Raw genomic sequence first — 52,699 nt, forward strand, 5'->3', positions numbered from 1 at the left:
CCCATGTATGAAAAAGGGAAGAATAAAGAATACTCTTTTTCAGGAAGAAGGATAAAAAGAGGACTGTACAGGCACTACGATGGAACAATAACAAATGCAGACATAAACGGAGCTGCCAATATCTTAAGAAAAGTATTCCCAAAGGTAACCCAATGGGATAGGGGCATAGTGGACATGCCCTGTTCTTTGGGATGCGTTAAGCATCCCAAAGGTTCATGCCGCTCTGCGGCATAACAGAAACCTCTTCCGACGCAGAGTCGGTGGAGGCAGTTCATGTTATCATCAACTGGTGAACATCACATATTATATGAAAAAAGTTAGGGGACTATATCATGGGGAAAATATCAAAATTGTTAGTGACGGGATTTCTATCCGTCATCTTGTTATCCGGCTGCGCGCAGCCTTCATTTGTGTCAAAAATGACTTCAGACAAATCTTATCTTGAATATGAATTCAGACGCGGTACCAGGGAAGAGGAGGAAGCAGGTAAATTCCTTGGCAGTGAGACTTGCAGTATTTATGACGAAATTGATGAGAATCTGTTTGCGTTAGCCTATGGCCAGCTGAGGACACTTTTTGGTGAGCCTGACTATGAAACGGAAGACCTGGAAAATATGTATGATTATAACGTTGTCGCAACTGATAAGGAGGGCAATGAATACTATATGTATGCTTACAGCGGCCCTACAGGACCTGCAATAGGCACACGTGAGGATGATGAAAAAACTGAAAAAGCCGCAAGGGCTCTCGCTGAGAAAATCAAATCCGTGGAGCCTACTGATTACGACTACGTAGGATACTACTTTGACTTTGGACTCACTGTCAAAATGGGTGTGAAAAATGGCAAGCCGTACTGCACCGAAAGCGGCGGCGATGGTGAGTTTTGAGAAACTGAAATGTTAAGAAAAACAATCTCCCTACAGCGGAGTCTGAGAAGTCTTTTTTGTAGGATGAAAGCATGTTTTCAAAAAATAAAAAAATTTCAAAAAAAGTGAAACCTTTTGTGGCTACCAATCCTCTTTATATTGTAACGATGAAAAGACAACGATTTTAAAATATGAAAAGGAGGAATAAGGCAATTTTTTTGTGATAGGCAACTGATGGAAGTAGTGATAAAATGTTTAAGTGCGTATTCAGCTGCAAACGCGATGGATGATGCGCAGAGGGGACATATTTGTCGCTATCAAATATTGTATGAAGAGAGGAATCAATAATGAAGAAAACGATGAAAAAACTTTTAACACTGGTACTCACTTTATGTTGTTGTGCTTCAGTACTCTGTGGACACAGCATTACCGGTAAGGCAGACGAAGGAAAATTTGCCGACAAAACAAATGTAAAACCGATTGCACTTAACACTCCGGTTTCAGGGGATATTCAGACAAAAAATGGTAATTGCTGGTATACATTTACCTCAAACGCTAGCAAAGATTTTTGGTATGTAATGGAGATGAAAAGTACCGGCCTTAATTCTTGTTGCCGTTTGTATGATGCAGACGGAGCAAATATTGAAACTGTATATGCAGGAAAAAATGAGACGAGATCCAAGTATGTAAAGCTCGAGCCTTCATCTGTATATTATGTACAGGCGCATGGTGTTTATGATGATAGTTACGGAAGTTTTGTGCTTACTATGAAAGCAGAGAATGATGAGGGGGATACTCTTGCTACTGCAACTCCGATACCAAACGAATACGCAGGAACAATTAAAACGGAAAATGATGTGGACTGGCTTAGCTTTAACTCAGGTGCTAATACCGCTGTTACAGTAACAGTTAAGAATATTGATGGAACCGGTGTGACTGCTCAGGTGTTTAAGGCAGATGAGACAAGTGTGAGCGACTCTTATTATGCAGGTAAGGCGCAGTCAAATGAGAGAACTGTTTTAGTAAACGCCGGAACAACATATTATATAAAGGTGACAGGCTACTACGATGATGTGAGATATAAAATCTCTATTTCCGGAAGAGTAGATGAACCCAGCAAGGCTAAAAAGGCTAAGAGCATAAAGCTTAAGAAGAATGTAAATGGTATTCTTGATACTGATGATGATCATGACTGGTTTAAGGTAAAAGCCAACAAGAAGGGTAACTATAAATTCATCATTAAGAACACAGACTCCAGCAGTTTATTTTTGTCTGTATACAAGGGAAATAAGAAAATTGACAGTATCTACGCAGGAAAAGCAGATTCAAAGGTGCTTAAGTTAAAACTGAAAAAAGGCACATATAGAATAGAAGTGAACGGTAATGCCGGAAAATACGCTGTAAAGGTAAAAAGATAATCCGCCATTTGCTTATGAACTAAGAAAAATAGGTTATTGAATTACAAAAGGAATGCACAAGTATTAAAAAACTTGTCGCATTCCTTTTTTGTGCTCCAAAATCAACCACCAAAACTTTTTTAATATTTTTCCCAAAAAAGTGAAACCTTTTTGATACTGCCTCCCTCTAAGTATTAAAGGGCAGGAAAAACGGAGGCGGTTATGCTTAGAGAAATTGATGAAAGCTGGATGAAGCTTATAAAGATGGGAAGAATACACAGGGGTAACAGATTACTTGCACAAATAAATTTTTTTAAAAAATGTGAAACCTTTTGTGAACATGAACCCTCTTTATATTGTAACGATAACCAACAATTTTTTAATGAAGAAAAGGGAGAAAAAAATTATGAGTACAATGAACAACGCAGCAGAGACAACAATGATGGATCAGGGAATGGTAAATGCAAATGAAGCACTGTTAAATAAGAAAAAGATTGGACTGATGATTTCTGCAGCGGCTATTATTCCTTTTATAATTAGTGCATCTTTAGGGGCAAAATATGAATGGGCAGATAATATGATTCTTGTGAATATTGTAATGGCAATTATATCGTATATCGTAAGCGGTGGAATCAGGAATATTCTTTCAATTGCGAAAAAGTGGGCGATTTTTGGATGGTTCGTATTTCCGTTTCCGTATGACCTGGCTACAGGAGCCGGTATGCTGGCACTGGCGATAATCTGCTTTATATATTTCCCATTTGTATTTGTTTTGTATGACTATATTAAAACACGAAAAAGCATGTAAAAATAAATGCTTATTAGTAATATGCAACTACTGATATGGATGGTAAAATTGAGAAGTGCGATTTGGTTAAATCTTGGCTGAATTTGCATGTGAGGATGGCTTAAAATATGCCACATAGTTTGTTTGAGGGAATAAAAATGAAGAGAGAGGGAATGAAATGGCAGAAATGATGACAGAAAGTCAGGAAGCGCTGGTCCGGGCGGTGAAAGGTTTTGCGGCCGGCAGGGATGAAGTTTCATTTGAGAAGCTTTATAAACTGACGTACAAGAAGCTTTTTGCGTACATCCAGATGATGTCCAAGGACAAGGAAAAGACAGAGGATGTTCTGCAAAACGGCTATCTCATTTGTTACAGGAAAATTGATCAGCTTAGTGATCCCACTAAGTTCATGTCATGGATGAAGAATATCTGCTATCACGAGCTGGCGCACAGCTATGATGACAGGGTTACACTCCTTGCAAATACGCAGAGCGCGGATGAGGATGTGGATGTTTTCGATACCATCCGGGACGATAAGATGGAGATGCCTGAGAAAGCAGCAGAGGATGCGAACCTCAAGAAGCTCCTTCTGAAAAATATAAATATGCTTCCTGAGAAGCAGAGAATGGCGCTTATCGCTTTTTACTTCGAGGACAGATCCATAAAAGAGATTGCGGAGTCCATGGGTGCTCCTGAGAATACAGTCAAGACCTACCTTAACAGGGCCAGGAAAAGCATGAACGATTCCATGAAATCCTATGCGGATGCAAACGGACTCAAGCTCGTTCCTTTTGCAGTTGTTCCGTTTATGGCTATGCTCTTTGGCGAGCATGCAAGTGCTTGCGAACTGCTTGCAGGAACAGGAAGCGCTCTATGGAATAAGCTTAGACCGATGTTGTGGAAATGCGCAGCAAATGGCGCAGGAGCAGCAGGTGCTATGTCCGTAGGTCTTGGAATAAAAATAGCTACCTGCGGACTTATCGCCGTTTTAGTTGGCGGAAGCGTAGGAGCATTTGCTACCTATAAATATGTTGATAATAAGCGCAAGGCAGAACAGTCTGAACAATCCGATTTTGCAGAGAATCCCATGGATGATGCGAAAAAGATTATTCAGCTGGAAGAGGATCCGGTGCAAGTTGATGATACCGAGAATCCTTCTGACAGCGCAGATGGGGCAGAGGCTGAAAATAAAAAGACAGAAGAGAATGAAAAGCCGGAAGAAAATCAGATTCCCGATCCTCATGAAATATGGGGAGATACTGAGATAACAGAGTACTTTGACAGCAAGCTCGGCGTTCATTTCTACCTTCCCTCCGAGCTTAGTGTATCCCTTGAAAATCCCGAGTACTGGGCAGATGCCGGAGTGTTGGTTTATGTCACCGGTATGGGAATGAATAATGAGTATTTATTTGCCACAACCTATGCAACAAGAGAAGCGGCTGCCGGCGGTGATGCGGCAGTGGCGGATTACAGGCTCGTTTCTGACGCCGGTGGCAGGATATATGAACTGGGATTTATTTCCGAATATGAAGATCCCGAACCTACAAGTGCTGCGCTTTCATTCAGGGAGTCATACGCTGACAAAATTGCTGAGTCTGCGTACATTGATCCTAATGTAGAACCACGCTATATCAGTTTTTCGGTTGCAGACACAACCTGTGAAAAGAGCGACGGAAGTTATTGGTATGATCACCATGCACCGGACTGGCTCGAGGGAAGCCCTTCAGGAGTAAAAGAGTTAACCGTAGGCACAGATCTGCTTTCAGGAAGCTATTCTATCTATGGTACATTCGGCGCCGGATCAATAACTGTTACCGGTGCTGATGGCAGCGAAAAATACAGCTTCCATGACGATTTCAGCAATTGGGAGTCATGCGAAACCCTTGGGCACTGGCCGACAATAGTTGTAGAAGACGGCGATAAGATAAAACTTGATGCCGATGATGCTGACTGTTATGCGATCACTTTCTCGGATCACAAAGGTGCAGGGGCTACTGCGCAAGGAAATAGCCTTTCTGAGGATGAACTGAAGCAGAAGCTTGCTGATGCGGCGGGCGTTTCAATTTCCAACATAACCGACTTCGCATATAACGACTATGACAAAGATGGAATCTATGAAGCATTCGGACTGGTTGACCTTGGCAGTGAAGATTACGCACAGGCGGGGAGCCAAAGAGCCTGGTTTGTTAATCAGGATTATGCAGAATGTGTATACGAGTACGGAGACTTCATGTCGATAGCTCATGGAAGTGAAGAAGAGTACTTTGAGGGATATTATGAAGGGTACTCAAAGGGAGAAAAAGTATATAACTATTTTGAAACCGCGGATCGAATCTGGTTGGTTGTTGCCGTGTCATACGCTTCCGGAGAAGGACATGATTTCTTCTCTGTAAAGAACGGAAAACCATACGAGAGCAAGGTGACCTTTGATCAGGGAAGAGTTACATATAACTCCTTTAATGACAATCAGCTTATTGCATATGTGAATGAGTATGATGGGACATCGCATAAAAATGAGCAGACAGGAGAATTTGAGGATGGTGGCGGACATTCCTATAAACCATACTATTTCTTCTACGACCGTGCATCCGGTGATTTTAAGGAATACGGCGGAACAAAGATTTCAAGCCAGGAGCTCACTTCTATAGTTGGTTTTGATCTTTGCGGAGATCTTGAGAGTTCAGGACGCATTGTTGGAGATATCTTCAAAAGAAGTAACGGAATGGTTACCGTGAACTTTATTGATTTACCTGATTCCGGAGAACTGGCAGACGGATATTACTATAACCTGAATATTACCTATGATATGAATAAAAAGGCTTTTGTGGAAGAAGGAGCTAAAAAAGATATAAAAGGAAAGACATATTATGTAATGAGCGGAGACTACTCCGCGGCCTTCCTTCCTTAAATAGCCGTGTATTAACTATATGAACGGGAAACTCTAAGTGATACAATAAAAATTATTACATAAGAAAAGGGGACAAAATAATGGACGAAAAAATCGAGTTAAAACTCACAAAAGGCAACATTTTAAGATTTCTGAATGCATGTTTTATTTTGCTGTTTTTCATGCCAACCATGTTGGTATCCTGCAGCGGTGAGACAGTTAAAATCAGTGCAAGCAGGATCACCTTCGGTTTTGAGGTTTTGGGGCAAAAAATCGATGGACATATAGCGGGAATCCTTATGCTGATTCTTCCCATTGCATGTCTTGTACTGCTGTGCCTTGCTCAGACAAGAGCTAATAAGAAGACAATCATAGTAATCAAGGTTTTAAATTTTATCAATTTTATTGCATGGGTAAGCTATTTCAATGGAGTAGATAAAGAGGCAAAGGAAAATTACTGCGAGTCAGAGATGACAGGATGGATGATTCTTCTGATGCTGTTCATGGTGATACACTGTGTGATCACATTCATGTGTCTGTTCCAGTCAAACGCTTCACTTCAGCAGCAGATTGAGCTTGCAGCAACAGGCGGAAATCCTGCGCAGATGCAGTATAACGGCTTTGGATCAAAATCGAAATGTCCGACCTGTGGTGCGGATGTTAAGGGCGGTGACATGTTCTGTTTGAAGTGCGGAACCAAGCTTAAGAAGACATGCCCGACTTGCGGGGCTGAGATGGATGGCGATTCAAGATTCTGTTCAAAGTGCGGAACGGAAGTTACGGAATAATTTTGGGAGGATATTTAAAAATGGCATTTTTTGAAGAGTTAGGATCAAAGATTTCCAAGGGAAGTCAGGACGCGGTTCAGAAGACAAAGGATATGGCGAGTGTTGTTAACCTCACAAACGAGAACAACAGCCTCGATAAGAAAAATGTGACAATTAAGAATCAGATGGGCATCAGCCTTTATGATGCAATTTTTGAAAAGATGAGTCTCGAAGACACTGCTAATACGGAAAGTCCCGTGCAGCTTCCTGCAGAGCTGTGGTCAAACCTTTGCCAAATGGCAGCTGAGATAAAAAAGAATGAGCAGACAAAGCTCGATAACAATGAAAAAATCAGAGACCTCAAGGGGGAGAGACTCTGCCCTAAGTGCGGTAAGCTTCTTCCTAGGGAAGCTGCCTTTTGTACTGCCTGCGGCGAAAAACTTCCTATGCCTGAGCCGGCGCAGGCGCCTGTACCTGCAGGAAAGGTATGTCCGAACTGCGGCAAACAACTTAGCGATGATGCGGTTTTCTGCACTTCATGCGGAACACGTATAGAGGGAGAAGAGTAATTATGTTTTGCGCAAAGTGTGGAAATCAAATTGAGGACGGGGCTGCTTTTTGCCCCAAGTGCGGTGCGAAAATTTCAGGCAGCGACTATGCGAATGCGGCTTCCGGGCAGCCATGGAACCAGGCTCAGCCCGCGCAGCCTGACTTTATGGACAAAATAGAAAAAGAGTCAGCGAAGCAGAGAAACACCATAATAGGTATCGGAGTAGTAGCGGTACTGGCTGTTATCGCAGTGGTTTTCTTCTTTTCGGTAAGAAAACACACTATAAATCTGAATAAGTATGTAGAGATCACCTACTCAGGCTACAACACTTGTGGAACCGCTTCCTATACTATAGATAAGGATAAGTTCAACAAGGATTTCGGCAACAAGATCAAGTTTACGAAGAGCGGCAAAAAGTCTCTTATGAAGGACCTTGAAGGAGTACTTTCCGATAGCGAGCTTGATCAGGCAAAAAAGTATGCCGGAAATCTGGATAAGCTTCTCGAGCAGTTCGGATATACTCCGGCGCAGATGGTTTCCGAAAGCCTTTACGGATCTGTTGATAATAACAGAGGTCTTTCCAACGGAGACAAGGTCACCTTTACATGGAACATCTCCGATAGTGACAAAGAGCAGATGGAAAAATACCTGAATATCAAGCTTAAGTACAGCGATATTGATGGAAAGGTTAAGGGACTTGAGGATGCCACAACCTTTGATCCATTTGAAGGCATTACCGTGTCCTTCACAGGTATAGCACCCGATGGCCGCGCTGAATATACTCTCAATTCTTCAGGTGGTGAGTATAGCGCACTCTCATATAATTTTGACAAGACAGACGGGCTTAGTAACGGCGACGAGGTAACTCTTTCCGTCAGCTCATCCTATGGCAGTGATAACATGGACTACTTTGTGGAGAACTATGGGAAAATTCCGAGCCCTACAGAGAAGACCTACACTGTAGAAGGTCTGAGTTCCTATATAACAGCGATGAGTGAGCTTGATCAGGATACACTTGCCAAGATGAATGCGCAGGCACAGGATGCACTCAAGGCTCAGGCTGCTCAGAGCTGGAACAGTGAGGTGGTTAAGCTTCTTAGTGCGGATTATATCGGAGCATATTTCCTTGCGGAAAAGCCCGGTACAGAGATGTATGACAAGAACTATGTCAACCTTGTGTATAAGGTTAAGGCCAGTGTTTCAATACCCGAAGAGGGATATTATAATGAAATCAGCTTTTACTATTTCACCAGATTTAAGAATGTGATGAAGCTTGATGACGGAACACTCTCTTTTGATCTGAATAATTATGATACACCTTCCGACAGCTTCTCATTCGATACAGGCATAAACGACGGATGGTGGGGAACCTACAGCTACTCATTCCGCGGTTATGATAATACAGATACCATGTTCAACAAGCTCGTAACACAGTATGTTGAAAACTATTCATATGAGAGTACTGTAGCTGAATAATTTGATTTTATTTTATATGTAGAGGGAAAAAAGTATGTTTTGTAAATATTGCGGAGCACAGATTGATGATTCGGCAGCATTTTGTCCCAAGTGTGGGAAAAAACTGGCAGAGGCGTCTAATGACTTTTATATGGGAGATGGTCTGCAGAAGAAAAAGTCAAACCTGCCCTTGTTTGCTGCAGTTGTGACGCTTTTTCTGGTTCTTGGAATAGGAGCAGGTGTGCTGGCGGTTCTTCATTTTACAAAGAGTAAGGATGCTGCGCAGACTGAGGAGACAGCGGCAGAAGTAAACGGAGAGGAAGCAGATGACGGTCTTTTGTCAGCGCTTCCTTTGGGAGGAAATGATTCCGGAGAAGCCGGTGACGAGGCGGTTCAGGCAGACGGCCAGGAACAGACAGCTCAGGCTGAAGGCGAGGCTGCAGGATCAGGAAATGTCGACGATTTCCTTAAAGGTTCCGGTTCAGGTGATGCGACGGCTCAGCCTGCAGATACTGGTTTGCAGACAGATATAAACGCAGCTGCGGACTCCGGAATGGACGGCGCTGACCAGATGCCGAATAATGATTATATTCTTCCGGAAAGCAGCACAAGGCTTTACACAGAGAGCGAGCTTATGGGCTTTACAGCCGAGGAACTTCGAATTGCCAGAAACGAAATTTATGCAAGATATGGAAGACGCTTCCAGGATCCCGAGCTCCAGAGTTATTTTGATAGCAAAGCCTGGTATGTGGGACGTTTCGATCCCGATGAGTTCGATAAGTTCGGAAATGATATGCTCTCTGACATAGAGAAGAAAAATACTGATATAATAAAGAAGGTTGAAGATTTTAAATCTTAAGGATATTGCTTCATTGTAAAAACGAGTGGACTTTGATTTGAGGTGCGTATGACACGAGCTAACAGGTTATACAATGCAACGCTTTCAGAGAAAATAATAAGCTATATTCTGATCGCGATAGGTGCGACCATTGCGGCTTTTTCCATCGAGGATTTCCTTGCACCAAACAGGATCTTCGATGGCGGAATAGTCGGCGTATCCATGATCACAGCAAATTTCACGGGCTTTAAACTGAGTATTCTGACCTGGGTGTTAAACGTTCCGTTTCTGGTATTCGGCTGGAAGAAAAAGGGACACCATTTTGTAATAAGGTCCATCTATGCGATGACGGTATTTGCGATAGCTGTGGCCTTCTTTGAGACGACACCTGCAGTTACAGAGGACTATCTTCTTGCGGTGACGTTCGGTGGACTTATCCTCGGTGTTGGAGTCGGCATCATACTTCGGCATGGCGGCTGCCTCGATGGCACGGAGATTGTGGCTTCGATACTAAGCCACAAGATTCATATGTCCATCGGAAAACAGGTTCTGTGCTTTAATATTGTTTTGTACCTGATCGTAGGTTTCATTTACGGATGGAACAGAGGGCTTTACTCGATTCTTACTTACGTGCTTGTATCAGTCGTTATGACGAGAGTTGAGGAAGGCTTTGACGCGCAGAGAGCATGCCTTATTTTCACACATGATGATGTCGATGCGATAAAAAATCGTATCTATCAGGAGCTTGGAAGAACCTGTACCGAGTGGAATACCGAAGGATATATCGGCGGTGAGAACAAGGCCCTGTATGTTGTTGTCAGCCAGTATGAGCTTAGGCAGATCCGCGATATTCTCGCAGATTTTAACTGCTTTGCAACGATCAGTAATATAGATGAGATCATAGGTAAAAACGTCAAATTGACGCTTAGATAGAATGGAGTTTTTATGGCAAAAGTAGTATGGCAGCCGGGAAATATGCTCTATCCCATTCCTGCAGTGATGGTGAGCTGCGGGAGAGAAGGAGAAGTCCCGAATATCATAACTGCCGCATGGGTTGGGAATGTATGCAGCTCTCCGGCCATGCTTTCAATTTCTGTTAGAAAAGAGAGATACTCTTACGATATAATCAAGGAGACCGGTGAATTTGTGGTTAATCTGACAAACAAGGAACTCCTTAAAGCCACCGACTGGTGTGGTGTCAGATCGGGAAGAGACTACGATAAATTTAAGGAGATGAAACTTACTCCGCAAAAATCCAATAAGATAAGTGCGCCCGGTATTGCCGAGAGCCCTGTAAACATCGAGTGTAAGGTTAAGCAGATTCTTGAGCTCGGAAGCCATGACATGTTTGTTGCAGAGGTTATGTGTGTCGACGTGGACGATAAGTACATGGACGACAAGGGACGCTTTGACCTTGGTAAAGCTGACCTGATAACCTATTCTCATGGCGAGTATTTTGATCTTGGGAAAAAGCTTGGAAAGTTTGGCTACAGCGTAGCTAAAAAGCCTTACAATAAGAAAACTTCCGGCAAGAAGCCTTCCCAAAAGAAATCGAAGAAGAAAAAACAGTAGGGGGACTGAATGACATTCGAGTTTACAACACTTGTGTTTTTGGTGGGCACGCTGGTGCTCTTTTATCTGGCGCCTCCGAAACTAAGGCCGCCGGTGCTTGCACTGGTAAGTCTTTTTTATGTGGCACACCTCAGCAGATTTGCTGCGATGGTGCTGCTTGTAACTTCAGCATTTGTCTATGTTTTAGGCGCTATAATCCATAAAAAAAGAGAAGAAAACAGAAGGCTTGCAAAGGCGCTCACAGTAGTGGGAGTGCTTGTTTGCGTGCTTTCTCTGTCTGCTTTTAAGCTTGGAGATCTGCTTAGTTCAAGGGAAAAGCTCCCCGGAAGTCTTTCGTGGATGCTGCTGCCTCTTGGTTTTTCTTATTATATTTTCCAATCCATCAGTTTCATAGCTGATATAAATAAGGGAAAGGTGGAACATTTTCCAAATCCCATAGATTTTATAGTTTATCAGTCGCTTTACATGAAGTTTATCAGTGGTCCCATAGAGAGGGCCGAGGACTTCTTTTCGCAAAAAGAGAAGGCTGTGACCGGTAAATTTTTAAATGAGATGAACATTACCGGGGCTTTTTCATACATTCTTTACGGCTTTTGTTTAAAGCTGCTTCTTGCAAACAGATTTGCAAAATATACAGATATACTTATCGGAAATCCCGATTTTCATTCCAGAGGCGCTCTGATTGCGGGAAGCCTCATGTACACTTTGCAGATATATACAGATTTTGCAGGGTATTCCTCAATCGCAATCGGCTTTGCGAAACTCTTTGGAATTAAGCTGACACAGAATTTCAAGGCGCCTTACACAGCAAAGAGCATGTCGGATTTTTGGCGAAGATGGCATATCTCGCTCAGTAACTGGCTTAAGGATTACATCTATATCCCGCTTGGCGGAAACAGGAAGGGTGTTTTCAGAAAGCACTTGAATACAGTCATTGTATTTCTGGTATGCGGACTCTGGCACGGGAACGGTCTGAACTTTGTGGCCTGGGGACTTGCGCACGGCTTCCTTTCAGTTGTCGATGATATACTTGCAAGGCTCCACGTGTGGGATGCAAAGCTTATGCAGATCGTTAGAAGAGTGCTGACCTTCTGCAGTGTATCACTTGCGTGGGTGCTGTTTGGCTCGGGAAGCCTTAGCAGTGCGCTTCGCTACATAAAGTACATGTTCCTCGGAACAGAGATAGATTATTCGTGGGCAAAGGAGATGGAACTCCTTGAGATGAGCAGTTACCAGCTTTGGATAATGCTCATTGCCATAGCTGTCCTGATTGTGATGGATGTATTTTCAAGTGTTAAGAAAAAAGACCTTCCGGAACTTATAACCGAGAGAGCACTGCCTGTAAGACTTTTAGTGTTCTATGTTCTTCTGGTGCTTCTTCTTGTCTACGGAGTTTACGGCCCGAAGGAACAGGTAATCGGCTTTATGTACATGGATTTCTAAGCCAAAACACTTGGTGAAGTCTTTTTGAACTTAGTGTTTTGGCTTGTTCTGGCGAACGAAGTGAGAGCAGAACTTCCTTAAGGAGTTTTTATGAAAAAAATAATAACCTATGCAGCATTCTGCATCCTTTTTATCATAACCATGATAGGACTGGACAGGCTGCTTTCCGAAAAATCTATACACGGAATAAATCAGGCGAGGAGCTTTTATGCTCAGCCAAAGGATTCCATAGATGTGCTGATGCTTGGCTCAAGCCATATTCACTGCGACGTCAATACAGCGCTTTTGTGGGAAAAATATGGGATGGCCGCTTACGATTACAGCGCAGCAGAGCAGACTATGTGGCAGACCTATTACTACTTTAAGGAAGCTCTGAAAACCCAGAAGCCCAAGGTAGCTGTGATGGATTTTTACTCAGTCAGCCGCTATAAGGATGACTACCAGTACGACTTTTTATATGAAAATCTGCAGGGATTAAAGCCTTCGATAAATAAGCTCGCTCTCTTTGTGAGCAGCTGTGCGGTGGGGAGAATGGACGATTATTATCCGGACTTTTTCACCTATCATGGACGGTACGAGGATCTGACAAAGCAGGATTTTGACTACCTGCTCGGAAAAGAAAACCTTGCAAGCTTTAAGGGCTACACTCCCTACTGCGCGGTAAAGCCGCAGGTTCGACCTGTTCTTGAAGAGGTAGAGGCGCCGGGACTTACGGATAAGCAGAAAAAATATCTGGAAAAAATAATAGGTCTTGCAAAGAAAAATAATATCACAATGCTTTTTATTGTTGCTCCGTATATCATCGATGAAAAGGATTTACAGACCTATGAGGATATCGCTGAGATCGCAGAGCAGAACGGAATTGAGTTTCTTGACATGAATTATTCCTATGACGAGATAGGACTTGATTTTGATAAGGATTTCAACGACTATTCGCATCTTAACTATGAGGGCAGTTGTAAGTTTACGGAATATTTTGCCAGAGAACTGCTTGGCAGATATGGCGACAAGATAGCTGATCACAGAGGTGACAAGCGCTATGAGTCCTGGGATGAGAGTGTTAAGGTGACCGAGGAAATGCGCCTGGAGGCTATTGAGAAAAATCGCGAGAAAAAAGAATGAAAGAAGCCCTTGAGGTTGCTTTTAGGGCTAAAAACCTTTAAAATTAAAGTGTTTTAGTATTTGTTTTTTTTCTTTATGCAGAGGGTTACGTTTTGAAGGGGATTTTTTTCAAAAAGATTTGTAACACGGTAGTTGCTGTCAGCGTTATGGCGGCTGCCATAAATGTGAACATGGCGGATTCTTTATCCGTATGTGCACAGGAGGTGTCATCAGGGGATTCCTTTGAGATATCCGATAATTTTGCGACACTGTCCGAGAAGCCTGACGGAGCATCCGAAGACACCGGTGAAGAGGCTGCGGAATTATTTATAGTTCCCGAGCCCACACCGCTTTCCGAGACAGGTGAGAATGTGTCTTCTCTTACGGTGCAGGGTACACCTGATGCTACGTTTGTTTATGACGGAGCGGAGCATACCGTTACTGTGAGCCTTGCCGGATCGGCGAGTGACGATCAGGGCAATACCTACACCATAGAAGGCGCGGGCGGAGCAGCAACCGTTACGGTTACAGCTAAAAATGTGAAGGACAATAGCTTTGCAATTACTGACCTCACAGGAATTACCGTTACTACGAACGGGGCCACAGTGGTCACTCCTTCATCACTTACGGTTAATGCCGCTGTCATTACTAAGAAGGACGTCACGCTAAGGTCCATGAATCTTTTGAAAACCTATGACGGAAAGCCTTTGGAAAACGGCGAAACACCTCTTGCTGAGGAGACCGGATGGGCTGACGGAGAAGGTGCTTATTACTCCTTTACAGGCAGCAGGACTGCAATAGGAACCGGAATAAATGAGTTCACCATAACTCCAAAAGACGGAACTGATTTTGATAACTACAATATCACCAGAGTATTCGGAGATATTTCAGTTGTAGAGAGGACTGAAGATCAGAAGTACATAATTACCGTTGAGGCCGGCAGCAGCACTGTGAAGTACAACGGCAGTCAGCAGAGCGTATCAGGGTATGTCCTTGAAGGCAGAAGCAGTTCCGATTTTCAGGTAAACGGGACAGGAGATCCGTCCCAGGTTCTTACTGTTACTATAGGTGATTCGACTTTTAATGTAACAGGAATTGCAGCATCCGCTGCAGGCAAGAACGCCGGAGAGTATTCAGTGGATATCACCGGTTCACCTGTTGTAAGGGATGCGGAAGGCAGTGATGTAACAAGCCAGTTCCGATTCGAGTTTAAGCCCGGAAAGCTCACCATAGAGAAAAGGTATGTGGTACTTACTTCTGCAAGTGCAAAGAAAAAGTACAATAATAAGACCTTAAAGAAGCACAAGGTTACTGTATCGGGTGACGGTTTTGCCGAGGGCGAAGGCGCAACCTATGAGTTTACCGGTAAGCAGAAGGAAATAGGCGAGAGTTACAACTACTTTACTTATAAGCTTAATGACGGCACGCTTGCCGATAATTATGACATAGAAAAGGTTCCCGGAGTTCTGAAGGTTAAAAAGCCCGATGATGTGGCTATAAACGAGGAACCTAAGTATTACGATGACGATGATAACGACAGTACTTCTTCCGAAGATACAAGTAGTTCGGGGGAGGCGCAGAATACCGCAAGTAATGCACAAAGCGCTCCTGCAAGTGGACAGAGTGCATCAGGCGAGCAGGCCGGGGCAAATATAAATCCTGCTGAAGCTGCTCCCGCGGATACCGCTAATGCGGGTGTGAACGACCCGAATGTTCTCGGAGCTAAGAGAGGCTCGGTAACTGTCGATATCGCCAATCCCACAAATACCGGGAATAAGAAGAACGTTCTTGGAGCAAGAAGAGGTGCCACGGACGACAGCACCGGTATGGAAAGGCATATAATAGTATTTGCAGCTGCGGTTGTACTGATGGCAGCTCTAAAAATAAAAAGGGACAAGAGACTTAAAAATGACTGATTCAGAATCACGTATTTATGGAAAAAATTTAATCTGTGTATGTGTTAATGAGGCATCCGAGAGAGATATAAACGGAGTTCTATGGACACCCTACGAGGAGGAACCGCTCACCTTTAACAGCGGCTATGAGATGATCATGCTGATGGACAGGCTCTATGATAACTGGGATTTCCCTCAGCGCACGACCTCCTACAGAACCTTCGGACAGAAGGATAAGACGAGGGATTATCACAATCCCAATTCTATAAGGAAGAGAGAGCCGATAAGAAGCCTTAAGACCTACAGAGGTGAGAAGGCAACATTCCTTGTACAGGTGAAATTCAGACAGAACAGTTCCTGGCAGGGGCAGGTACTTTGGTCTGAGAAGAAAAAGACTGTACATTTCAGAAGTACGCTCGAGCTGCTTAAACTTATGAACAGCGCACTTGAGCAGGGCAATTTATCAGAAGAGTAATGAAAAAAGTCCGGGAGGCTGTTGCTTTTCGGACTTTCTTATGCATACCCTTTTAGCAGGTTTGATATGAATAAAAAACAGTTGGCACTTGAGGTCATAGAGAGACTGAAAAAAGAATATCCCGATGCGGACTGCACCCTTGATTACAGCGAAGCCTGGCAGCTTCTTGTGAGCGTAAGGCTTGCTGCGCAGTGTACAGATGCCAGAGTCGATCAGACTACACCTCTTTTATATGCAAAATTCCCGACAGTGGAGGCTCTTGCAGCTGCGGATCCTGATGAGATAGAAGAGATAGTTCGTCCCTGCGGACTCGGCAAGTCCAAGGCAAGGGATATCAGTGCGTGTATGAAGGTTCTTCACGAGAAGTATAACGACAACGTGCCGGACAATATGGAGGAGCTCCTTGCACTTCCCGGAGTAGGCAGAAAGAGTGCTAACCTTGTGCTCGGGGATGTTTTCGGAAAACCGGCGATTGTCACGGATACTCATTGCATAAGGCTTTCCAACATGATAGGCCTGGTGAATGACATAAAGGATCCTGCCAAGGTTGAGAAAGAACTGTGGAAAATCGTACCTCCCGAAGAGGGCAACAGCCTTTGCCACAGATTTGTTTGGCACGGAAGGGCAGTCTGCATTGCCAGAAGACCGCAGTGTACATCCTGTTGTCTTAAGGATATCTGTAAATACGGAAAAAAGATTTAGGAGCATGATTTATGCTGATAAGTAAGCTATTTATTGAGTTTATGATATACAGCTTCGTTGGATGGATATATGAGTGTATCTACTGCACAGTCAAGGAAGGACACTGGAGAAACAGAGGGTTTCTCTTTGGGCCCTTGTGTCCGATTTATGGTACAGGTGCTGTAGCGTGTGAAGTGGTATTCGGGTATCTTCCCTTTTTCAGAGGAATACCCTACAACATGATTCCTCTCTGGAAAATATTCGTGATCTGCGCACTTGGAAGTGTCGTGCTTGAATACAGCACCTCATATTTTCTCGAGAAGAGATTCCACGCAGTCTGGTGGGAATACAATGATATTCCGCTCAACATCAACGGACGTGTATGCGTTCCGGCAACCTTGGGCTTTGGAGTAGCCGGAATACTTGTTACAAGATTTGTTCTTCCGTTTTCGGAAAACATAAAGGCTATGATTCATCCATTTGTTGCAGAGATTGTGGCGCTTTTACTTATGGCTTATCTCGCGGCGGACCTTGTGCTTACGGTTTCGAGTTTGATACATCTTTTGGATATCGTAGAAGGCGCTATGGCTCAGTTTGATGATAAGATGGAGGGTGTCTATATGACGGCTGCATCAACTCCCGCCAAGGCCAAGGAAGCAATATCTACGGTTCCGCAAAGAGCGATGGAAGCTATTTCCACAGCGGCAGAATCGTTGGACTTCAGACAGAAGTATCTGCTTAACAATATTAAGAATTTCAGGTTCAAGAGACCGGTACTTCGCGGCGGAAAGAGCCTCAATACAGAAAGAATGTCAGAGTTCTATAAAGGACTTCAGGATAGAATAAGAACAGGAAAATAAGAAGGTAGTAAGTTATGAAAAAAACAGTAAAAGGATTGACGGATTTTATTAAGAAAAGTCCCACCGCTTTTCATGCGGTAGCAGAGCTTAAGGAGAGACTTCTTTCAGACGGTTTTACTGAGCTGTCCGAGAATGAAAAGTGGAAGCTTAAAAAAGGCGGAAAATATTTTGTGACAAGAAGCGAATCTTCCATTATTTCATTCAAACTTCCAAAGAGCGATTACAAGGGCTTTTACATGATCGCAAGTCACAGCGATTCACCCTCCTTCAAGATCAAGGAGAATCCCGAGATCGATGCAGTCGGAGCTTATGTCACTCTCAATGTTGAAAAGTATGGCGGAATGCTCTGTGCGCCTTGGTTTGACAGACCGCTCTCCGTTGCGGGACGAGTTATGGTAAGAAAATCAGCAGGTTCCATAGGCGTGGAATCAAAGCTTGTGAATGTTGATAAGGATCTTGTGATGCTTCCTTCTCTTGCAATCCACATGGACAGAGAAGCAAACGATGGTCACAAATTCAATGCACAAAAGGACATGCTTCCGATTTTCGGAGATGAAAAGAGCAAGGACAAGTTCATGTCTGTAATTGCAAAGGCAGCAGGCGTTAAGGAGAAGGATATCGTATCGCACGATCTTTTCCTCTATAACAGAGTAGAGCCCAGTGTCTGGGGAGCTTCCGAGGAGTATGTATCAGCCGGAAGACTTGATGATCTTGAGTGCTGTTATGGTTCTTTTGAAGGATTTATGAGCGCTGAGAACAAAAAGAATGTTATAATGCATGTTGTATATGATAACGAGGAGGTTGGAAGTACCACAAGACAAGGTGCAGCTTCCACATTCCTCAAGGATACTCTTGAAAGGATAAATGACAGCTTTTCAAAGACAAGAGAGGATTATCTTGTTTCTATAGCAAACAGCTTCATGGTATCTGCGGACAACGCGCATGCGGTTCATCCCAATTATGCGGAGAAAGCGGATCCGGTCAACAGACCTCAGATGAACAAGGGTATCGTAATTAAGTACAATGCAAATCAGAAGTATACAACGGATGCGGTATCCGGAGCTATTTGCAAGATGGTTTGCGAAAAGGCAAAGGTTCCTTATCAGACCTTTACCAACAGATCCGATGTGGCAGGAGGTTCAACTCTCGGCAATATTTCGGGTACACAGGTTGCGGTCAGAACAGTGGACATAGGTATGGCGCAGCTAGCTATGCATTCTCCCTATGAGACGGCAGGCGTACTTGATGTGGATTACCTCATTGGATTTTCAAGGACATTTTTTGAGAACGGAGATTTTTAATGGGCATTTTTAATTTTTTAGGTGGTAAGAAAAATAAAGAAGAGGAAGAGGCACTCTTAGAGCAGCAGGAAGCTGAGAGAAAAGAGCAGGCGATTTCCGAGCTTAAGGAAAAGCATAAGGAGCTCGGATGGCCGACTCCCGGAAAGCTCAACCCCGTAAAGACAGAGGGAATGGAAGAGGTTTCCTTCGAGGATCCTCTTACCGATGAGCGAAAGGATGAGATCGGAGAGCTTGTATATGAAGAGAATTTAAACCCCGAGACCATAAAGTTCTTCTCTCTTCAGGAGCTTTTATTCCTTCTGACTGTGCAGGAGAAATTCAATAAGGTTGCTCCTCTTCCGGGCTACGAGGCAAATCACAGGAAAGTTTACAACGAGATACTCGGAAGAGTCCGCGATGCGAGAACTCTGTATGTTCTTTTTGATAAGACTACAGGCTATCCCTTCATTGATCACGGTTACATAAACATCTATTCAAGTGAAGAGTACGCTGAGGAAGCTGTAAAAGTATTTGCAAAGCAGTTCAGACAGCTAGCCGTTCGTCCCTGCAAGGCAGACAATGAAGCCGAGTCAGCCAGCGAGAGAAGAACCTTCTTCGATTATCTGTACTATCTCGGAATCGAGAATTTTATCGTGGATAACGGCTATTACAGAGCACACTTTAAGAGAAACGAGATTGTTGCAGCACCCGATGACTGGGGCGGAAACGGTGACAAATCACCCAAGAACCCTGCGCTTGTATTTGCGATCCTTGATTTCCTCGGAGAGGCGAGATGGCCCGTTAAGTATGAAAAGAGAGAAGAAGTACTTAAGGCCAAGGAGATGCGCATGGCTACAGCAGCGCAGGCTGCTAAGTACATTGTTCCCATGCAGCATGAGGGACCTGTCGAGGTGCTTGATGACGGAAGATTCAAGTTTACAGCAGATACTAAGATTCGTTTCCCTGAGATCAAGAGTACTGATGAAAAGCACTTCCTTCCGGTTTTCACTGACGGAATCGAGTTTTCAAAGATGTTCAGAAACACCGAATACAGAGGAGCTGTATTTGGGTTTGCAGATATTCTCAAGTTTGTGGGAGATAAGGCCGGAGTTATTATCAATCCCGCCGGCGAGAAGATAATGATCCCGAGAGAGAGAATGCTTGCGCTTCACCTTGTGGGCCAGGCTGCAGAAGCTAAGAAGGGCGGCAGTAAGCCCGCAAAGAAAAAGCTTTCCGAGACAGAGGCAGCTATCCAGTCTGCTATGAGCGGAAAGGGAATAGCTTCGAAAAACACTGACGAAGAGCAAGACTAATATGTACCTTGAAGGTACGAATTGTGGTATCATGTATATAACTTAATTTTGCTTGATTCTTTACAGAACATGGAGGGGTGTTATGTTTGATCGAATCATGGGAAAATATCTGCTTGAGAAGGGCAGACTTACCAAAGAGCAGTTGTCTGCAGTTTACCAGATTCATGAGTCAAAGCGAGCAAAGCTCGGGGTTATAGCAGTAAGTGAGAAGCTTATGACTGTTGCTCAGGCTGAGGAGATTAACGCTCTTCAGGCGACAATGGATAAACGTTTCGGCGATCTTGCGGTGGAGAGAGGTTATCTGACCGAGATGCAGCTTGGATATCTTCTTTCTCTTCAGGGCAACGAGTTTCTTACCTTCACGTCGGCGCTTGTGGAGAAAGGACATATGACGCTTGAGGATGTTGATGCTATTTTGAAAGAGTATCAGCAGGAAAAGCAGATGTCGGATGAACAGATGACAGCGCTTAAGAATTGTGATGTCGATTTCATTGTACCGATTTTTACAGGTACGGATGATACCGAATATAATGATATTTTCAGATATGGAATAAAGAATATCTACAGGCTTGTGGATGCTCATCTTGCAATAGATAATGCATATACTGCCGGGAATGTTAAGGGTGAGTGCATTGCTTACCAGGTATTCTCCGGCGATATCAGTGCTACGGTGGCGCTTGTCGGGAAAAATGAGGAACTTCAGAAAATGGCGAAGGGCTATACCAAGGAGGAATTCATTGAGACCGAGGAAGATGCGCTTGATGCAATGTGTGAGCTGATCAATTGTATAAATGGTTTGTATGCTACCGACAGAAGTAAAAAGGGCAAGAAGATTGATCTTGATCCGCCTTACTTTATAACAAAGTTTGGTGAGATTGCGGGAGACCAGTTCAGAGTTATGCCGGTTTACTGCTGCGGTGCACAGGGACTTCTTGTTGTTGCGTTAGGCGGTAATGTTACTGTTAAGTAATGTTTTATAGAGGAGAGGGGCTATGGCAAACATTCTTATAGTTGATGATTCCAGAACATCCAGACGTGTTTTAAAGGATATGCTTGAGAGAAACGGGCATGTTGTTGTTGCTGAAGCTACGAATGGGCAGGAAGGGTTTAACGACTACGGCAAATACAATCCCGACATTGTTACGATGGATATTACCATGCCGGTTATGGATGGTATTGAGGGCTTGAAGCTGATCCACAAGTCATACCCGGATGCAAAGGTTGTTATGATTACTGCCGCAGGGCAGAATGAAAAGGTCAAAGAGTCGCTGGAGAATGGCGCGATTGAGTTTATCACCAAACCTCTTGATGAGGATAAGGTGATAGCAGCGATTGATAAAGTGATGAAAAAATAATTGCTTTAGATCAATACCGGAAATGAGGAATTATGTTTAATGATATTAAGATAGGTCCTGTTACATTACACATGTACGGCCTTATGATAGCTGTAGGATTTCTTGCAGCGCTCATGATTGTACTGAAAAGGGGAAAAAAGAAGGGCCTGTCTGAAGATACAATTTATGGTATTTTCTACTGCGCAATTATCGGAGGCCTGCTTGGATGCAGGCTTCTGTTTTATATTGTGGAATTCCCGAATATACTCAAAAATCCTTCTATACTATGGGATTTTGCAAACGGCTATGTCGTATACGGAGGAATAATCGGAGGAACCCTAACCAGCCTTATCTATGTGAAAACAAGGCACGAGGAATTCTTAAGATACTTTGATGTGGTAATGCCGGCTGTTGCGATTGCACAGGGCTTTGGAAGAATCGGATGCTTCTGCGCTGGCTGCTGCTATGGCGCAGAGACCACAAGTCCGTTTCATGTAGTGTTTACACACTCGGACTTTGCACCCAACGGAGTACAGCTGATTCCTACACAGCTTATGTCCTCCGCCGGCGATTTCCTTATAGGTCTTTTCCTTATATGGTATTCCGGCAAGACTGATGTAAAGGGAAGAACGGCATCGATGTACCTTATCCTTTACGGTGTCGGAAGATTTATCATCGAATTTTTCCGCGCAGATTACAGAGGAAGTCTTGGAGTATTTTCAACCTCCCAGATTATCTCCTTCGTAATCGTTGCGATTGGAGCAGGCATGTACGCCCTCGCTCCCAAACTGGAGATGCGGTTTTAAATTAAATCCATCCCCCATCAATAGTAATAACTTGTCCCGTCATATACTTTGGCGCAGTAGCAAGGTTAACCGCAAGTTCAGCGACTTCTTCCGGTTTCCCGAGCCTGTCCGCAGGTATCTCCGAGGCAAGATCCATAAGCTCCTCCTCTGACAGATGGGAGGAATTCATCTCGGTATCAATTACTCCGCAGGAGATTGCATTTACCGGAATATTGCTGGGAGCAAGCTCCTTGGCAAGTGCTTTTGTGAAGGAATTGACGCCTCCCTTAGAGGCTGAATACGCAACTTCGCAGGAAGCACCGACATTTCCCCATACGGAAGAAATATTTATTATGCGACCTTCGCCGCTCTGCAGCATGTGCGGAACGGCGTTTTTACATATATAAAATACAGAATCAAGATTGGTACCTATGATATCGTGCCACTCATCCGAGGTCATATCGGTCAGAAGACCATACCAGGCAATCCCTGCATTGTTAACAACAATCTGAGGGAAGCCGATCTTCATGGTATTCATTTTTTCAAACATTAAGCTTACGCTTTTTTCATCCGAGACATCACAGCAAAATGTTTCCGCGATGATCCCGCATGTCGAAGCAAGAGAATCGGCGAAAGCGGTAAGTGAATCTATATTGTTTTTACAGCAAAGGAAGAGATTATAGCCCTCTTTTGCGAAAGCTTCGGCTATGGCTTTTCCTATTCCTCTTGAAGCACCTGTGATAAGCACAGTACCTTTATTTGAATGCATGGCAGTCTCCTAAAATCATTTTTTTATATAATAACACAAAAAGGTATTTACAAATTTAGGAGATGGTATTATTATTTGGATAAACAAAAGATTGTACACAATGTAATTGCAAAATATTTATAGGAGGCTTTTAACATGAAAGATCTTATTATCATAGGTTCGGGCCCGGCAGGCCTTTCAGCAGCAGTTTATGCAAAGAGAGCAGGACTTGATACTCTCGTTATTGAAAAAGATCCCGTATCGGGCGGACAGATTTTAATTACATATGAAGTAGATAATTACCTGGGACTTCCCGGAATCAACGGTTTTGATATGGGAATGAAGTTCCGCGAGCATGCCGATAAGCTCGGAGTTGAGTTCGCTGAAGGATGTGTTTCTTCTATATTAATGGAAAAAGAAGGCACCGATACCCAGGCACCTGTTTTCAAAGTTGTTACGGATCTCGGTGAATATGAAACAAAGTCTGTAATTCTTGCAACAGGAGCTTCTCATAATAAGCTTGGTATCAAGGGAGAAGAGGAGTTCACCGGAAGAGGCGTATCTTACTGCGCAACCTGCGATGGCGCATTTTTCAGAAATAAGGTAGCTGTTGTTAATGGCGGCGGAGATGTTGCAGTTGAGGATGCTATTTTCCTGGCAAGAGGCTGCAGCAAGGTTTATCTGGTGCACAGAAGAGATGAGCTTAGGGCTGCCAAGATCCTTCAGGATGAGCTTCTGGCACTTCCCAATGTTGAAGTTATTTGGGACAGCGTTATCGAAGAAGTTAAGGGAGACAACAAAGTTACTGCGGTTTCCGTTAAGAATGTTAAGACAGGTGAAACACAGGATGTTGCCACTGATGCATTATTTGTTGCAATCGGTATCCATCCGCTTACAGAGAGCTTCAGCGGCCTCTGCGATATGGATGAGAGCGGATATATAATTGCCGATGAGAGCGGTGCTACTTCAACACCCGGTATTTTTGTGGCAGGCGACTCCAGGAAGAAGCGCCTTCGCCAGATTGTTACCGCTGTTGCAGACGGTGCAAATGCCGTTACATCGGTTCAGGATTTCTTTGTGGGTAAAAAGTAAGGAAAATATTATTTGGGAAAAGTTTTCCAAGCCGCTAGTTTATTACCTAAAAAGGAAACTGATTCGGTCAATTTACAATTTCTTGTATCTGGAAAAAAATTATCCACAATATATTGAAATTCCCGCAAGCCGCATGGATACTGGGCTTGCTGGCGTTTTAAATTGAGTTAATAGATTCGTCAATTTGAAAAATGGCTTATTTAAGCCTTGCAATTTTACGCGAAAATGTTTAAGAAAGGTTGACAAATCGAACGAGACAGAGTATATTGTTAAAAGATGTAACAAATTTGTAACAAATTTTGGAGGTTTGTTTTGCGAAAGACTAGAATGCAGCTTATAGCGATGGGGGTCGCTGCAGCCGTAACAGTTGGAGGAACTGGTATGAATGCTAGCGCTTCGTCATCTAAGGTGACAAATGTACTGCCTTCCGCAGGAATAAGCTATGCGCTTACAGGAGATTCAGTATCTCTCTCTAATCTCGCTGATGAGAATTCGGATGAAGCAGCAGAGCCCGATATTCAGGAATCTGCTGTTACTATAACAGAAACTACTCCTCTTGCATCAACTTTGCAGGAGAATATCCTTAATGATATTCAGAAGGCTACAGGTGCCACAATTCCCGCAGAGGAGCCCGGAACAGGTACAGAGGACAACTCTGAGGAAGAGATGACAGCTGAGGAGAAGGAAGAGGAGCGTTTTAAGTCCCTCGTAATTGCTAACGTTAATGATTATGTTAATGTTCGTGATAACCCGAGTGAAGAAGATGGCGAGATCATCGGTAAACTTTACGATGATTCCGTTGGTACTTTTATTGAAGAAGTAGACGGCTGGTACAAGATTAAGTCCGGTCGTGTTGAAGGATATGTTAAAGCTGAGTACTGTGTAACAGGTGAAGACGCTGTTGAACTTGCTAAGGAAGTTGGTAAGCGAATCGCTACAGTTACAACTACTACTCTTAAAGTTAGAAGTGGCCCCAGCACTGATGATGAAGTGCTTGGTCTTGTTCCTATCGAGGACGAACTTGTTGTAACCGAAGAGCTTGATGGCTGGGTTAAGGTCAGCATCGAGGAAGGTGAAGGTTATGTATCAATGGATTATGTAGAGCTTTCTACAGAGTTCGTTGAGGCTGAGTCCAAGGAAGAAGAGGAAGCTCGTCTTAAGAAGGAAGAGGAGGCTCGTAAGGCTGCTCTTGCTCAGGCTAAGAAGAATACTAAGAGTTCTTCATCCAATGATGGCGGAAGCTCTAAGAGCTACAATTCAGCTGCAAGCTACACAACACAGTCAAGTTCAATCGGATCTGCAGTTGCATCTTATGCACAGCAGTTCGTTGGTAATCCGTATGTATATGGTGGAACCAGTCTTACAAACGGTGCAGACTGCTCAGGTTTCGTTATGAGTGTATATGCTAACTTCGGCGTTAGCCTTCCTCACTCAAGTGGTGCGGACAGAAGTGTCGGCGCAGCAGTTGATGGTCTTGGAAATGCACAGCCCGGTGATATTGTATGTTACTCAGGTCACGTAGGTATCTACATTGGTGGCGGACAGATCGTACATGCTTCATCAGCTAAGACAGGTATCAAGATTTCAAACGCAAGCTACAGACAGGTTCTTTCAGTAAGAAGAATCTTCTAAAACATAAAAACAGAATTTCAAATACCGGTGGAATCATCCACCGGTATTTTTTTTGCCTTCCCTTTCCTTTGGGGGCACACGACACAAAGGAAAAAGCTTTGGCAGTAACGGCTCCGCAAAAATAGATACCGACAAAGCAATAAATGAGTTGAAGGATATACGAGCTATTGTTATATACTATAGTGAGCGATGAAAGGATAGTACCTTTTGTATCGCAATATCTTTTGAGTTTGGAAAGGAATGTGGTTTCTATGTGGGCACAATGCTGGCTTGATTATAAAGAAGATAAAGACCGGGTGGCCGGTTTTGATAAATATTTCGAAGGAGTGTATCTGCCATCTGAGACTGATGCGGCAGCTGCTTTTGAAGAGATAAAAAGAGCTGCGGATATCTGGTTTGGAAAAACAGTAAAAACTTCAGAAGAAGAGTCTGCGGGTATTGTTCTTAAGATTATTTCCGCAGATGAATTCCTTGGTTATGTGGAAAACGAGGGCACAGAACTTCAGAAAAAGAGTGCGGAAGATTCTGATATTTTAAGAGATTCTTATAGAATATCAAGAAGTGAGGATAAACTCGTCATAGAGGCTACAGCGAGAGAAGGACTTATCTTTGGTGCTTTTCGTCTGCTGGAGCTTATTAGACTTGGGAAGATAGATGAAGGAAGGCGCGTTACAGAGGTCCCGTCCAACCCCATCCGAATGCTTGATCACTGGGATAATATGGATGGCTCCATTGAGAGAGGATACTCAGGCAATTCATTTTTCTATGAAAAAAATGAGATCATAATAGATGACAGGACAAGAGACTATGCCCGTCTTCTTGCATCAATGGGTATAAATGCCGTTGCGATCAATAACGTTAATGTTAAGGATGCTGCTACTGAGCTCATCGGAGACAGATATATTGCGAAGGTTAAGGAGCTTTCGGATCTCTTTAATTCTTACGGCGTAAAGATGTATGTGTGTATCAATTTTGCAAGCCCTATAGATACTCCTATAGGCTCAGCTGATCCCTTAAAGCCCGAGGTTCAGGAGTGGTGGAACAAGAAGGCTAAGGAAGTGTATGAGAAGGCTCCTACGCTTGGTGGATTCCTTGTTAAAGCTGATTCTGAGGGCAGACCCGGTCCCATGACCTATGGAAGAACTCAGGCCGACGGTGCTAACATGCTCGCGAAGGCTTTGGCTCCCTTTGGTGCTACGGTCATCTGGAGATGCTTTGTTTACAACTGCCAGCAGGACTGGAGAGATCTGACTGTAGATCGTGCCAAGGCAGGGTATGACTACTTTAGTCAATTGGATGGCGGTTTCGCTGATAACGTCATTTTGCAGATAAAAAACGGACCGATGGATTTCCAGGTAAGAGAACCTGTATCTCCACTTTTCGGCGGGTTATCAAAGACACGCCAGATGCTGGAGGTTCAGATTGCACAGGAGTACACCGGCCATCAGATAGATCTGTGTTATCTTATGCCCTGGTTCAAGGAGATACTCTCTTTTGATACATACCTTCCTGATGTGAAAGACTCCACTGTTGCGGGCATAATAAGCGGAAGAGCGGATAAGGCGCTTCGCGGCGGAATGGTAGCCGTAACAAATACGGGTAATGATGAGAACTGGACAGGAAATGATCTTGCAGCAGCAAACTTGTACGGCTTCGGACGCCTTGCATGGAATACGGAGCTTTCAGCTGAGGAGATTGTGGCAGAGTGGACAGCCCTTACTTATCCTATGCTTAAGGATGAAGACAAGAAGGTTATCTGCGAGCTTGAACTTGGCTCCTGGAGAACTTATGAGAATTATACATCGCCTCTTGGCATCGGCTGGATGGTAACACCTCATGACCATTACGGTCCCAGTGTCGAAGGTTATGAATATGACAGATGGGGAACCTATCACCGTGCAGACTGGCAGGGAATAGGCGTAGAGCGTGGACCTGAGGGTACCGGCTATGCACTTCAGTACAGATCTCCCAACAAGGAGAATTTCTCTAAGCCGGAGACTACCCCCGAAGAACTCTTGCTGTTTTTCCATAAGACACCCTATAAACACGTCTTAAAGTCAGGAAAAACGGTTATTCAGCATATCTACGATACACACTTTGAGGGCTACGAAGAAGCTCTTGCAATGCAGAAAAAGTGGCAGAGTCTTGAAGGTAAAGTGCCTGCACGCGTTTTTGATAATGTATCCGAGAGATTTGAGAGACAGGTCAGAAATGCACGTGAATGGTGCGACATCGTGAACAGTTACTTCTTCCGCAGATGCGGAATCCCTGATGAGAAGGGAAGAAAAATATACTAAAATCAAAAATCCCCCGGCTTTGCCGGGGGATTTATAAGTTTTCTCAAACTTCTGGCTCGATTAAGCCATATGTATTTCCTTTTCTCTTATAGACTACATTTGGCTGGTCTGTCTCAGCGTTTATGAATACGAAGAAGCTGTGTCCCAGAAGCTCCATCTGAATAGCTGCGTCCTCAACGTACATGGGCTTAAGATCAAACTTCTTTACACGCTCGATTCTGATTTCCTCATCATCGAAATCATCATTTTCAATGTATTCCTTCTTGAAATTACTGATCTCAGTCTGATGCTTGTTAACGAGTTTGCTTCTGTATTTTTTGAGCTGACGTTCTATGATCTCCTCCACAAGATCTATTGAAACGTACATGTCGTTACTGACTTGCTCGGATCTGATGATCTTACCCTTGACGGGAATGGTAACTTCGATCTTATGGCGATCCTTGTCAGCGGTTAATGTTACATTGATGTTGGTTTCCGGGGTGAAGTACTTTTCAAGCTTTCCGATTTTTTCCTCCACGGCGGATCTCAGTCCGGGTGTTACATCGATGTTTTTTCCAATAATAGTGAATTTCATGCGATCATCCCCTTTGCAGTGTATTATGGGTTAGAATTCTGTCAGACAAAATCCTAAATTTATAAACAAATTATAGCATTCTTACAATCGAATGTGCAATTTAATAAAAGATAGTTTACAAATCTTTAATTTTTGTGGATGTCGCACAAAAAATATGTTCGCTTCAAAATTGTGTAAACCTGATTTTTAATGTGGATAAATGTGGATGGTGTGGATAACTTCGTGTATAAGTCGAAAAATAGGCATTTCAATTTCAAAAATTGTGGATAACTTTTTAAGACTTTCTTAAATTTAATCCAATATTTTATATTGACTTTTAGATTTATGGGCAAATAGAACATCTTAACAAAAAATTTACAAAAAAAGAGTGTATTGTCTGTCCTTTTCCTTGCATAGAAAATCGCATGCATGCTATAATATATTCGTTGTGACAAAAAAATAACAAGCAACAAAAAATACAATTAAATGCGGACAAAATAGTCCCGAAACGGAGGTATCATCTATGGCACAGAAGGTAGTATTAGCAGGTGCTTGCAGAACTGCTATCGGTAAAATGGGCGGCGCCCTTTCAAACACACCGGCTGCAGATCTTGGTTCAATTGTTATTAAGGAAGCTCTTAACAGAGCAGGAGTTAAACCGGAGCAGGTTGACGAGGTACTTATGGGATGTGTTATCCAGGCTGGTCTTGGCCAGAACGTAGCTCGCCAGGCTTCAATCAAGGCAGGTCTTCCTGTTGAGGTACCGGCTGTTACTATCAATGTTGTTTGCGGTTCAGGTCTTAACTGCGTAAACATGGCAGCTGAGAAGATTTTATCAGGTGATGCTGATATCGTTGTTGCAGGTGGTATGGAGAACATGTCAATGGCTCCTTTCGCACTTGACAAGGCTCGTTTCGGTTATCGTATGAATAACGGCGTATTAAAGGATTGCATGGTAAATGATGCTCTTTGGGATGCATTCAATGATTACCACATGATCCAGACTGCTGATAACGTAGCAGAGCAGTGGAAGCTTACAAGAGAAGAGCTCGATGAGTTCGCACTTAACAGCCAGCAGAAGACTGAGGCAGCTCAGAAGGCTGGTAAGTTCAAGGATGAGATCGTTCCTGTAGAAGTTAAGGTTAAGAAGGACACAGTTGTATTTGATACAGATGAAGGCCCTCGTCCGGGATCTACAATGGAAGGTCTTGCAAAGCTTCGTCCTATCAACAAGGATGGCGTTACAACAGCAGGTAATGCTTCAGGTATCAACGACGGCGCAGCAGCTATCGTTGTTATGAGCGAAGAGAAGGCTAAGGAGCTCGGCGTTAAGCCTATGGCTACTTGGGTAGCAGGAGCTCTTGGCGGTGTTGATCCTTCTATCATGGGTGTTGGCCCTGTAGCAGCTACAAAGAAGGTTCTTGCTCGCACAGGTCTTACAATTGATGATATCGATATTTATGAGGCAAACGAGGCTTTCGCAGCTCAGTCTGTAGCTGTTGGAAAGGATCTTAATTTTGACCTTTCAAAGCTTAACGTTAACGGTGGTGCAATTGCACTCGGACACCCTGTTGGAGCATCAGGATGCCGTATTCTTGTTACTCTTCTTCATGAGATGCAGAGATCTGACAAGAAGCGTGGTCTTGCTACTCTTTGCATCGGTGGCGGCATGGGTTGTGCAACTATCGTTGAGAGAGACTAATTAAATGCTAAAAGGAAACGGATTTTTCCGTTTCCTTTTTATACGAAAAAAGAATTTACGGTATTTAGGCAGGCTTAAGGTTCTGCTGATATACCTAAATTATAGAAACGAACAAGGAGGCAAAGAAAATGGGATTTGTAAATGTTGAAGTTAAGGACAAAATCGCTGTTCTTACAATCAACCGTCCTGAAGCACTCAATGCTCTTAACAGCCAGGTTCTTGATGACCTTAATGCTGCTCTTGATAGCATTGATGTGAACACAGTAAGAGCTCTCGTTCTTACAGGTGCAGGCGAAAAGTCATTTGTAGCAGGTGCTGACATCGGCGAGATGAGCACTCTTACAAAGGCAGAAGGTGAAGCATTCGGTAAGAAAGGAAATGATGTTTTCAGAAAGCTGGAGACATTCCCCATTCCTACAATCGCAGCAGTTAACGGCTTTGCTCTTGGTGGCGGCTGCGAGATTTCAATGAGCTGTGATATTCGTATCTGCTCAGACAACGCTATGTTTGGTCAGCCCGAGGTTGGTCTTGGAATCACTCCCGGATTCGGCGGCACACAGAGACTTGCTCGTCTCATCGGTGCAGGTATGGCTAAGCAGCTTATCTATACAGCACGCAACATCAAGGCTGACGAGGCATACAGAATCGGTCTTGTAAATGCAGTATATACACAGGAAGAGCTTCTTCCTGCAGCTGAGAAGATGGCAAACACAATTGCAGCACAGGCTCCTATCGCAGTTCGTGCATGCAAGAAGGCTATCAACGATGGACTTCAGCTTGATATCGATAAGGCAATTGAGCTCGAGGAGAAGATCTTCGGCGATTGCTTCGAGACAGAAGATCAGCGTGAAGGTATGGCTAACTTCCTTCGCAAGAAGGACGACCCGAAGAAGGTTAAGGTTGTAGATTTCCAGAACAAATAACTTTTAGGAGGATATATAAATGAAAGTAGCAGTAATTGGCGCAGGTACAATGGGAGCAGGTATTGCTCAGACATTTGCACAGGCAGACACAGTAGATAAGGTTTATCTTTGTGACATTAAGACAGAGTTCGCTGAGGGCGGCTTTGCTAAGATTAAGAAGAGCATCGACAAGATGGTATCTAAGGGAAAGATCGATCAGGCTAAGGCTGATGCTATCATCGGCAAGATCCAGACAGGTCTTAACGACATCTGCACAGACGCTGATCTCGTAGTTGAGGCAGCTCTTGAGGTTATGGATATCAAGAAGAACCTCTTCAAGGAACTTGAGGAGAACATCGTAAAGAATCCTGATTGCATTTTTGCATCTAACACATCATCTCTTTCAATCACAGAGATCGGTGCAGGACTTCCGAAGCCCGTTATCGGCATGCACTTCTTCAATCCCGCTCCTGTTATGAAGCTGGTTGAGGTTATCCAGGGTGCTAACACACCTGAGTCTGACGTTGAGAAGATCAAGAAAATCTCTGAGGATCTTGGCAAGACTCCCGTTCAGGTTAACGAGGCAGCTGGTTTCGTAGTAAACCGTATCCTTGTTCCTATGATCAACGAAGGTATCTTCGTATATTCAGAAGGCGTTTCCGATATCCAGGGCGTAGACACAGCTATGAAGCTTGGCTGCAACCATCCTATGGGACCCCTTGAACTCGGTGACTACATCGGACTTGATATCGTTCTTGCAATCATGGACGTTCTCTACAAGGAGACAGGTGATTCCAAGTATCGTGCTTGCCCTCTTCTTCGTAAGATGGTTCGTGGTAAGAAGCTTGGTGTTAAGACTGGTATCGGTTTCTACGATTACAGCGACGGCGGCAAGGTTCCCACTGATAAAAAGTAAAAGTAATCACTTGGCGCCGTCCTTTGGCGCCTAGTGTACTACTTTGTTCTGGCGAAGGGCTTTGCCCTGAGAGCAGAATTTTCTTAGACAACAATTCATTTAGGAGGATATTTTCATGGATTTTCAGTTAGATCAGCAACATGAAATGGCGAGAGCTCTTTTCAAAGAGTTTGCAGAAAAAGAAGTTAAGCCACACGCTATAGATGTGGATGAGACAGAGGTATTCCCTATGGAGACCGTTAAGAAGATGCAGAAGTACGGTTTCATGGGTATCCCGATTCCGAAGGAATACGGCGGACAGGGATGTGATCCTCTTACATACGCTATGTGCGTAGAGGAGCTTGCAAAGGTTTGCGGTACAACAGCAGTTATCGTTTCCGCACACACATCACTTTGCTGCGATCCTATCATGACATACGGTACAGAAGAGCAGAAGCAGAAGTACCTTGTTCCCCTTGCAAAGGGTGAGAAGCTCGGTGCTTTCGGTCTTACAGAGCCCATGGCTGGTACAGATGCTCAGGGCGTTCAGACCAAGGCTGTTCTTTCAGAAGACGGTAAAGAGTGGATCCTTGATGGTTCTAAGTGCTTCATCACAAACGGTGAGGTTGCTGACGTTTATATCATCATCGCTTACACAGATATCGTTGAGGATAAGAGAGGCAGAAAGACAAAGAAATTCTCAGCATTTATCGTTGAGAAGGGAACACCCGGGTTTACATTCGGTACTAAGGAAAACAAGATGGGTATCCGTGGATCATCCACATACGAGCTCATTTTCCAGGATTGCCACATTCCTGCTGAGAACCTTCTTGGCGCTAGAGGAAAGGGCTTCCCGATCGCTATGCACACACTTGACGGTGGACGTATCGGTATCGCTGCACAGGCTCTTGGCATTGCTGAGGGCGCTCTTGATCGTACAATTGAGTACGTTAAGGAGAGAAAGCAGTTTGGTCGTTCAATCGGTCAGTTCCAGAATACACAGTTCCAGCTTGCTAACATGGCTACACAGTGTGAAGCAGCTAAGATGCTTGTTTACGCAGCAGCAGATGCTAAGAAGAACAAGGATCGTTACTCTGTAGAAGCTGCTAAGGCTAAGCTTTTCGCTGCAGAGGTTGCTATGGATGTTACAACCAAGGCTGTTCAGCTTCACGGTGGTTATGGTTACATCAGAGAGTACGAAGTAGAGAGAATGATGCGTGATGCTAAGATCACAGAGATCTACGAGGGTACATCTGAGGTTCAGAGAATGGTTATCAGTGGAGCATTACTTTCCTAATATCCGGAACCATTCACAAAGGACTATTTACAATTTTTAATAAGGAGAAAACAAATGAAAGTTGTAGTTTGCATAAAGCAGGTGCCCGATACAAAGGGCGGGGTTAAGTTTAAACCCGATGGAACACTCGACAGAGGAGCAATGCTTGCAATCATGAACCCTGATGACAAAGCAGGTCTTGAGGCAGCTCTTCGTCTTAAGGATGAATATGGCGCAGAAGTTACTGTTGTAACCATGGGTCTTCCCAAGGCTGAGGCAGTTCTTCGTGAGGCTATGGCAATGGGTGCTGACAAGGCAGTTCTTGTTACAGACCGCGTACTTGGTGGTGCTGACACATGGGCAACATCTTCAACAATCGCAGGCGCACTCAGAAACCTTGAGTATGATCTCGTAATCACAGGCCGTCAGGCTATCGATGGAGATACAGCTCAGGTTGGACCTCAGATTTCTGAGCACCTTGGACTTCCTGTAATCTCTTACGCTGAGGAGATCAAGGTTGACGAGAAGGCAAAGACTGTTGTTGTTAAGCGTCAGTTCGAGGATCGTTATCACATGGTAGAGGCTAAGATGCCTTGCCTTATTACAGCTCTTGCAGAGCTTGGCGAGCCCAGATACATGACTCCCGGCGGAATCTTCGATGCTTTCGAGAAGGAAGTAACTGTTTGGGGAAGAGCAGATCTTAAGGATGTTGAGGATTCTAACCTCGGTCTTAAGGGATCACCTACTCAGATCGCTAAGGCTTCCGATAAGGTTAAGAAGGGTGCCGGCGAGAAGATCGTTGCTGATTCAGCTGATGAAGCAGTTGATTATCTGTTCGGAAAACTCGAAGAGAAGCACGTTATATAATACCTGCGTAATAGCAGCAAATTAGTTATAAAAAGGAGAACAAAACATGTCTTTAGAAGAATATAAGGGTGTATTTATATTTGCTCAGCAGGTAGACAATGAGCTTTCAGGCATTGCATTAGAGCTTCTGGGCAAAGCAAAAGATCTTGCTAATGATCTTGATGAGAAAAAAGTAACAGCAGTCCTTCTTGGTGACAAGGTAGGCAATCTTGTAGATACTCTTGCAGAGTACGGCGCTGACCGTGTAATCGTTGTTGACGATCCTGAACTTAAGGATTATCGTACAGAGCCTTACACACACGCACTTGCATCTGTAATCAACGAGTACAAGCCGGAGATCCTTCTTGTTGGTGCTACAGCAATCGGACGTGACCTTGGTCCTCGCGTATCTTCACGTGTTCACACAGGTCTTACAGCTGACTGTACACAGCTTGATATCGGTGATTTCCCGCTTAACCCTGTAGAGGGTCAGGAGCAGAAGCATAAGCAGCTCCTTATGACTCGTCCGGCATTCGGTGGTAACACAATCGCTACTATCGCTTGCCCTGACTTCCGTCCTCAGATGGCTACAGTACGTCCCGGCGTTATGCAGAAGATTGCTCCTGTAAAGGGCGCTAAGGCTGAGGTTGTTGAGTACAATCCCGGATTTACAGAGAATGCATGCTATACAAAGATCCTTGAGATCGTTAAGGCAGTTTCAGAGGTTGAGGATATCCAGGAAGCTAAGATCCTTGTATCTGGCGGACGTGGAGTTGGAAGCCCTGAGAACTTCAAGATCCTTGAGGACCTTGCAAAGGTTCTTCACGGAACAGTATCTTGCTCACGTGCAGTTGTAGATTCAGGCTGGAAGCCGAAGGATCTTCAGGTAGGTCAGACAGGTAAGACTGTTCGTCCTAAGGTTTACTTCGCAATCGGTATCAGCGGAGCTATCCAGCACGTTGCAGGTATGGAAGAGTCAGATCTCATCATCGCTATCAACAAGGATGAGAACGCTCCTATCTTCGATGTAGCAGATTACGGTGTAGTAGGCGACCTTAACAAGATCGTTCCTGCACTTACAAAGAAGCTTGAGGCTGCACTCGCTGAAAAGTAATCACTTGGCGAGGGCTTTAGCCCGAGGGCAGAACTTTCATATTATATGACTTTAAGAGGGCTGTGGATCCACAGCCCTTTATCATTTTGTCTGGATTTATGTGTGGGTATATTGGGATGTCTTTTGGCGTGGTGGCGGTAATTACCAGGATAGAAACTAAATGGCAGAAATCTGGGTATGGTTGTAAAAATATAATACCAAAATATATATGAAATAAGAGATATATTGGCTTAAGGGAAAGTTTATGTTACCAAGATGGAAGTAAAATGGGAGATATCTGGGTATTGTAGTTGAGATTTATTACCAAGAAAGATGGGAAATAAGAGATATCTTGGTTTATTGAGAGGTTTTTACTACCAAGATGTAAACAAAATGAAAGATATATAGGTTGAGATAGTAGGATTCTTCTTCAAGCTATATGTGGAACACAGTGATATGTATACAACACAGATACCAGATGTCGATGATCTCTGTGAAATAAAAGAAAAGTATAAAAACACAGAAGCAATTATCACATGAATCTGTGGAATAGAAAGGGCATAGCAAAACACAGATGTCTTTATATGAGGTAATCTGTGTTTTGGAAAATAAGGGTAAAAACACAGACAATGGTTTTAGAAAGAATCTGTGAAATAAGAAGAAATGGAAAAAACACAGCTGACAGACAAAAGTCCATCTGTGAAGCGTGTGAAAATGCAAAAATCACAGATGGGAAGTGGTATAAATGGATGAAGATGTGTCAAACAGCTAAATAAAGGGAAAATGTTATCGAATTTTTATATATTATAAATTCTCCCTTTATAATCTGAAAAAAGCTATATGATAGAATAGAATTTAAGTAAGAATGGTGTTTTCTGAACCTATGCAAGACAAAGAATCATAGGGAAAAACAAAAGCCACGCAATTAATAAAATCTCAGGAAAAGCTGAATGGCTGAAAACAATAGAATAATAGGTAATAATAGAATAATAGGTAATAGCATGATACCGTTAAACAAATTAAGCAATACGTCGCAAAGAAAGCGGCAGATCCATCACAGAAAATCTGTCGCCTTGATACTTGCGGCGCTTTTTATTGCTCTGGGGGTTGGCTATATTTTGCAGGGGGTATCATCGGACTATAAATCCGGGGACATAGGGAATCATGCGATAACAGCTAAGATCAATAATACAATAGTAGCGAAGGCCAAAAGCGCAATAATGGCAGATAACGGCGGTAAAACATCAACTCAGGCGGCTGCCGGGTATAACAGGCAAAGAGACTATCTGGCTGAATATGCATCCATAAGCTATGACACCAGTAAAGGGCTTGTATCCAATGAGATAAATGCGCTGGCACAGTCTTCTGATGGATATATCTGGGTTGGGACGTATTCGGGACTGTACAGATATAACGGAATAAAATTCGAAGCTGCTGATATAGATGACAATATCTGCAACGTAATGGTCATGTACGTTGATTCGAAGAGAAGGCTATGGATAGGCACAAACGATACGGGGCTTGTGTGCTATAACCCTGAAACTGAGGAGAAGAGCAGGTTTACCTCTGAGGACGGACTGAGTGCTGATTCCATAAGATCAATATGTGAGGATGACAGCGGAAACATTTATGTCGGGACAGTTTCAAGCATAACAGTTATACATGAGGATATGACGCTGGAAAAACTGGATGATTTGACGGGTATCACCTCAGTAAGATCTATGAGTTATGTGACAGACGGCATCATTGCCGGAGTCACTAACGGTGGAACGCTGTTTTTCCTGAAAGGTAGTGACCTTCTTCAGGAACTGGAATTTGAGGAGACAGGCATTACCTATACGACAGTGGCCTGTACAGACGGAGATACACTCCATCTCGGAACCTCGGACAACATACTTCAGCGCTGCAGTTACAATGGCGGAAACATTGAGATAACAGGACAGGTCGAAACAGAAAACATAAATTACTACAACAAGCTTGTGCCGGAGCAGAATGGAACAGGCTGCTTTTTCTGCGCAGAGAACGGACTCGGTATCATTGATGAAAACGGTAATGTCACGAGACTTATGAAAAACGGCTTTGGAAGCTCTGTTTCAGACTGTATCTATGATTACCAGGGCAATGTGTGGTTTTCGTCAAATAAACAGGGAATGCTGGAGTTTTCCAAGAATCCCTTCTACAACGTCTTTGTGAAAGCCGGACTTGATGAAGCGGTCGTAAACAGCGTCCTCGTTGATCATGGAGAGATATACATCGGCATGGACAAGGGCCTTGCAATTCTTGATGAAGAGACTTGTACAGCGAAGGATTACGACTATATTAAGTACTTCGAAGGAGTCCGTATAAGGCATCAGATGGTCGACAGCAAGCATAATATATGGCTGTCAACTTATGGAAAGGACGGACTTATAAGAGTAAGCGCAGACGGAGAGGTTAAGTCTTTTAATGAGACGAGCGGAACGCTTGGCGGAAGATTCAGGTATTGCCTTGAACTGTCTAACGGAGAAGTTGTAGCAGCCAGCAATATGGGTATTAACTTCATAGACGGAGATGAGATAGTCTGTACTATCGGAGAAGAGGAGGGCATGGAATCCCCGCAGATGCTTACAATTGTGGAGGATAAGGACGGAAGCATACTCGCCGGTTCGGACGGCGAAGGAATATATATTATAAAGGATCACAAAATAATCGGCCATAAGGGTCCCGAGGAAGGCTTGGGAACACAGGTGGTCCTTCGCATCGTGCCCTATAATGACGGCTTCATCTATGTCACAAGTAATGCGATGTACTATGACGACAGAAGCACTATAAGAAAGCTGGATGCATTTCCCTATACCAACTGCTATGACGTTTATATCACGCCCGATAAGGTGGCCTGGATAAGCTCCAGCGCCGGAATTTTCATTGCTAAAGCAGATGACGTGATTGAAAACGAAGAATATACACTGGATTTGCTGGATTACTCCAGAGGTTTTAACACATCACTTACAGCTAATGCGTGGAACAGCATTACAGGTGAGGAGGGTGACCTTCTCCTATGCTGTACTGACGGTGTAAGAAAAGTCTCGACCACATCCTATGATGCCTTTGACAATGACTATCTCATTGATCTGGACAAGGTTACTGCAGACGACGAGCCGGTTATGCAAGGTGAGAACGGAGTCTATGAAATTCCTGCGGGCGCAAGGCGTATACAGTTTGAAATATCGATATTGAATTACCTGCTGTCGAATCCTCTCATCAAATTCTACCTTGATGGTGCAAAGGACGACGGTGTCAGCGTATATCAGGATGAACTGTCTTCTTTATCGTACACCAATTTGCCCTACGGAGATTATACGATGCACATTCAGGTGCTCGATAAGAATACAAGAAAAGTCCTGAGGGACGAAGTCTATCCTATATACAAAAAGGCTCATTTTACAGAGCTTCCGATATTCAGAATAGGTATGGTTGTCCTTGTAGCAGGCTCAGTCGGATTCCTGGTTTGGTGGTTCCTCAGATCGACAATTATCAGAAGACAGTACGAGGAAATTCGTGTTGCAAAAGAGGAGGCCGACAGGGCTAACAGCGCTAAATCACGTTTCCTTGCAAATATGTCGCATGAAATCAGAACGCCTATCAATACTATAATCGGTATGGATGAGATGATCCTTAGAGAGGATAAGAGCCTCTCCATGCCGCAGTACTCAGGACAGGTAACAGGTTATGCCGTATCGATAAAAAGGGCTTCAGAGACGCTTTTGTCACTTGTAAACGATATCCTTGACCTCTCCAAGATAGAGTCGGGGAAGATGAATCTTGTGGAGAAAAGTTATGACCTCTGGGAATTCCTGAGGACCATAACAACCATGATCCGAGTGAGGAGTAACGAAAAGGATCTTCTTTTTGAAACGGAAATAGATCCGGAGATACCGCGCTATCTCTACGGCGATGACGGCAAAATAAAACAGGTTCTCATGAACCTTCTGACAAACGCTGTCAAGTACACGAGGGAGGGATCCTTCAAACTGGTTCTTGAGCTTGTGAAGAAGGAAGGCGATACCTGTACCATAAATTACAGCGTATCCGACACCGGAATCGGAATAAGACCCGAGGATATGGACAAGCTGTTCTCAGCCTTTGAGAGACTTGAGGAGCAGAAAAACAGCGGCATCCAGGGAACCGGTCTGGGACTTGATATTTCCAGGCAGTTTGTTGAACTTATGGGAAATGAGCTTAAGTGTGAGAGTACCTATGGCGAGGGATCGAAGTTCTTCTTTACACTGGTACAGAAGGTGGAAAAGGATGAACCCATAGGTGAGTTCAAGGAAGATGAAACTGCTGCAGATGACGAGGAGAACTACGTTCCCGGCTTCATCGCACCTGACGCGAGAATCCTTGTTGTTGATGACAACGAGATGAATCTGCAGGTATTAAAGGGACTTCTTAAGGCAACAAAGCTTATGGTGGACACTGCGCTAAGCGGAAAGGAATGCCTTAAAAAGCTGGCAAAGGAGCACTATGAACTGGTACTTCTTGATCACATGATGCCTGAGATGGACGGAATCGAAACACTTAAAAGGATAAGGGAAGAAGGGTACGAGCTTCCTGTATTTGCGTTGACTGCAAATGCAGCTCACAGCGGCGAGCACTACTATGTAAAGAAGGGATTTAACGGATATCTTGAGAAGCCCGTGAATGTTAAAAAGCTTGAGGAAACACTTAAGAGCAACATCCCCGAGGAATTATTGCAGGAGCCGGATCCCACTGATTTTGCATCCGAAGAAAATTCCGGAGAGAACGAAAATCCCATGGAGGGCATGGAGTGGCTGTTTTCCGTAGGCGGAATTGATGTGGCGGAGGGAATTAAAAACTGCGGAAACGGCAAGGCTTTTCTTGATGCACTTCATACCTTCTATTTCACTGTGGAACAAAAGGCGGATGAGATTGAAAAGGCCTATGATGAAGGGGATTACGATTTTTACACCATAAAGGTACATGCCCTTAAGAGCTCCGCCAGAATTATCGGAGCGTCGAAATTGTCCGAACTTTCTGCTAAAATGGAAGAAGCAGGAAAGACCGGAAATATTGAAGAAATAAAAGAAAACACGACTTCGCTTCTTGAAATGTACAGAGAGTACAAAAACAGCCTTTCAAAGCTGTCCGAAAAAGAGGACAGTGAAGAGAAGGAGAAATGCGACGAAGCCACCATTGAAGAGGCCTATGGGGCACTTAAGGAATTCGCTCCGGTGATGGACTATGATTCCTTCGAAATGGTACTTCTCGACATGAAGGAGTATGATTGCGGAAGCGAAAACAATGAGAGATTCGAGCGGCTTTTCAGATTACTCAAGGAACTGAACTGGGATGAAATCACAAAGGTTTTGGAAGAGGTTTAAGCGATGAGTATGGGAAATCAGGAATTGATGCTTATAGGAATTAAGGAGACCTTCGTCATACGTGCTCTTGAGAATAAACTCAGGGAGGCAGGTATAGACTTCTTCTTTGTTACGCCCGATATCGATGTGGTGAGCAAAAAATGGGATAACGCATCAGCAATTGCATACTATCTTGATCAGTCTGAGAAGATTGAGAAATCGTTTCTTCACTATCTGAACGAGCACCTGACAGAGGATGATAAGCAGATTATTATCATCGGCGAAAAGGTAGACACCGATATCGCCAAGGGACAGCTGCCCAGTGGAATGATTCTGAAGACGTTCCTTCGGCCACTGGATGTTGAGGATTTCATCGAAACGGTTAAGAATCAGTTTTCGGAACTTCTGAATCCTTCGAAAAAAAGCATCATGGTAGTGGACGACGATGCCACCTACATAGGTCTGATCAGGGACTGGCTTCGTGAAAAATACACTGTATCCATGGCTGTGTCCGGGCTTCAGGCGATCAGGATTCTTGGAAGGACGCAGGTGGACCTCATACTTTTGGACTATGAGATGCCGATAACAAGCGGACCGCAGGTTCTTGAGATGCTCAGAAACGACCCCTCAACCAGGGATATTCCGGTTATTTTCCTTACGGGTAAAAGTGACAAGGAAAGTGTTATGAAGGTTGTAAACTTAAAGCCCGAAGGCTATCTTTTAAAGTCCATTAAGCGGGAAGAGCTTATGGCAGATCTGCAGAGATTCTTCGCTGAGAGAAAATAGCAGATAAAAAATGTAAGAGGAGATTTTTGGTAATGAAAAGTATTTTGGACTATGAGACAGTAGCGCTTGTCGATGAGGATGATGCGATCGAGATAATAAATCAGACGCTTCTTCCCGGAAAAACGGAGATGATAAGGCTGCGCACGGGGGAGGAAATCTGGAATGCGATTTATCTTCTTCAGGTTCGCGGCGCACCGGCTATCGGAGTAGCTGCGGGCTTTGGTCTTTATATCCTTATGAAACATTCGAAGGCAGAAACTTTTTCGGAGTTCATGACAGAACTCAAGGAAAAGAGCGACTACCTCAATTCTTCAAGACCCACAGCGGTGAACCTTTCCTGGGCACTTAAGCGCATGGAAGCACATGTGGTGAAAGTGGCAAAAGAGCGCAGAATGACAGAGGAAGACGGGGCAGGCTCTTTTGACAGGGACGCTCTTATAACAGAGATGAGAGAGGAATCCGAGCGCATTAAGGCGGAGGACATCGATGTTTGCAGAAGGATCGGAGAGAACGGCCTCACACTTATAAAGGACGGTTTTGGCCTTCTTACTCACTGCAACGCGGGACAGCTTGCGACCTGCAAGTACGGCACAGCCACAGCGCCTATGTATCTTGCTCATGAAAAGGGCATGAATATACGCGTTTACTGCGATGAGACAAGACCTCTCCTTCAGGGGGCAAGACTCACTGCATTTGAGCTGCAATCAGCCGGAATAGACACGACTCTTTTGTGCGATAACATGTCAGCATCTCTTATGAAAACCGGTGCGATAGACGCTATTTTCGTGGGGTGCGACAGAGTTGCCGCTAACGGAGATGCCGCCAATAAGATCGGAACCAGTGTGGTGGCGACTGTGGCAAAACGCTACGGAATCCCTTTTTACGTATGCGCGCCAACCTCAACAATTGACATAAACACGAATACCGGCGACGACATAAAAATCGAACAGAGAAAACCCGAAGAGGTTACCGAGATGTGGTATAAGGAGCGAATGGCTCCGGAGGGAGTGAAGGTTTATAATCCTGCTTTTGATGTTACGGATAACGAGCTTATAACAGGCATAGTTACTGAATTTGGAGTGCTTCGTGCGCCGTACGATGTTAGCATTGCTGAACTATTTGACAGAATGTAATTGTGTTTGAAGAGAACGGAAAAATAGTATTAAATATTCATAAATTCGTGCAATTTCATTGAGCGTTATTTTTTTCGGTGATAGAATATTTTTGGAAGAGTATATGCCGAAATAATACGCGAGGGCACTGATAATGGCTGTAATTACTGCCGATGAGGATAAAAGTTTATATCAGCCCGATTTAATAGCTAACGAGCTGTTACTCATAAAGAAACAGGGCGGAGATGTTGAAAAGTACAAGGAACAGAATTTCAACATTTATCAGCTTGCGGAAATCCGAAAGGGACTTTCCACCGGGGTTAATGTAGACACCTATGCCAAGCCTGATGTGCCCTGGAATGAGATGGAAGAGATACGGCTTGAGCTTCAGAGCGGAATAGATATGTCTTCTTATCGTGAGGCGGGCTTTGATATAATGCAGCTTGCCGAGATCAGAGAAGGGCTCTCGGAAAATCTTGATGTTTCCGAGTATGCAAGGCCGGAGTTTTTTTCAGACCAGATGAAACAGATCAGACTCGGACTTATGGCGGGTGTGCCTGTTATCTTCTATCAGGATGAGAGATTCAACTGGCTGCAGATGCAAGAGATCCGGATAGGTCTCGAGCACGGCACAGACATATCTCAGTATGCGCGAATAGATATGCCCTACATGAAAATGAGGGTGATAAGAGAGAGCCTCGAGGATGGCCTCGAGCTTGACGAGAGATTGATTCGCAATAAGGATGCATCCACATTGGAGCAGATCCACATTGCTTTTAAGGAGAAGATAGATATCTCCGAATATGTAAAAAGAAATTTTGATGCCGAGCAGCTGGAACAGATCAGAAAGGCAAAACAGGAAGGAATCGAGGATATTGACCGTTACTTCCTTTTTGGCATGCGCGGCGAATGTATGCATGAGGTCAGGAAAGGTCTGGAGCAGAACCTCGATGTTTCTATTTATGCCGACGAGAAATACGGCTGGAAGCAGATGCGAGAGCTTCGCCTCGGACTTGAACATCAGATTGATGTTACGCCCTATGCAAAGTCCCTTTATCGCGCAGATCAGATGTACGAGATAAGAAGGGGACTTGAGAACAATGTAGATGTAGATTTGTATAAGAGCATGGTTCATCCCGCGCAGGAGATGCGAATCATGCGTAAATGGCTTGAGGAGGGTAAAACTCTTCCCAGCAATTTGAGCAAGCTCTTTACGGGACAGCTCCAGGAAGAGCTGGAGAAGCCTGCGGATGAAGAGGTTAAGGCGTGGCAGTTCCTTCAGACTGAGGAAGGACGCCTTATCGATATTTCGGAAGATAAAATGAAGTGCTATTTTACTCTTCCTCTCGGAGCCAAGGGAACAACATATACTCTTGAGAAGGTGATTAAGCTGCTGTACAGCGCCCGTGTACGAAGGGGCGTCAGCAGGAAGGCCATCGAAGAGATGATACTGAATAAGAAGTTCGGCGTTAAGACTCTTGTGGCTCAGGGGAAATTACCTGTGAACGGGACTGACGGATACTATGAATTCCTTATGAATTTGAACGAGGACATTCAGCCGGATTTAAGCAGCGGAGACGTGGCGGATTTTTCCAGGGTAAAAGTGTTCCAGGAGGTCAAGCTCGGAGATAAGCTTGCAATCTATCATCCCGCAACTGTCGGTGAGGACGGCTTCGATGTCAACGGAAAATTGTTAAAGGCAAAGCCGGGAAAAGGAAAGCCGATACTAAAAGGACAGGGATTCATGATGCTGGCCGATAAGCAGACGTATGTGTCCTCGCTTGCGGGTGTCGGAAGAATCCTAAACGGTGAGATAAGGATTGATAAGGCTAAGACCTACGAATCACTTATCAATGTCAAAGATAAGATAGTCTACGACGGAACCATCTGGGTAAAAGGAGATGTAGACAATGTTTACATCCAGGCAAAAGGTGATGTTGTGGTGGACGGAAGCGTTTCGTGTTCCGATATACATGCCGGCGGCCGCGTGTTTGTCAAAAAAAGTATTGTCGGAAATGTAAACGACCGTGTTTCGATAACGGCCGGAGGCATGGTGGCAGCAGCTCATCTTGATACGGCAAACATCAAGTGCAAGGGTGATCTTATTTCCAACGACTGCCTGAACTGCGATGTATCAGCTGACGGAAAAGTCGTTATGCTTGGCGAAAAAGGACTTGTGAGCGGAGGTGTCGTTACCTCACTAAGGGGCGTTGAAACAGCGGTTCTTGGAAGCAAAACAGTTAAGGAAACAGTTGTAAGAACGGGCATTACGGAGGAACTTGATTACGAGTACCAAATGCTTCTTAAGAATGTCAGTCGTTTATATGCGGAGCTCAAAACGTATGAACAGCAGCGGGTAAAACTTCAGTCGTTTAATGATAATACCAATAAACAGGCGCTGCAGATAAAAATCAAGGTAAATGCGGAATCTGCAATAAAGGAAGCAGAACTTGAAACGCTTAACGAGAGAAAGAAAGATATAGAAAAAGAGATGGAATCGGTTAGGGATGCCAAAGTCATAGTCTCAAGACTTGTATTTAGCGGAACTACCGTGAAACTTGGCAACAGAGTACTGAGAGTTCATGAAATAGTAGAAACATCCAGGGGAATAACCTTTACAGGGAAAGATGGCGGACTGGTAATGCTTGACGGTGAGAAACCGATAGCAAGGAGCTAAAAGTGGCTGACAAGAGTATTCTAATTGTAGATGACACAGAAATAAATAGAGGTATCCTGGCTGAAATTTTCAAGGATAAGTATGATATTCTGGAGGCTGAAAACGGAAAGAAGGCTCTTGGAATTATTGCGCAGAAAAAGGACGAGATCGCCGCGATTCTGCTTGATATAGTTATGCCTGAAATGGATGGGTTCAGACTTTTGGAGGAACTATTCAAGCACAAGATTCCCGACAAGATTCCGGTTTTGATGATAACTGCAGACACTTCTGCAGAGACCGAGAGAAAGTGCTACCAGACAGGCGCTACCGACGTTATTCATAAACCCTTTGATTCATTTATAGTCCAACACAGGGTTAAGAGGGCTATCGAGCTCAATATGAACCGCAAGGTTCTTGAACAGAAGGTTAACGATCAGACCAAGGTTCTTAAAAAGCAGTACCTGGTTCTTAAAAAGCAGGAGGAACGCTTAAGGGAGACCAACAGCAGAATTATCGATACAATCTGTACGATAGTTGAGTTCCGTAATCTTGAATCCGGATATCACTTAAAGAGAATCAAGGGCTTTGTTCAGATTCTGGCAAATGTGGCGATGAGAAACTATCCCGAATTCGGACTTACACCGCACAAGATTGAGGTTATTACCAACGCCAGTGCCATGCACGACATCGGAAAGATCACCGTTCCCGATGCTATTTTGCTAAAGCCCGGACGTCTTACGCCCGATGAATTCGACATCATGAAGTCGCATACCACAAGAGGTTGCGAGATCGTTAAGATGCTGGCAGACCTGCAGGATAAGGAGTATCTTGAGGTCAGCTACGATATATGCAGACACCATCATGAAAAATACGATGGCAAGGGTTATCCCGACGGCTTAAAGGGAGAGGAAATCTCCATCGCAGCGCAGCTAACCTCCCTTGCGGATGTCTATGATGCGCTTGTAAGTGACCGTGTATATAAATCAGCTTATTCGCCCAGCAAGGCCTATGAGATGATCAAAAATGGTGAGAGCGGAATCTTCTCCACAAAGATGCTCGCCTGCTTCGATATTGCAAGACCCGAGATGGAGGCCATGGTTGCAAGAACCAAGGCAGAGGAGGAAGCAAATCTGGCCGCCGGTGGCGGAGGCTTGCTTAGCCAGTGATAGTACTGTACTATAATATAAGTCTATAAAGATAAAGTATGGGATGAATTTTAATTTATAAAAATTCATCCTTTTATTATATGAAAAAAGGCAACTTGAACAGATGGAAAAGAACCCGTATGAATCACTGATTTTAATACCGGCAACGCTGGTTATGAATTTGTTTGTTTTTAAGATAGCACCCTTAATGGATGTGTATCTGATCCCATGGGATCCCGATATGATAGGAACTCCATTTCCGGTTATTACTTTAGTGCTGATGATGGCAATGCCGATCTTCGACGTAATAATAGCTATCATCGCCGTGGTGATTATGGTAGTACGACTGATACGACAGAAAAAGTGACGCAGAGCGGAGATCGAACCCGTTAGAGTCCGCCGGACTCGAACAAAATAAGAGCCATAGCTAATTGCTATGGCTCTTATTTTAATCGACGTGTGTGAAAGGATTCGAACCCTCGACCTTCTGGTCCGTAGCCAGACGCTCTATCCAGCTGAGCTACACACACATGCCTGCACAACTTGTGCAGCAAAAATTATTATAACATCGAATAAGTAATTGTCAATACTGTTTTTAAATTTCTTTTCCCTATTTTCCAATCCCCGGATCTGAGACACAAAAAAATCCCCTATTAATGGGAGGAGACCGGCATGGGTGGGGACTCCATACCGGTCATTAAGAAAAGGAGATTGTCCTTTTTGTTCTGCAATAAGTATATCGACAAAAGTTCCCGGAACTTTATAGTGAAATAAAAAATTTTTTAAAACTACAAACTGTGATAAAATAAAACGGATTTAATTAGTCACCCGCAGATTATTATAAAAGGATAACTATGCAGAGATTTGATTTGATTGCGCCATGCCATTTCGGTCTGGAAGCGGTTTTGAAAAAAGAAATAATTAACCTTGGCTATGAGATACGCGAAGTTGCGGACGGAAGAGTGACCTTCATCGGTGACGCGGACGCCGTTGTCCGTGCGAATATCGGACTGAGGACGGCCGAGAGAGTACTCATCAAGGTCGGTTCTTTTCATGCGATTACCTTTGAGGAACTGTATCAGGGAACCAGAGCGCTTCCATGGGAGCAGTACATCCCGAAGGACGGCAAATTTTGGGTTAAGAAGGCCAGCAGTGTTAAAAGTAAGCTTTTTAGCCCGTCTGACATACAGTCCATTATGAAAAAAGCGATGGTTGACAGACTTTCCGATATCTACGGAATCATGCGTTTTGAGGAAAGCGGCGAGAGCTTTCCGGTAAGGGTTTTCCTTATGAAGGACGAGGTCACCGTGGCGCTTGATACGACAGGCGAGTCACTCCACAAGAGAGGCTACAGAAAGCTTGAGGCCAAGGCTCCGATTGCCGAGAACCTGGCGGCCGCTCTTTTGATGCTGACACCCTGGAAACCCGACAGGATACTTGTGGACCCCTTCTGCGGAAGCGGAACCTTCCCCATTGAGGCGGCGATGATCGCGGCGAATGTGGCACCCGGAATGCACAGACATTTTACAGCAGAGAAATGGACACATATCATTACTCCTCAGAACTGGAAGGATGTGCGCGAGGAGTGCGCCGATGAGATTCACTTTGGTGTGGATACCGATATTCAGGGCTATGACATCGATCCGGAGGTCATTGATATTGCCAGGATAAATGCCGAGAAGGCCGGCGTCGATAAAATGATACATTTTCAGGCGAGACCTGTCGCTGACTTAAGTCACAGGAAGAAATACGGCTTCATTATCACCAATCCTCCCTACGGCGAGAGAATCGGTGAACAGAAGGAGCTTCCTGCGCTTTACAAGACACTTGGCGAGAGATATAAGGCGCTGGATTCCTGGTCTATGTACCTTATAACCGCATATGACAAGGCGGAGCGCGATATCGGCAAAAAGGCCGACAAAAACCGTAAGATTTACAACGGTATGATAAAGACCTATTTTTACCAATACATGGGACCTAAACCTCCCAGAAGGAATATAAGTAATGATTGAAAACAGACTACGGAAAACCGCGATCATGACCGGTATATTTGTGGTGCTGTCGCTCGGAGTCATGTTCTTTAGAGCTGCCACCAAGGATGTCATAATCGCTGAAGCGGGTGAGGAGGTTGTAACAAAAATCGAAGATGCCCGTGAATATGAATTGAAAATTCAGGCTCCCACGACTTCTAAAGGAAACGGAAGCCTGGTGATACCGCTTGAGAGCGGGGTATCTTCAGACAGCATCACCTTTGAGGAGAGGCACGGACTTCACCAGTTTGTGCTCTATGTAAAGGGCAAAGACCCTGAATTTTATGCGAAAAACGGTGTGGTGACAGACCTCATCTGCATCCAGAAGGCTACCTTCAGCCCTCTTGGAGATAGCGGTCTTGTGTGCCTTAAATTCTGGCTTGACGGCCTATATGAGAATTCCACTTCGCTCGGAGACGGTGAGATCGTGGTGAATTTTAACGCACCTTCTGATGACTATGAAAATGTTGTAGTAATCGATCCTGTGGATGAGCTCGGGCTTAAGATGATCCCTTATATTAAGAACGCTTTTCAGGGAGATGAGAGCGTGAAGCTGTATTTTACCACGCTTGATGACACCGAGGTTGGAGCGGAGGCGCTTGCATCACTTATAAATGATTCCGGTGCGGATTTCTATGTGCAGCTTGGAATCGACGAGACAGTCGAGAGCGACGCAGGTGTAAGGACTTATTTCAACGACAGATTTTTCATAAGAGGCTTCGGAAATGTGGAACTCGCCGACAAGCTTGAGATGAGCGTTGCGGAGAACTCAGGTAACAAGGCTCTCGGGCTATCTTCTTCCTATAAGGAGAATGAAAAGCTGACCACTTCAAAGATTCCGTCTGCCTTTGTGACAATCGGCAATCTCAACAACAGAGTCGATCATGACAAGCTTTCCAAGGACAGCTATATAGAAAAGTGCGCTAAGGGCGTTGCAGAGGGAATTCGCAATGCTTTTGAGGCGGTAAATCCCACAGATTCCTCATCTGAGGATGATGCGCTGCAGGGAATTATAAACGGCTAATCGATACAATTTATTTGTAATGGAGATATATTATGAAAATAATTTTTGCTACCGGTAATGAAAATAAGATGAGAGAAATCAGAGAGATTCTGGGCGGAGTTGCATCCGAGATCAATTCCATGAAGGATGAGGGAATCGACCTTGATATAGTTGAGGACGGCACCACTTTTGAGGAAAACTCCATGATCAAGGCAAGAGCTGTCGCTGATTACTGCAAAGAGAAGGGGATGACCGATTTTTGCATCATGGCTGATGACTCAGGACTTGAGATTGATTACCTGGACAAGGCGCCCGGCATATATTCCGCCAGATTCCTTGGACATGACACACCATATTCCGAGAAGAACAAGCAGATCCTCGAGAAACTTAAAGGCGTTCCAGATGAAAAGCGCACTGCCAGATTCGTATGTGCCATAGGAGCAGTTCGTTCAAACGGCGAGGAGCTTGTAGTCAGGGCTACAATGGAAGGAATAATCGGCCATGAGATTGCAGGTGAAAACGGCTTTGGCTATGATCCGATCTTCTTCCTGCCCGAATACGGCAAGACTTCCGCAGAGATTAGCCCTGAGGAGAAGAACGCAATAAGCCACAGAGGCAAAGCGCTCAGAATGATGGCTGAGAAGCTTAAGTAATCACTTAGTAAGGTAATATTTTTGTATGCATAAAATTTTGGTTGTTAGTGACACACATAGAAAAGATGAGAATTTTTATAAGGCTGTAGAGGCGGAAAGCCCTGTCAGCCTTATCATTCATTGCGGCGACACGGAGGGAAGTGAAACGCAGATGCAGCAGCTTGCAGGCGCTCCCATGCGGATTGTGAGAGGCAATAACGACTTCTTTTGTAGTCTTCCCGATGAGCAGGTTTTTGAAGTTTGGCCGCACACATTTTTCCTTACTCACGGACACAGATATCTTGTGAATATGGGCAGCGATGAGATCATGCGCGAGGCATTCTCAAGAGGCGCCGATGTCGTGATCTACGGCCACACCCACAAGCCTGTGGCGGCGGAGATAGACGGCATGTACGTGTTTAACCCCGGAAGCCTCTCCTACCCCAGACAGGAGGGCAGAAAACCTTCATATCTCGTGCTTACTATTGATAATGAAGGCGAGCTGACTTATGAGATTAAGTATTTGGATGTGCTGTAAGGGATGATTTTGAAGATATTGACCGGAGTAGAAGATCAATTGTTTGGTAGATATTGAACTGGTTTGAGGAATTATTACTTGTTGTATGTTGGCTGATATTATTTTTGTTGAATTGGAGGCGTCTGACGTTTGTCGGGCTCCTTTTTAGTCTTTTAAGGATAGAGGAGCTTGGCTGGTTTGAGTTTGTGGCTCAGTCTGATGAAAATAATTTAGTTTGTGCCTAGCTTGATGAAAATACTTTGGTTTGTGTCTAGCTTGATGAAATGGTGGACGAAAAGTCATAATGTTTGACGTAATATCTATAAAGAAAATAAACTATTTTACGAGCATTATTTTGCGTAAAAGCACACAAAACAAAAATGTCTATAAAGGTATGCGAATATATATCAAGGAAAAGCACATATCTTTAGGCCATATAAAAGGATTCAGGAGGTATGATCATGAACGAAACACTGAAGGTTTTGGAGACAAGGCGTAGCTGCAGAAAATTCAAGCCGGACATGGTTGAGAAAGAAGAGCTTGATGCCATCATTAAAGCGGGAACTTATGCGGCAACAGGGATGGGCAAGCAGAGTCCTATCATCATCGCAGTTACCGGGAAGGAGCTGCGCGATGCGGTTTCAGAGGAAAACAGGAAAATCGGTGGATGGGATGAAGGGTTTGATCCTTTTTACGGGGCACCGGCTATTCTGATAGTTCTTGCAGATAAAAGTGTTCCCACGCATGTGTACGATGGCTCACTCGTTATGGGGAACCTTATGAATGCCGCAGAGAGCCTTGGGGTTGCCAGCATTTGGATTCACAGAGCGAAGGAAGAGTTTGAGTCAGAGTTTGGAAAAAATCTTCTGAGTAAGCTTGGAATTAGTGGTGATTATGAAGGAATCGGCCACTGCGCACTTGGATATGCGGCTGAGCCTCCTAAGGATGCAGCTCCGAGAAAAGAGAACTATGTTTATTATGCTGAATAAATGATGCTTGATGAGGAGAGTACCGGCAAGGTGCTCTCTTTTTTTATTTTATAGAAAATCGCAAGTGAATATTAATTTTAAAATGAGAAACTTTTTTGTAACAAAATGTTTAGTCTTTTTATAAGAAGTTAATTTCTCATTTTGACAAATATAAAAGATAATATATATGTAGGATTGTACGTAGTTCTCTTTTAAAAAGGAGATTAATTATGGCAAATACAAAAGCAGCGGCACCTGAAACAGCACCAGCACCGGCACCGGAAAAGAAGCCAAGAGCAACCAGAAAGAAAGCGGCTCCCGCAGCAGCAGCTCCAGAAGCAGTAGAAGCACTTGAAGCTCCGACAGCTCCTGAGGCGGCAACAGTTCCGGAAGCAGTAGCAGCACCTGAAGCAGCGGCAGCGCCTGAAGTTGTAGAAGCTCCTGCGCCAGCACCGGCTCCGGAAGTTGCACCTGAGGCAGTGGTTCCTGAAGCAGCACCAGCTCCGGAAGTTGCGGCACCACCTGAGGCAGCACCGGTTCCTGAGGTTGAAGTTGCACCTGAGGCAGCGGTTCCTGAAGCAGCGCCAGCTCCAGAGGCTGTAGCTACTCCTGAAGTAGCGGCTCCTGCGCCTGAGGCTCCTGCTGAGGAGGCGGATAAAAACCTCGAGAAAATTGCATTTGCAGAAGAGGTTGCTGCTTTTGAAGCGCAGGAAGCAGCAAAGGCGGAAGCTGAGGCAGCTGCGGCGGCAATGGCAGCAGACGCTGCGGCACCAGTGGTAGAGGAAGCACCTGCAGCAGAAGCGGCGCCTGCACCTGAAATCGAGATACCTGCAGTTGAGGTAGAGATACCTGTGGTTGAAGAAGCACCCGCACCTGAGATAGAGATCCCTGCGGTAGAAGAGACACCTGCGGCTGAGGTAGAGATACCTGCAGTAGAAGAAGTGCCTGCAGCAGAGGTGGAGATTCCTGCAGTAGAAGAAGCACCTGCAACAGAGGTAGAGATACCTGTGGTTGAAGAAGCACCCGCACCTGAGATAGAGATTCCTGCAATGGAAGCAGCACCTGCAGTAGAAGCGGAGATTCCTGTGGTTGAAGAAGCACCTGCAGCAGAAGTTGAGATACCTGCAGTTGAGGAAGCACCAGCACCTGAGATTGAGATACCTGCAGT

At 44.2% G+C, this 52,699-nt stretch carries 46 protein-coding genes, 1 tRNA gene and 1 pseudogene; 45 read left to right on the forward strand and 3 right to left on the reverse strand.

What is annotated here, in order from left to right; all coding sequences use genetic code 11:
• The 23 genes and pseudogenes from G596_RS25300 to lgt all read left to right on the forward strand — a co-directional run.
• Window positions 1-234 (forward strand): annotated as a pseudogene (locus G596_RS25300) (RNA-guided endonuclease InsQ/TnpB family protein); the annotation flags it as partial.
• A gap of 98 nt (window positions 235-332) precedes the next feature.
• Entirely contained in the window at window positions 333-887 is a 555-nt protein-coding gene (locus tag G596_RS22450) for a hypothetical protein (RefSeq protein ID WP_022762737.1), read from the forward strand.
• A 338-nt stretch (window positions 888-1,225) separates the two neighbouring features.
• Complete coding sequence (locus G596_RS0115495) at window positions 1,226-2,284, forward strand: hypothetical protein (protein ID WP_155829308.1); 1,059 nt, start codon at window positions 1,226-1,228, stop codon at window positions 2,282-2,284.
• Window positions 2,285-2,485: 201 nt separating this feature from the next.
• Window positions 2,486-2,734, forward strand: coding sequence for a hypothetical protein (locus G596_RS0115500; RefSeq protein WP_022762740.1), 249 nt, complete (start codon window positions 2,486-2,488; stop codon window positions 2,732-2,734).
• Window positions 2,670-3,071, forward strand: a complete 402-nt coding sequence (locus tag G596_RS0115505; protein WP_155829310.1) for a hypothetical protein — start codon at window positions 2,670-2,672, stop codon at window positions 3,069-3,071. The genes G596_RS0115500 and G596_RS0115505 overlap by 65 nt, the downstream gene beginning before the upstream one ends.
• A gap of 157 nt (window positions 3,072-3,228) precedes the next feature.
• Complete coding sequence (locus G596_RS0115510; RefSeq protein WP_022762742.1) at window positions 3,229-5,958, forward strand: RNA polymerase sigma factor; 2,730 nt, start codon at window positions 3,229-3,231, stop codon at window positions 5,956-5,958.
• 80 nt (window positions 5,959-6,038) lie between these two features.
• The gene (locus G596_RS23995; protein ID WP_022762743.1) at window positions 6,039-6,725 is read left to right on the forward strand and encodes a zinc ribbon domain-containing protein; all 687 of its coding nucleotides are present in this window, start codon (window positions 6,039-6,041) and stop codon (window positions 6,723-6,725) included.
• A 20-nt stretch (window positions 6,726-6,745) separates the two neighbouring features.
• Window positions 6,746-7,273: a zinc ribbon domain-containing protein gene (locus tag G596_RS0115520; protein ID WP_022762744.1), complete on the forward strand. Its 528-nt coding sequence runs from the start codon at window positions 6,746-6,748 to the stop codon at window positions 7,271-7,273.
• Window positions 7,274-7,275: 2 nt separating this feature from the next.
• On the forward strand, window positions 7,276-8,730 hold the full coding sequence (locus G596_RS0115525; RefSeq protein WP_022762745.1) for a zinc ribbon domain-containing protein: 1,455 nt from the start codon (window positions 7,276-7,278) through the stop codon (window positions 8,728-8,730).
• A gap of 34 nt (window positions 8,731-8,764) precedes the next feature.
• Window positions 8,765-9,568 (forward strand): YARHG domain-containing protein, encoded by an 804-nt coding sequence (locus G596_RS0115530; protein ID WP_022762746.1) that lies wholly within the window; start codon window positions 8,765-8,767, stop codon window positions 9,566-9,568.
• A 48-nt stretch (window positions 9,569-9,616) separates the two neighbouring features.
• Window positions 9,617-10,480, forward strand: coding sequence for a YitT family protein (locus G596_RS0115535; RefSeq protein ID WP_022762747.1), 864 nt, complete (start codon window positions 9,617-9,619; stop codon window positions 10,478-10,480).
• Between the two features lie 12 nt (window positions 10,481-10,492).
• On the forward strand, window positions 10,493-11,119 hold the full coding sequence (locus tag G596_RS0115540) for a flavin reductase family protein (RefSeq protein ID WP_022762748.1): 627 nt from the start codon (window positions 10,493-10,495) through the stop codon (window positions 11,117-11,119).
• A 9-nt stretch (window positions 11,120-11,128) separates the two neighbouring features.
• On the forward strand, window positions 11,129-12,562 hold the full coding sequence (locus G596_RS0115545; protein WP_022762749.1) for an MBOAT family O-acyltransferase: 1,434 nt from the start codon (window positions 11,129-11,131) through the stop codon (window positions 12,560-12,562).
• 90 nt (window positions 12,563-12,652) lie between these two features.
• Window positions 12,653-13,684 (forward strand): hypothetical protein, encoded by a 1,032-nt coding sequence (locus tag G596_RS0115550; protein WP_022762750.1) that lies wholly within the window; start codon window positions 12,653-12,655, stop codon window positions 13,682-13,684.
• A gap of 92 nt (window positions 13,685-13,776) precedes the next feature.
• Entirely contained in the window at window positions 13,777-15,579 is a 1,803-nt protein-coding gene (locus G596_RS0115555) for a hypothetical protein (protein WP_022762751.1), read from the forward strand.
• Window positions 15,572-16,033 (forward strand): hypothetical protein, encoded by a 462-nt coding sequence (locus tag G596_RS0115560; RefSeq protein ID WP_022762752.1) that lies wholly within the window; start codon window positions 15,572-15,574, stop codon window positions 16,031-16,033. Before G596_RS0115555 ends, G596_RS0115560 begins: the two co-directional genes overlap by 8 nt.
• Before the next feature lie 66 nt (window positions 16,034-16,099).
• Window positions 16,100-16,735 (forward strand): endonuclease III domain-containing protein, encoded by a 636-nt coding sequence (locus G596_RS0115565; RefSeq protein WP_026671380.1) that lies wholly within the window; start codon window positions 16,100-16,102, stop codon window positions 16,733-16,735.
• A gap of 11 nt (window positions 16,736-16,746) precedes the next feature.
• Entirely contained in the window at window positions 16,747-17,574 is an 828-nt protein-coding gene (locus G596_RS22460) for a putative ABC transporter permease (RefSeq protein ID WP_022762754.1), read from the forward strand.
• A gap of 14 nt (window positions 17,575-17,588) precedes the next feature.
• Window positions 17,589-18,875: a M18 family aminopeptidase gene (locus G596_RS0115575; protein ID WP_022762755.1), complete on the forward strand. Its 1,287-nt coding sequence runs from the start codon at window positions 17,589-17,591 to the stop codon at window positions 18,873-18,875.
• A complete protein-coding gene (locus G596_RS0115580) occupies window positions 18,875-20,167 on the forward strand; it encodes an SseB family protein (protein ID WP_022762756.1) in 1,293 nt (430 codons plus the stop codon). The genes G596_RS0115575 and G596_RS0115580 overlap by 1 nt, the downstream gene beginning before the upstream one ends.
• Before the next feature lie 82 nt (window positions 20,168-20,249).
• Entirely contained in the window at window positions 20,250-21,137 is an 888-nt protein-coding gene (locus G596_RS24000) for a chemotaxis protein CheX (protein ID WP_022762757.1), read from the forward strand.
• 22 nt (window positions 21,138-21,159) lie between these two features.
• Window positions 21,160-21,522 (forward strand): response regulator, encoded by a 363-nt coding sequence (locus G596_RS0115590; RefSeq protein WP_022762758.1) that lies wholly within the window; start codon window positions 21,160-21,162, stop codon window positions 21,520-21,522.
• A 32-nt stretch (window positions 21,523-21,554) separates the two neighbouring features.
• Window positions 21,555-22,307, forward strand: a complete 753-nt coding sequence (lgt, locus tag G596_RS0115595; protein WP_022762759.1) for a prolipoprotein diacylglyceryl transferase — start codon at window positions 21,555-21,557, stop codon at window positions 22,305-22,307.
• 1 nt (window position 22,308) lies between these two features.
• Here lgt and ymfI read toward each other — a convergent pair whose 3' ends face one another.
• Window positions 22,309-23,055, reverse strand: coding sequence for an elongation factor P 5-aminopentanone reductase (gene ymfI / locus G596_RS0115600; RefSeq protein ID WP_022762760.1), 747 nt, complete (start codon window positions 23,053-23,055; stop codon window positions 22,309-22,311).
• Window positions 23,056-23,190: 135 nt separating this feature from the next.
• Between ymfI and trxB the strand changes: the two genes are divergently transcribed.
• The 3 genes from trxB (at window position 23,191) to G596_RS0115615 (ending at window position 28,055) form a co-directional block, all read left to right on the forward strand.
• A complete protein-coding gene (trxB, locus tag G596_RS0115605) occupies window positions 23,191-24,126 on the forward strand; it encodes a thioredoxin-disulfide reductase (protein ID WP_022762761.1) in 936 nt (311 codons plus the stop codon).
• 312 nt (window positions 24,127-24,438) lie between these two features.
• On the forward strand, window positions 24,439-25,758 hold the full coding sequence (locus G596_RS0115610; protein ID WP_026499495.1) for a C40 family peptidase: 1,320 nt from the start codon (window positions 24,439-24,441) through the stop codon (window positions 25,756-25,758).
• A gap of 251 nt (window positions 25,759-26,009) precedes the next feature.
• Window positions 26,010-28,055 (forward strand): alpha-glucuronidase family glycosyl hydrolase, encoded by a 2,046-nt coding sequence (locus tag G596_RS0115615; RefSeq protein ID WP_022762763.1) that lies wholly within the window; start codon window positions 26,010-26,012, stop codon window positions 28,053-28,055.
• Between the two features lie 43 nt (window positions 28,056-28,098).
• Here G596_RS0115615 and hpf read toward each other — a convergent pair whose 3' ends face one another.
• Window positions 28,099-28,629, reverse strand: coding sequence for a ribosome hibernation-promoting factor, HPF/YfiA family (gene hpf, locus G596_RS0115620; protein WP_022762764.1), 531 nt, complete (start codon window positions 28,627-28,629; stop codon window positions 28,099-28,101).
• A 502-nt stretch (window positions 28,630-29,131) separates the two neighbouring features.
• On the opposite strand from hpf, the gene G596_RS0115625 reads away from it, so the two are divergent.
• From G596_RS0115625 to G596_RS0115685, 13 genes are all read left to right on the forward strand, one after another.
• Window positions 29,132-30,310 (forward strand): acetyl-CoA C-acetyltransferase, encoded by a 1,179-nt coding sequence (locus G596_RS0115625; RefSeq protein ID WP_022762765.1) that lies wholly within the window; start codon window positions 29,132-29,134, stop codon window positions 30,308-30,310.
• Window positions 30,311-30,438: 128 nt separating this feature from the next.
• Window positions 30,439-31,233, forward strand: a complete 795-nt coding sequence (locus tag G596_RS0115630; RefSeq protein WP_022762766.1) for an enoyl-CoA hydratase-related protein — start codon at window positions 30,439-30,441, stop codon at window positions 31,231-31,233.
• A gap of 19 nt (window positions 31,234-31,252) precedes the next feature.
• Window positions 31,253-32,128, forward strand: a complete 876-nt coding sequence (locus tag G596_RS0115635; protein ID WP_022762767.1) for a 3-hydroxyacyl-CoA dehydrogenase family protein — start codon at window positions 31,253-31,255, stop codon at window positions 32,126-32,128.
• Window positions 32,129-32,243: 115 nt separating this feature from the next.
• Window positions 32,244-33,404 (forward strand): acyl-CoA dehydrogenase, encoded by a 1,161-nt coding sequence (locus tag G596_RS0115640; protein ID WP_022762768.1) that lies wholly within the window; start codon window positions 32,244-32,246, stop codon window positions 33,402-33,404.
• A 54-nt stretch (window positions 33,405-33,458) separates the two neighbouring features.
• Entirely contained in the window at window positions 33,459-34,250 is a 792-nt protein-coding gene (locus G596_RS0115645; protein WP_022762769.1) for an electron transfer flavoprotein subunit beta/FixA family protein, read from the forward strand.
• Window positions 34,251-34,296: 46 nt separating this feature from the next.
• Entirely contained in the window at window positions 34,297-35,343 is a 1,047-nt protein-coding gene (locus tag G596_RS0115650) for an electron transfer flavoprotein subunit alpha/FixB family protein (protein WP_022762770.1), read from the forward strand.
• 575 nt (window positions 35,344-35,918) lie between these two features.
• Window positions 35,919-36,098, forward strand: coding sequence for a hypothetical protein (locus G596_RS0115655; RefSeq protein ID WP_022762771.1), 180 nt, complete (start codon window positions 35,919-35,921; stop codon window positions 36,096-36,098).
• Window positions 36,099-36,272: 174 nt separating this feature from the next.
• Window positions 36,273-40,703 carry a hybrid sensor histidine kinase/response regulator gene (locus G596_RS24005; protein ID WP_022762772.1) on the forward strand — a complete coding sequence of 1,477 codons (4,431 nt, stop codon included), beginning with the start codon at window positions 36,273-36,275 and terminating at the stop codon, window positions 40,701-40,703.
• A gap of 3 nt (window positions 40,704-40,706) precedes the next feature.
• Entirely contained in the window at window positions 40,707-41,468 is a 762-nt protein-coding gene (locus tag G596_RS22475; RefSeq protein ID WP_022762773.1) for a response regulator, read from the forward strand.
• Window positions 41,469-41,500: 32 nt separating this feature from the next.
• Complete coding sequence (mtnA, locus tag G596_RS0115670; RefSeq protein ID WP_022762774.1) at window positions 41,501-42,601, forward strand: S-methyl-5-thioribose-1-phosphate isomerase; 1,101 nt, start codon at window positions 41,501-41,503, stop codon at window positions 42,599-42,601.
• Between the two features lie 133 nt (window positions 42,602-42,734).
• Complete coding sequence (locus tag G596_RS0115675; protein WP_022762775.1) at window positions 42,735-45,257, forward strand: DUF342 domain-containing protein; 2,523 nt, start codon at window positions 42,735-42,737, stop codon at window positions 45,255-45,257.
• Between the two features lie 2 nt (window positions 45,258-45,259).
• Window positions 45,260-46,402: an HD domain-containing phosphohydrolase gene (locus G596_RS22480; protein WP_022762776.1), complete on the forward strand. Its 1,143-nt coding sequence runs from the start codon at window positions 45,260-45,262 to the stop codon at window positions 46,400-46,402.
• A 103-nt stretch (window positions 46,403-46,505) separates the two neighbouring features.
• Window positions 46,506-46,748 carry a hypothetical protein gene (locus G596_RS0115685; RefSeq protein WP_022762777.1) on the forward strand — a complete coding sequence of 81 codons (243 nt, stop codon included), beginning with the start codon at window positions 46,506-46,508 and terminating at the stop codon, window positions 46,746-46,748.
• Between the two features lie 89 nt (window positions 46,749-46,837).
• Here G596_RS0115685 and G596_RS0115690 read toward each other — a convergent pair.
• Window positions 46,838-46,911, reverse strand: a tRNA-Arg gene (locus G596_RS0115690).
• 324 nt (window positions 46,912-47,235) lie between these two features.
• Here G596_RS0115690 and G596_RS0115695 point away from each other — a divergent pair.
• From G596_RS0115695 to G596_RS24010, 6 genes are all read left to right on the forward strand, one after another.
• On the forward strand, window positions 47,236-48,393 hold the full coding sequence (locus G596_RS0115695) for a THUMP domain-containing class I SAM-dependent RNA methyltransferase (protein ID WP_022762778.1): 1,158 nt from the start codon (window positions 47,236-47,238) through the stop codon (window positions 48,391-48,393).
• The gene (locus G596_RS0115700) at window positions 48,386-49,435 is read left to right on the forward strand and encodes an N-acetylmuramoyl-L-alanine amidase (protein ID WP_022762779.1); all 1,050 of its coding nucleotides are present in this window, start codon (window positions 48,386-48,388) and stop codon (window positions 49,433-49,435) included. The genes G596_RS0115695 and G596_RS0115700 overlap by 8 nt, the downstream gene beginning before the upstream one ends.
• 32 nt (window positions 49,436-49,467) lie before the next feature.
• Window positions 49,468-50,067 (forward strand): RdgB/HAM1 family non-canonical purine NTP pyrophosphatase, encoded by a 600-nt coding sequence (gene rdgB, locus G596_RS0115705; protein WP_022762780.1) that lies wholly within the window; start codon window positions 49,468-49,470, stop codon window positions 50,065-50,067.
• A 25-nt stretch (window positions 50,068-50,092) separates the two neighbouring features.
• Window positions 50,093-50,584: a metallophosphoesterase family protein gene (locus G596_RS0115710; protein WP_022762781.1), complete on the forward strand. Its 492-nt coding sequence runs from the start codon at window positions 50,093-50,095 to the stop codon at window positions 50,582-50,584.
• A gap of 440 nt (window positions 50,585-51,024) precedes the next feature.
• Window positions 51,025-51,552, forward strand: a complete 528-nt coding sequence (locus G596_RS0115715) for a nitroreductase (RefSeq protein WP_022762782.1) — start codon at window positions 51,025-51,027, stop codon at window positions 51,550-51,552.
• Window positions 51,553-51,761: 209 nt separating this feature from the next.
• The coding region (locus G596_RS24010; RefSeq protein WP_022762783.1) for a hypothetical protein at window positions 51,762-52,699 on the forward strand (938 nt) is incomplete at its 3' end.

It is taken from the genome of Butyrivibrio sp. AD3002 (assembly GCF_000420905.1).
In the GTDB taxonomy this organism is placed as follows: Bacteria; Bacillota; Clostridia; order Lachnospirales; family Lachnospiraceae; genus Butyrivibrio.

Coding starts and splice junctions, on each gene's coding strand:
- G596_RS0115710 (WP_022762781.1), top strand. CDS start 50,093: ATGCATAAAATTTTGGTTGTTAGTGACACACATAGAAAAGATGAGAAT.
- G596_RS0115700 (WP_022762779.1), top strand. CDS start 48,386: ATGATTGAAAACAGACTACGGAAAACCGCGATCATGACCGGTATATTT.
- G596_RS0115495 (WP_155829308.1), top strand. CDS start 1,226: ATGAAAAAACTTTTAACACTGGTACTCACTTTATGTTGTTGTGCTTCA.
- G596_RS0115510 (WP_022762742.1), top strand. CDS start 3,229: ATGGCAGAAATGATGACAGAAAGTCAGGAAGCGCTGGTCCGGGCGGTG.
- G596_RS0115575 (WP_022762755.1), top strand. CDS start 17,589: ATGAAAAAAACAGTAAAAGGATTGACGGATTTTATTAAGAAAAGTCCC.
- G596_RS22460 (WP_022762754.1), top strand. CDS start 16,747: ATGCTGATAAGTAAGCTATTTATTGAGTTTATGATATACAGCTTCGTT.
- G596_RS0115630 (WP_022762766.1), top strand. CDS start 30,439: ATGGGATTTGTAAATGTTGAAGTTAAGGACAAAATCGCTGTTCTTACA.
- G596_RS0115615 (WP_022762763.1), top strand. CDS start 26,010: ATGTGGGCACAATGCTGGCTTGATTATAAAGAAGATAAAGACCGGGTG.
- G596_RS0115535 (WP_022762747.1), top strand. CDS start 9,617: ATGACACGAGCTAACAGGTTATACAATGCAACGCTTTCAGAGAAAATA.
- G596_RS0115560 (WP_022762752.1), top strand. CDS start 15,572: ATGACTGATTCAGAATCACGTATTTATGGAAAAAATTTAATCTGTGTA.
- G596_RS0115505 (WP_155829310.1), top strand. CDS start 2,670: ATGAGTACAATGAACAACGCAGCAGAGACAACAATGATGGATCAGGGA.
- G596_RS0115685 (WP_022762777.1), top strand. CDS start 46,506: ATGGAAAAGAACCCGTATGAATCACTGATTTTAATACCGGCAACGCTG.
- G596_RS0115645 (WP_022762769.1), top strand. CDS start 33,459: ATGAAAGTTGTAGTTTGCATAAAGCAGGTGCCCGATACAAAGGGCGGG.
- G596_RS0115500 (WP_022762740.1), top strand. CDS start 2,486: ATGCTTAGAGAAATTGATGAAAGCTGGATGAAGCTTATAAAGATGGGA.
- G596_RS23995 (WP_022762743.1), top strand. CDS start 6,039: ATGGACGAAAAAATCGAGTTAAAACTCACAAAAGGCAACATTTTAAGA.
- ymfI (WP_022762760.1), bottom strand. CDS start 23,055: ATGCATTCAAATAAAGGTACTGTGCTTATCACAGGTGCTTCAAGAGGA.
- G596_RS0115550 (WP_022762750.1), top strand. CDS start 12,653: ATGAAAAAAATAATAACCTATGCAGCATTCTGCATCCTTTTTATCATA.
- rdgB (WP_022762780.1), top strand. CDS start 49,468: ATGAAAATAATTTTTGCTACCGGTAATGAAAATAAGATGAGAGAAATC.
- G596_RS0115640 (WP_022762768.1), top strand. CDS start 32,244: ATGGATTTTCAGTTAGATCAGCAACATGAAATGGCGAGAGCTCTTTTC.
- G596_RS0115590 (WP_022762758.1), top strand. CDS start 21,160: ATGGCAAACATTCTTATAGTTGATGATTCCAGAACATCCAGACGTGTT.
- G596_RS22475 (WP_022762773.1), top strand. CDS start 40,707: ATGAGTATGGGAAATCAGGAATTGATGCTTATAGGAATTAAGGAGACC.
- trxB (WP_022762761.1), top strand. CDS start 23,191: ATGAAAGATCTTATTATCATAGGTTCGGGCCCGGCAGGCCTTTCAGCA.
- G596_RS22450 (WP_022762737.1), top strand. CDS start 333: ATGGGGAAAATATCAAAATTGTTAGTGACGGGATTTCTATCCGTCATC.
- G596_RS0115715 (WP_022762782.1), top strand. CDS start 51,025: ATGAACGAAACACTGAAGGTTTTGGAGACAAGGCGTAGCTGCAGAAAA.
- G596_RS0115530 (WP_022762746.1), top strand. CDS start 8,765: ATGTTTTGTAAATATTGCGGAGCACAGATTGATGATTCGGCAGCATTT.
- G596_RS0115650 (WP_022762770.1), top strand. CDS start 34,297: ATGTCTTTAGAAGAATATAAGGGTGTATTTATATTTGCTCAGCAGGTA.
- G596_RS0115675 (WP_022762775.1), top strand. CDS start 42,735: ATGGCTGTAATTACTGCCGATGAGGATAAAAGTTTATATCAGCCCGAT.
- hpf (WP_022762764.1), bottom strand. CDS start 28,629: ATGAAATTCACTATTATTGGAAAAAACATCGATGTAACACCCGGACTG.
- G596_RS0115635 (WP_022762767.1), top strand. CDS start 31,253: ATGAAAGTAGCAGTAATTGGCGCAGGTACAATGGGAGCAGGTATTGCT.
- lgt (WP_022762759.1), top strand. CDS start 21,555: ATGTTTAATGATATTAAGATAGGTCCTGTTACATTACACATGTACGGC.
- G596_RS24005 (WP_022762772.1), top strand. CDS start 36,273: ATGGCTGAAAACAATAGAATAATAGGTAATAATAGAATAATAGGTAAT.
- G596_RS24000 (WP_022762757.1), top strand. CDS start 20,250: ATGTTTGATCGAATCATGGGAAAATATCTGCTTGAGAAGGGCAGACTT.
- G596_RS0115525 (WP_022762745.1), top strand. CDS start 7,276: ATGTTTTGCGCAAAGTGTGGAAATCAAATTGAGGACGGGGCTGCTTTT.
- G596_RS0115545 (WP_022762749.1), top strand. CDS start 11,129: ATGACATTCGAGTTTACAACACTTGTGTTTTTGGTGGGCACGCTGGTG.
- G596_RS0115565 (WP_026671380.1), top strand. CDS start 16,100: ATGAATAAAAAACAGTTGGCACTTGAGGTCATAGAGAGACTGAAAAAA.
- mtnA (WP_022762774.1), top strand. CDS start 41,501: ATGAAAAGTATTTTGGACTATGAGACAGTAGCGCTTGTCGATGAGGAT.
- G596_RS0115540 (WP_022762748.1), top strand. CDS start 10,493: ATGGCAAAAGTAGTATGGCAGCCGGGAAATATGCTCTATCCCATTCCT.
- G596_RS0115580 (WP_022762756.1), top strand. CDS start 18,875: ATGGGCATTTTTAATTTTTTAGGTGGTAAGAAAAATAAAGAAGAGGAA.
- G596_RS0115625 (WP_022762765.1), top strand. CDS start 29,132: ATGGCACAGAAGGTAGTATTAGCAGGTGCTTGCAGAACTGCTATCGGT.
- G596_RS0115695 (WP_022762778.1), top strand. CDS start 47,236: ATGCAGAGATTTGATTTGATTGCGCCATGCCATTTCGGTCTGGAAGCG.
- G596_RS0115520 (WP_022762744.1), top strand. CDS start 6,746: ATGGCATTTTTTGAAGAGTTAGGATCAAAGATTTCCAAGGGAAGTCAG.